Annotated in this window: 60 protein-coding genes and 2 tRNA genes (1 of these 62 cut by a window edge); 44 read left to right on the top strand and 18 right to left on the bottom strand. The window is 63.1% G+C overall.

Annotation, left to right across the window (positions count from 1 at the left end; all coding sequences use genetic code 11):
• Positions 1–474, top strand: the 3' portion of a protein-coding gene (gene queC / locus KUO17_RS15755) for a 7-cyano-7-deazaguanine synthase QueC (RefSeq protein ID WP_217976470.1). 201 nt of this gene lie to the left of the window's left edge; only the last 474 of its 675 coding nucleotides appear in the window; the start codon falls outside the window, past its left edge; it ends in the stop codon at positions 472–474.
• A gap of 61 nt (positions 475–535) precedes the next feature.
• Positions 536–611 (top strand) — tRNA-Lys (locus tag KUO17_RS15750).
• Positions 612–739: 128 nt separating this feature from the next.
• Here the strand turns inward: KUO17_RS15750 and KUO17_RS15745 are convergent.
• Positions 740–1879: a pectate lyase family protein gene (locus KUO17_RS15745; protein WP_217976469.1), complete on the bottom strand. Its 1140-nt coding sequence runs from the start codon at positions 1877–1879 to the stop codon at positions 740–742.
• A 507-nt stretch (positions 1880–2386) separates the two neighbouring features.
• On the opposite strand from KUO17_RS15745, the gene KUO17_RS15740 reads away from it, so the two are divergent.
• From KUO17_RS15740 to nadA, 3 genes are all read left to right on the top strand, one after another.
• Positions 2387–3256 carry an isocitrate lyase/PEP mutase family protein gene (locus tag KUO17_RS15740; RefSeq protein WP_217976468.1) on the top strand — a complete coding sequence of 290 codons (870 nt, stop codon included), beginning with the start codon at positions 2387–2389 and terminating at the stop codon, positions 3254–3256.
• Positions 3257–3296: 40 nt separating this feature from the next.
• The gene (locus tag KUO17_RS15735; protein WP_217976467.1) at positions 3297–4787 is read left to right on the top strand and encodes a YdgA family protein; all 1491 of its coding nucleotides are present in this window, start codon (positions 3297–3299) and stop codon (positions 4785–4787) included.
• Between the two features lie 210 nt (positions 4788–4997).
• Positions 4998–6056 carry a quinolinate synthase NadA gene (nadA, locus tag KUO17_RS15730; protein WP_217976466.1) on the top strand — a complete coding sequence of 353 codons (1059 nt, stop codon included), beginning with the start codon at positions 4998–5000 and terminating at the stop codon, positions 6054–6056.
• Between the two features lie 102 nt (positions 6057–6158).
• Here nadA and KUO17_RS15725 read toward each other — a convergent pair whose 3' ends face one another.
• Complete coding sequence (locus KUO17_RS15725) at positions 6159–7592, bottom strand: M48 family metalloprotease (protein ID WP_217976465.1); 1434 nt, start codon at positions 7590–7592, stop codon at positions 6159–6161.
• A 128-nt stretch (positions 7593–7720) separates the two neighbouring features.
• Here KUO17_RS15725 and KUO17_RS15720 point away from each other — a divergent pair, with 128 nt between their 5' ends.
• Together KUO17_RS15720 and KUO17_RS15715 are read left to right on the top strand one after the other, a co-directional pair.
• A complete protein-coding gene (locus tag KUO17_RS15720) occupies positions 7721–7960 on the top strand; it encodes a sulfurtransferase TusA family protein (protein WP_217976464.1) in 240 nt (79 codons plus the stop codon).
• Positions 7961–7983: 23 nt separating this feature from the next.
• Positions 7984–9054 (top strand): AI-2E family transporter, encoded by a 1071-nt coding sequence (locus KUO17_RS15715; RefSeq protein WP_217976463.1) that lies wholly within the window; start codon positions 7984–7986, stop codon positions 9052–9054.
• A 95-nt stretch (positions 9055–9149) separates the two neighbouring features.
• Here KUO17_RS15715 and KUO17_RS15710 read toward each other — a convergent pair whose 3' ends face one another.
• The gene (locus KUO17_RS15710; RefSeq protein WP_217976462.1) at positions 9150–9623 is read right to left on the bottom strand and encodes a peroxiredoxin; all 474 of its coding nucleotides are present in this window, start codon (positions 9621–9623) and stop codon (positions 9150–9152) included.
• Between the two features lie 11 nt (positions 9624–9634).
• Positions 9635–10195 carry a glycine cleavage system transcriptional repressor gene (locus tag KUO17_RS15705; RefSeq protein ID WP_217976461.1) on the bottom strand — a complete coding sequence of 187 codons (561 nt, stop codon included), beginning with the start codon at positions 10193–10195 and terminating at the stop codon, positions 9635–9637.
• Positions 10196–10455: 260 nt separating this feature from the next.
• Here KUO17_RS15705 and dapA point away from each other — a divergent pair, with 260 nt between their 5' ends.
• From dapA to KUO17_RS15670, 7 genes are all read left to right on the top strand, one after another.
• Positions 10456–11334 carry a 4-hydroxy-tetrahydrodipicolinate synthase gene (gene dapA / locus KUO17_RS15700; RefSeq protein ID WP_217976460.1) on the top strand — a complete coding sequence of 293 codons (879 nt, stop codon included), beginning with the start codon at positions 10456–10458 and terminating at the stop codon, positions 11332–11334.
• A 17-nt stretch (positions 11335–11351) separates the two neighbouring features.
• Positions 11352–12464, top strand: a complete 1113-nt coding sequence (gene bamC / locus KUO17_RS15695) for an outer membrane protein assembly factor BamC (RefSeq protein WP_217976459.1) — start codon at positions 11352–11354, stop codon at positions 12462–12464.
• On the top strand, positions 12465–13223 hold the full coding sequence (locus KUO17_RS15690) for an MBL fold metallo-hydrolase (protein WP_217976458.1): 759 nt from the start codon (positions 12465–12467) through the stop codon (positions 13221–13223). It abuts the gene before it with no gap.
• Positions 13224–13252: 29 nt separating this feature from the next.
• Positions 13253–13963, top strand: coding sequence for a phosphoribosylaminoimidazolesuccinocarboxamide synthase (gene purC / locus KUO17_RS15685; RefSeq protein ID WP_217976457.1), 711 nt, complete (start codon positions 13253–13255; stop codon positions 13961–13963).
• Positions 13964–14056: 93 nt separating this feature from the next.
• Positions 14057–14146: transfer RNA gene (locus tag KUO17_RS15680), tRNA-Ser, on the top strand.
• Positions 14147–14493: 347 nt separating this feature from the next.
• The gene (locus KUO17_RS15675) at positions 14494–15858 is read left to right on the top strand and encodes a YcaO-like family protein (protein WP_217976456.1); all 1365 of its coding nucleotides are present in this window, start codon (positions 14494–14496) and stop codon (positions 15856–15858) included.
• A gap of 23 nt (positions 15859–15881) precedes the next feature.
• Complete coding sequence (locus KUO17_RS15670; protein WP_217976455.1) at positions 15882–17114, top strand: trans-sulfuration enzyme family protein; 1233 nt, start codon at positions 15882–15884, stop codon at positions 17112–17114.
• Here the strand turns inward: KUO17_RS15670 and KUO17_RS15665 are convergent.
• Positions 17068–17775, bottom strand: a complete 708-nt coding sequence (locus KUO17_RS15665) for a phytanoyl-CoA dioxygenase family protein (protein ID WP_217976454.1) — start codon at positions 17773–17775, stop codon at positions 17068–17070. The two genes, KUO17_RS15670 and KUO17_RS15665, sit on opposite strands and share 47 nt — an antisense overlap.
• A 168-nt stretch (positions 17776–17943) precedes the next feature.
• On the opposite strand from KUO17_RS15665, the gene cysC reads away from it, so the two are divergent.
• Genes cysC through KUO17_RS15650 form a run of 3 tightly spaced genes read left to right on the top strand, consistent with a single transcriptional unit; the run spans position 17944 to position 20299 of the window.
• Entirely contained in the window at positions 17944–18570 is a 627-nt protein-coding gene (cysC, locus tag KUO17_RS15660; protein ID WP_255263606.1) for an adenylyl-sulfate kinase, read from the top strand.
• Entirely contained in the window at positions 18567–19358 is a 792-nt protein-coding gene (locus KUO17_RS15655) for an aspartyl/asparaginyl beta-hydroxylase domain-containing protein (RefSeq protein WP_217976452.1), read from the top strand. Before cysC ends, KUO17_RS15655 begins: the two co-directional genes overlap by 4 nt.
• Positions 19346–20299: a sulfotransferase family protein gene (locus tag KUO17_RS15650; protein WP_217976451.1), complete on the top strand. Its 954-nt coding sequence runs from the start codon at positions 19346–19348 to the stop codon at positions 20297–20299. Before KUO17_RS15655 ends, KUO17_RS15650 begins: the two co-directional genes overlap by 13 nt.
• Here the strand turns inward: KUO17_RS15650 and KUO17_RS15645 are convergent.
• Entirely contained in the window at positions 20293–20526 is a 234-nt protein-coding gene (locus KUO17_RS15645) for an HP1242/YdcH family protein (protein WP_217976450.1), read from the bottom strand. The genes KUO17_RS15650 and KUO17_RS15645 overlap by 7 nt on opposite strands.
• Before the next feature lie 113 nt (positions 20527–20639).
• Between KUO17_RS15645 and KUO17_RS15640 the strand changes: the two genes are divergently transcribed.
• From KUO17_RS15640 to KUO17_RS15620, 5 genes are all read left to right on the top strand, one after another.
• On the top strand, positions 20640–21011 hold the full coding sequence (locus KUO17_RS15640) for a 5-carboxymethyl-2-hydroxymuconate Delta-isomerase (protein ID WP_217976449.1): 372 nt from the start codon (positions 20640–20642) through the stop codon (positions 21009–21011).
• Between the two features lie 204 nt (positions 21012–21215).
• Entirely contained in the window at positions 21216–22850 is a 1635-nt protein-coding gene (locus tag KUO17_RS15635) for a phosphoethanolamine transferase (protein WP_217976448.1), read from the top strand.
• A 107-nt stretch (positions 22851–22957) separates the two neighbouring features.
• The gene (rnd, locus tag KUO17_RS15630) at positions 22958–24091 is read left to right on the top strand and encodes a ribonuclease D (RefSeq protein ID WP_217976447.1); all 1134 of its coding nucleotides are present in this window, start codon (positions 22958–22960) and stop codon (positions 24089–24091) included.
• Positions 24088–24381, top strand: a complete 294-nt coding sequence (locus tag KUO17_RS15625; RefSeq protein ID WP_217976446.1) for a YcgL domain-containing protein — start codon at positions 24088–24090, stop codon at positions 24379–24381. Before rnd ends, KUO17_RS15625 begins: the two co-directional genes overlap by 4 nt.
• A gap of 80 nt (positions 24382–24461) precedes the next feature.
• Positions 24462–25394: a D-2-hydroxyacid dehydrogenase gene (locus KUO17_RS15620; RefSeq protein ID WP_217976445.1), complete on the top strand. Its 933-nt coding sequence runs from the start codon at positions 24462–24464 to the stop codon at positions 25392–25394.
• 123 nt (positions 25395–25517) lie between these two features.
• Here the strand turns inward: KUO17_RS15620 and KUO17_RS15615 are convergent, their stop codons facing one another.
• Positions 25518–26111 carry a nitroreductase family protein gene (locus KUO17_RS15615; RefSeq protein ID WP_217976444.1) on the bottom strand — a complete coding sequence of 198 codons (594 nt, stop codon included), beginning with the start codon at positions 26109–26111 and terminating at the stop codon, positions 25518–25520.
• A 151-nt stretch (positions 26112–26262) separates the two neighbouring features.
• On the opposite strand from KUO17_RS15615, the gene KUO17_RS15610 reads away from it, so the two are divergent.
• The gene (locus KUO17_RS15610) at positions 26263–26709 is read left to right on the top strand and encodes a YcgN family cysteine cluster protein (RefSeq protein ID WP_217976443.1); all 447 of its coding nucleotides are present in this window, start codon (positions 26263–26265) and stop codon (positions 26707–26709) included.
• Between the two features lie 44 nt (positions 26710–26753).
• Positions 26754–27974, top strand: a complete 1221-nt coding sequence (locus tag KUO17_RS15605) for a hypothetical protein (protein WP_217976442.1) — start codon at positions 26754–26756, stop codon at positions 27972–27974.
• Here KUO17_RS15605 and KUO17_RS15600 read toward each other — a convergent pair.
• From KUO17_RS15600 to KUO17_RS15590, 3 genes are all read right to left on the bottom strand, one after another.
• Entirely contained in the window at positions 27971–28336 is a 366-nt protein-coding gene (locus KUO17_RS15600; protein ID WP_217976441.1) for a YgaP family membrane protein, read from the bottom strand. The two genes, KUO17_RS15605 and KUO17_RS15600, sit on opposite strands and share 4 nt — an antisense overlap.
• Positions 28337–28403: 67 nt before the next feature.
• Entirely contained in the window at positions 28404–28874 is a 471-nt protein-coding gene (locus KUO17_RS15595; protein ID WP_217976440.1) for an RNA methyltransferase, read from the bottom strand.
• A 65-nt stretch (positions 28875–28939) separates the two neighbouring features.
• Positions 28940–29314 carry a YajD family HNH nuclease gene (locus KUO17_RS15590; protein WP_163951055.1) on the bottom strand — a complete coding sequence of 125 codons (375 nt, stop codon included), beginning with the start codon at positions 29312–29314 and terminating at the stop codon, positions 28940–28942.
• Positions 29315–29439: 125 nt separating this feature from the next.
• Here KUO17_RS15590 and KUO17_RS15585 point away from each other — a divergent pair, with 125 nt between their 5' ends.
• Positions 29440–29718 (top strand): hypothetical protein, encoded by a 279-nt coding sequence (locus KUO17_RS15585; protein ID WP_217976439.1) that lies wholly within the window; start codon positions 29440–29442, stop codon positions 29716–29718.
• Here KUO17_RS15585 and KUO17_RS15580 read toward each other — a convergent pair.
• Both KUO17_RS15580 and KUO17_RS15575 read right to left on the bottom strand, forming a co-directional pair.
• The gene (locus KUO17_RS15580; protein ID WP_217976438.1) at positions 29715–30188 is read right to left on the bottom strand and encodes a cyclic nucleotide-binding domain-containing protein; all 474 of its coding nucleotides are present in this window, start codon (positions 30186–30188) and stop codon (positions 29715–29717) included. The two genes, KUO17_RS15585 and KUO17_RS15580, sit on opposite strands and share 4 nt — an antisense overlap.
• 66 nt (positions 30189–30254) lie before the next feature.
• A complete protein-coding gene (locus tag KUO17_RS15575) occupies positions 30255–32306 on the bottom strand; it encodes a S9 family peptidase (RefSeq protein WP_217976437.1) in 2052 nt (683 codons plus the stop codon).
• A gap of 84 nt (positions 32307–32390) precedes the next feature.
• Between KUO17_RS15575 and KUO17_RS15570 the strand changes: the two genes are divergently transcribed.
• The 6 genes from KUO17_RS15570 to KUO17_RS15545 are packed head-to-tail and all read left to right on the top strand — an operon-like array spanning position 32391 to position 36610.
• Positions 32391–32882 (top strand): MFS transporter, encoded by a 492-nt coding sequence (locus tag KUO17_RS15570; RefSeq protein ID WP_217976436.1) that lies wholly within the window; start codon positions 32391–32393, stop codon positions 32880–32882.
• A gap of 24 nt (positions 32883–32906) precedes the next feature.
• Positions 32907–33683, top strand: a complete 777-nt coding sequence (locus tag KUO17_RS15565) for a class II glutamine amidotransferase (RefSeq protein WP_217976435.1) — start codon at positions 32907–32909, stop codon at positions 33681–33683.
• Between the two features lie 12 nt (positions 33684–33695).
• Positions 33696–34217: a DUF2937 family protein gene (locus KUO17_RS15560; RefSeq protein ID WP_217976434.1), complete on the top strand. Its 522-nt coding sequence runs from the start codon at positions 33696–33698 to the stop codon at positions 34215–34217.
• Between the two features lie 31 nt (positions 34218–34248).
• Entirely contained in the window at positions 34249–35001 is a 753-nt protein-coding gene (locus KUO17_RS15555; RefSeq protein WP_217976433.1) for a 5-oxoprolinase subunit PxpA, read from the top strand.
• Complete coding sequence (gene pxpB, locus KUO17_RS15550) at positions 34998–35693, top strand: 5-oxoprolinase subunit PxpB (RefSeq protein WP_217976432.1); 696 nt, start codon at positions 34998–35000, stop codon at positions 35691–35693. The genes KUO17_RS15555 and pxpB overlap by 4 nt, the downstream gene beginning before the upstream one ends.
• On the top strand, positions 35690–36610 hold the full coding sequence (locus KUO17_RS15545; RefSeq protein WP_217976431.1) for a 5-oxoprolinase subunit C family protein: 921 nt from the start codon (positions 35690–35692) through the stop codon (positions 36608–36610). The genes pxpB and KUO17_RS15545 overlap by 4 nt, the downstream gene beginning before the upstream one ends.
• A gap of 78 nt (positions 36611–36688) precedes the next feature.
• Here the strand turns inward: KUO17_RS15545 and KUO17_RS15540 are convergent, their stop codons facing one another.
• The 3 genes from KUO17_RS15540 to KUO17_RS15530 all read right to left on the bottom strand — a co-directional run bounded on the left by KUO17_RS15540 (position 36689) and on the right by KUO17_RS15530 (position 40026).
• Complete coding sequence (locus KUO17_RS15540) at positions 36689–37867, bottom strand: vWA domain-containing protein (protein ID WP_217976430.1); 1179 nt, start codon at positions 37865–37867, stop codon at positions 36689–36691.
• 19 nt (positions 37868–37886) lie between these two features.
• Entirely contained in the window at positions 37887–38732 is an 846-nt protein-coding gene (locus KUO17_RS15535; RefSeq protein WP_217976429.1) for an AAA family ATPase, read from the bottom strand.
• A 220-nt stretch (positions 38733–38952) separates the two neighbouring features.
• Complete coding sequence (locus tag KUO17_RS15530; protein ID WP_217976428.1) at positions 38953–40026, bottom strand: AsmA family protein; 1074 nt, start codon at positions 40024–40026, stop codon at positions 38953–38955.
• A 129-nt stretch (positions 40027–40155) separates the two neighbouring features.
• Here KUO17_RS15530 and cysK point away from each other — a divergent pair, with 129 nt between their 5' ends.
• The 13 genes from cysK (at position 40156) to gspD (ending at position 52249) form a co-directional block, all read left to right on the top strand.
• Positions 40156–41130, top strand: a complete 975-nt coding sequence (gene cysK / locus KUO17_RS15525) for a cysteine synthase A (protein WP_217976427.1) — start codon at positions 40156–40158, stop codon at positions 41128–41130.
• A 171-nt stretch (positions 41131–41301) separates the two neighbouring features.
• On the top strand, positions 41302–42237 hold the full coding sequence (locus KUO17_RS15520) for an aspartyl/asparaginyl beta-hydroxylase domain-containing protein (protein ID WP_217976426.1): 936 nt from the start codon (positions 41302–41304) through the stop codon (positions 42235–42237).
• Between the two features lie 14 nt (positions 42238–42251).
• Positions 42252–42971: a type II secretion system protein GspK gene (locus KUO17_RS15515; protein WP_341869621.1), complete on the top strand. Its 720-nt coding sequence runs from the start codon at positions 42252–42254 to the stop codon at positions 42969–42971.
• Positions 42972–43091: 120 nt separating this feature from the next.
• The gene (locus KUO17_RS15510; protein WP_217976425.1) at positions 43092–44789 is read left to right on the top strand and encodes a GspE/PulE family protein; all 1698 of its coding nucleotides are present in this window, start codon (positions 43092–43094) and stop codon (positions 44787–44789) included.
• Positions 44786–45991 (top strand): type II secretion system F family protein, encoded by a 1206-nt coding sequence (locus KUO17_RS15505; RefSeq protein WP_217976424.1) that lies wholly within the window; start codon positions 44786–44788, stop codon positions 45989–45991. The genes KUO17_RS15510 and KUO17_RS15505 overlap by 4 nt, the downstream gene beginning before the upstream one ends.
• A 17-nt stretch (positions 45992–46008) precedes the next feature.
• Positions 46009–46422, top strand: coding sequence for a type II secretion system major pseudopilin GspG (gene gspG, locus KUO17_RS15500; protein WP_217976527.1), 414 nt, complete (start codon positions 46009–46011; stop codon positions 46420–46422).
• Positions 46423–46424: 2 nt separating this feature from the next.
• On the top strand, positions 46425–46862 hold the full coding sequence (locus tag KUO17_RS15495) for a GspH/FimT family pseudopilin (RefSeq protein ID WP_217976423.1): 438 nt from the start codon (positions 46425–46427) through the stop codon (positions 46860–46862).
• Positions 46859–47227, top strand: a complete 369-nt coding sequence (locus tag KUO17_RS15490) for a type IV pilus modification PilV family protein (protein ID WP_217976422.1) — start codon at positions 46859–46861, stop codon at positions 47225–47227. Before KUO17_RS15495 ends, KUO17_RS15490 begins: the two co-directional genes overlap by 4 nt.
• Positions 47224–47835: a prepilin-type N-terminal cleavage/methylation domain-containing protein gene (locus KUO17_RS15485; protein ID WP_217976421.1), complete on the top strand. Its 612-nt coding sequence runs from the start codon at positions 47224–47226 to the stop codon at positions 47833–47835. The genes KUO17_RS15490 and KUO17_RS15485 overlap by 4 nt, the downstream gene beginning before the upstream one ends.
• A complete protein-coding gene (locus KUO17_RS15480) occupies positions 47832–48863 on the top strand; it encodes a type II secretion system protein GspL (protein ID WP_217976420.1) in 1032 nt (343 codons plus the stop codon). Before KUO17_RS15485 ends, KUO17_RS15480 begins: the two co-directional genes overlap by 4 nt.
• A gap of 4 nt (positions 48864–48867) precedes the next feature.
• On the top strand, positions 48868–49467 hold the full coding sequence (gene gspM, locus KUO17_RS15475; RefSeq protein WP_217976419.1) for a type II secretion system protein GspM: 600 nt from the start codon (positions 48868–48870) through the stop codon (positions 49465–49467).
• Positions 49460–49975 carry a type II secretion system protein N gene (locus KUO17_RS15470; RefSeq protein ID WP_217976418.1) on the top strand — a complete coding sequence of 172 codons (516 nt, stop codon included), beginning with the start codon at positions 49460–49462 and terminating at the stop codon, positions 49973–49975. The genes gspM and KUO17_RS15470 overlap by 8 nt, the downstream gene beginning before the upstream one ends.
• Before the next feature lie 39 nt (positions 49976–50014).
• Complete coding sequence (gene gspD / locus KUO17_RS15465; RefSeq protein ID WP_217976417.1) at positions 50015–52249, top strand: type II secretion system secretin GspD; 2235 nt, start codon at positions 50015–50017, stop codon at positions 52247–52249.
• Between the two features lie 161 nt (positions 52250–52410).
• On the opposite strand, the gene KUO17_RS15460 is transcribed toward gspD, so the two are convergent.
• From KUO17_RS15460 to KUO17_RS26695, 3 genes are all read right to left on the bottom strand, one after another.
• On the bottom strand, positions 52411–52704 hold the full coding sequence (locus KUO17_RS15460; protein ID WP_217976416.1) for a hypothetical protein: 294 nt from the start codon (positions 52702–52704) through the stop codon (positions 52411–52413).
• Positions 52705–52892: 188 nt separating this feature from the next.
• The gene (locus KUO17_RS15455) at positions 52893–53306 is read right to left on the bottom strand and encodes a hypothetical protein (protein WP_217976415.1); all 414 of its coding nucleotides are present in this window, start codon (positions 53304–53306) and stop codon (positions 52893–52895) included.
• A gap of 10 nt (positions 53307–53316) precedes the next feature.
• Positions 53317–53962, bottom strand: a 646-nt coding sequence (locus tag KUO17_RS26695; protein ID WP_255263605.1) for an RHS repeat-associated core domain-containing protein, incomplete at its 5' end; no start/stop codon positions are given.

Below are 53962 nucleotides of genomic sequence, written 5' to 3'. Positions count from 1 at the left end.
GACGGCATCGGTGGTTCGGCACTCACCGACAGCAGCATCGATGTACCCGAGGCCCCCACCGAGGGCATTCCGGTGACCTACGTGCCGGCGCGCAACACCGTGTTCCTGTCGCTGGCGCTGGGCTGGGCCGAAGTGTTGCAGGCGCGTGACATCTTTATCGGCGTGAACGCAGTGGATTACTCTGGCTACCCGGATTGCCGCCCTGAGTTCGTCGAAGCTTTCGAGCGCATGGCCAACCTGGCGACCAAGGCCGGTGTGGAGGGGGAGGGTTTCCGTATTCAGGCGCCGCTGCAGAACCTGAGCAAGGCGCAGATCGTGCAGGCCGGCATGGCGCGTGGCGTCGATTACAGCCTGACGGTGTCGTGCTACCAGGCAGATGCTCAAGGGCGTGCGTGTGGCAAGTGCGACAGCTGCCGGCTGCGTGCCGATGGCTTCAAGGCTGCCGGTGTGCCGGACCCAACCCGATATTTTTGATTTTTTTTGCTGGGGGGTGTTGATTTCCTCAAGGAAATCAGTATTATACGCCCCACGCAACGGGTCGTTAGCTCAGTTGGTAGAGCAGTTGGCTTTTAACCAATTGGTCGTAGGTTCGAATCCCACACGACCCACCATACGTTGTAAGGCAAAGCCCGCTTCCGAAAGGAAGCGGGCTTTGTCGTTTCTGTCGTTCTGAAAAGCACGGCTACTGTCAGAAGCGCCCTCGGTGACAAGGGCGTTCCATCAGGTGATGGCCAGCAACTCAGATCTTGCCGGCACCTGCCTTGGCTTTCACATCAGCCGCCACCTTGTCGGCGCTCAGTGGTTTGTCGCCGTAAGGCGGGGTCCAGCCAATGTTGGCGTCCCACTGGCAGGTAAAGGTCTTGCCATTGAGCAGCGAGCCCTGGTCGCGGTAGACCTTGCCGCCGTAGTTGGCCGCGATCTTGTCGCAGCTGCTCACGCCGGTGATATCGAACACGTTGTTCTGCGAGAAGATCTTCGAATCCTTGCCCACACCGTGTGCATGGGAGAACGGGTAGACCTTATCGCTGACATTGCCGGTGTGGTAGTTGTTGTACAGGTGCACCTGGCCGAAGCGTACGCGCGGTGCACGTGCCGAGATGTTCTCGAACAGGGTGTTGTGGATGGTGACCTTGAGGTTGCCGCTATCGGTGGTCTTGCTGTCGCTGGAGCCGATCAGGTTGTTCTTCTCGTGCGACTTGAACACCGAATACGAGATGGTCACGAAGCTGGCGCTGTTCTTCACGTCCAGGGCGCCGTCGTGGTGCTGTTTCGGGCGGCCATTGGCGGTGCCGTTCTGGTCATCGGTGCGGCGGCCATCGGTGAAGGTGACATGGTCGACCCACACGTTCTTGGCGCCCTCGATGGTCAGGCCGTCGTATTCGGAGTTCCAGTTGCCGGCGCTGCCGTCATTGGCATCCCAGACCGGCTCCGGGTCCCACGGGTTCTCGATGGTGATGTTGCGGATGATGACGTCGTTTTCCTTGGCGTACAGATACCCCTCGCGGATTTCAGCGTTCTTGCTGATGCCGACGAGGGTGGTCTTGCCGGGGATGTCCAGGCGCGCGCGGGTCTTCATGTCGGCAGTCTTGGTATAAGCCTTGCCTTCACTGACATCGATGACGCCGTTGATCTTGATGATGCGGCCATTGCTGCCTGCTTTTGCCTTGAGTGCGGCCTTGAGCTGAGCGGCGTTGGTGACGGTGTAGATATCGGCCGAGGCAGCCTTGGAGCCGCCCTTGGTGCCGCCGTTCTGGGTAGCCCAGCCGGTGGTGGCAATATCGGTGCTGATATCGGCGTGTGCCGACAGGGTGGTGAGCAGGAGTGTACCGAGGAGGCCGCCAGCCAGAGTGCGCGCGGCAGAGGGTGAACGCTTCGCCATAAAATCTGATCCTTAGATTAAATTGAGCTGTCTCGCGCAGTCACACAGTGTGTCTCTGTATCGGTGAGTCCTTTCGCCGGTTGCTGCGAAATGAAACTCCGCTGCAGTTGCGAGACATGCGCATTATTAGTCCAAGTTCACGGGGAAAAGAACCCTTTCAGCAAAAAAATGTATGATGTCCTACAACGCTGTAAGAGGTAGGGGTTTGCCTTAGGGAAACCCACGCGTGTTTCCCGTGCTGGTTCGGGTCTTCTGTGCAGACAGGCGGTTGTTCGCGGAGTAGGGCAAGGTACTGCTCGAGCCACGGCTGGCAGGCGATTGACAGGTGCAAGCGTAGGGGGTTATTTGCGCACGTTCTCATCGACAGGTGCAATGTATCGCCGATCATCACCATTTTCGTTTTCTGTTCGCTTATTTTTGTTTCGGTTCGGGTGTAGCGACTGTCGGAATGTAAGGCAGGAATGGTATGTTCTCCCCCAGAATGAAGATGAAGAAACTGGAATGATCATGCCTAGAGCCTCCCACCAAGATTTGCGCCGTGCCTTTCGTAAACTCCTTGCCTCCCCGGTCTGTTATCACACGGCTTCCGTGTTCGACCCGATGTCTGCGCGTATTGCCGCCGACCTTGGGTTCGAAGTCGGTATCCTGGGTGGTTCGGTGGCGTCATTACAGGTGCTGGCGGCTCCGGACTTTGCCCTGATCACCTTGAGTGAATTTGCCGAGCAGGCCACCCGTATCGGTCGTGTGGCGCAATTGCCGGTGATCGCCGACGCCGACCATGGCTACGGCAATGCGCTGAACGTGATGCGCACTGTCACCGAACTCGAGCGCGCCGGTGTGGCCGCCCTGACCATCGAAGATACCCTGCTGCCCGCACAGTTCGGGCGTAAGTCCACCGACCTGATCAGCATCGCCGAAGGCGTTGGCAAGATCCGCGCGGCCCTGGAGGCCCGTGTCGATCAGGAACTGTCGATCATTGCGCGGACCAATGCGGCGCTGATTCCGGTCGAAGAGGTGATCGCGCGCGTGGTGGCCTACCAGCAGGCGGGCGCCGACGGCGTGTGCATGGTCGGTATACGCGACTTCGATCACCTCGAGCAGATTGCACGGCATGTCAGCGTGCCGCTGATGCTGGTGACCTATGGCAACCCGCAACTGCATGACGACGCGCGCCTGGCCGAATTGGGCGTACGTATTGCAGTTGACGGCCATGGAGCGTATTTTGCCGCGATCAAGGCCACCTACGACTGCCTGCGTGAGCAGCGACGCATCACCAGTAGCGCGTCGGATCTGAGTGCCACCGAACTCACCCACACCTACACGGTACCCGGCGACTATATCGTCTGGGCGCGCGAGTTCATGGACGTCAACGAGTAACATCGCTTCACCTCAATATGGATAGCAAACGGATCAATTCATGAAGAAGAAACTGGGAGTGGTGTGCGGGCTTGCCGTCGCCGTGGCGGCCGTGTGCACGGCCGGAGCATGGTATACGGGCAAGCAGTTGCCTGGCGTGCTGGAGCAAGGCGTCGCACAATCCAACCTGCAAATGGAGAAGTCGCTCAAGAGTACGGGCGCCGCTGGGCGTCTTGAGCTGGTGTCGCTGGAGCAGCACCTGTTCAGCAGCGTTGCGCGCTACAAGTTCACGGTCAATGCGTCTTCGCTCGGCAGCGACGCGGGCGGCATCAATGTGACCCTGGTCGATCATATCGAGCATGGGCCGTTTCCGTGGTCGCGCGTCAAGGCATTCAAGCTGATGCCGGTCATGGCGGCGTCGAACACCACGATCGAGAAAGACGCGTCGACGGCTGCCTGGTTCGCACTCACCGGTGATGCCTCGCCGTTACAGGGCCAGTTCAGCATGGCCTACGATCAGTCGTATGCCGGTACGATCAAGGTCCTGCCAATCGAGGTGGCCGAGAGCAAGGGGTCGTTCAAGTTTGCCGGTTTCACCCTCGACATGAGTGGAGATTTCGAAGGCAAGCGGCTCAAGCTCGACGGCAAGATGGGCGACATCCTGGTCACCATGATCAAGCCCCAGGAGCCGCCGGTGAAGCTTGAGTTCAAGGGCGCGAACCTGTTGGCCGACCTCACCCTGACCCCGTATGACTTCTACGAGGGCCAGGCTGACGTGACGCTGGGTGCAATGGCGTTCACCTTCGGCCCCGCTCAGACGGCGCTGACGATCGATGGCATGGAGCAGCGCAACACCTACAAGCTGACCGGTGACAAGCTGGACGCCAAGTCGTCCTACAAAGTCGACCAGATTACCTACGACAACAAGGTCGTTGGCAGTGGACAGGTCGTTATGGCGTTCAACCGCCTGGACGTGCCCGCGCTGCAGGCACTCATGGCCGTCTACGAGAAGCACCTGCCTTCGCTGCAAATGGCGGCGATCATCGGAGAGACGCCTCAGGTCAAGGTGACTGAAGAGGAGGCGGTGCTGATCCGGGCCGAGGTGCTCAAGCTGCTGGCCGGCAAGCCGCAGGTGGCGCTGGAGGACTTGTCGCTCAAGACCGCCAATGGTGAGAGCCGTTTCAACCTGACGCTCGATCTGGCCAGCCCGTCCTCGACGGATCTGCCGCCTGATCAGATAGCGCGTGAGGTGGTTCAGAAACTGCAAAGCAGCCTGCTGTTGTCCAAGCCAATGATCGGTGACCTGGCAGCCCTGCAGGCCAGCGTTCAGGGTCAGGGCGAGGCCGAGGTCAAGCAGGCCGCCATGGCCGGCGAAATGGTCGGGCAGATGGCGTTGTACTCCAAGCTGGCGACGCTCAAGGGCAATGACATCATCGCCAACCTGCATTACGCCGATGGTCAGGTGGCTTTCAACGGGCAGAAAATGACCGTTGAAGAATTTGCCAGCCTGATCACTTCCCGTCTGGGTGGCCTGCAACAGGCCAGCAACTGACCATTGGGCTGGCAGGCCTGGCCTGCCAGCCCTCGATGGCAAAAAAACCTTTAGAATTCATTCGATTATCTGTAGCCTTCGGCAACCCATAAAAACCCGAAGCCGCAGAGGGTCTTTGGTTCTGCCGCACAGGCTGAACTGCTATCCGATTTGCCAGGGCTCGGTGATACACTCGACTTACGCGCACTAGCGCCTGCAGGTCTTGCGAACATGACGCAAATTTCCGAACGCCTTCTGGTCCAGGCCCACCTCGATGCCAAGCAGCCCAAGCCGCTGACACCCGAGCAAGAGGCCGACTACCGCGCCGCCATCGCTGCCGAGCTCAAGGCTCAGGACGCGGTACTGGTGGCCCACTTCTATTGCGATCCGGTGATCCAGGCCCTGGCCGAGGAGACGGGTGGCTGCGTGTCCGACTCGCTGGAAATGGCACGTTTCGGCAACCAGCACCCGGCCAGGACCGTGGTAGTGGCGGGCGTGCGTTTCATGGGCGAGACGGCGAAAATCCTCAACCCGGAAAAGCGCGTGCTGATGCCGACCCTCGAGGCGACCTGCTCGCTCGACCTGGGCTGTCCGGTTGAAGAGTTCTCGGCCTTCTGCGACAAGCACCCCGAGCGCACCGTGGTGGTGTATGCCAACACCTCGGCGGCGGTCAAGGCACGTGCCGACTGGGTGGTGACCTCCAGCTGTGCGCTGGAGATCGTCGAAAGCCTGATGGACAACGGTGAGACCATCATCTGGGGCCCCGACCAGCATCTGGGTCGCTACATCCAGAAGAACACGGGTGCCGACATGCTGTTGTGGGATGGCGCGTGCATCGTGCACGAGGAGTTCAAGTCGCGTCAGTTGCTGGACATGAAGGCGCTGTACCCGGACGCGGCGATTCTGGTGCACCCCGAGTCGCCGGAGGCGGTGATCGACCTGGCCGATGCCGTGGGTTCCACCAGCCAGCTGATTGCGGCGGCGCAGCGCATGCCGAACAAGACCTTCATCGTGGCCACCGATCGCGGCATCTTCTACAAGATGCAGCAGCTGTGCCCGGACAAGGTGTTCGTCGAGGCGCCTACTGCCGGTAACGGCGCGGCGTGCCGCAGTTGCGCGCATTGCCCGTGGATGGCCATGAACACCCTTGAGCGCACCTTGCAGTGCCTGCGCGAGGGCAGCAATGAGATCTTCGTCGAGCCGGCGCTGATCCCGCAGGCGCTCAAGCCGCTCAAGCGCATGCTGGACTTCACCCAGGCGGCGCGCCTCAAGCTTTCCGGCAACGCCTGACGGCCTTCCTCGCGGCTCAAGCCCGCTCCCGCAAGCGCTTCGGTGCACCCGGTGGGAGCGGGCTTGACCCGCGAAAAACTGCGCCAGCCACCTGCTGGCGTGCTAGCGCATCATCTCCTTGACCATCCGCTGCTGTTCCAGAATCTCGCGCTGACGTGCATCGATCTTCGACGCCAGCGGGAAGTTGGTCCCGGCACGGGTCTTGGCGAAATCAAGCTGCTGGATGGCCTGGTCGAAATCCCCCACCAGCGTGAAGTACTCCGCGCGTGCCTGGTGCAGCCCGATGGTGTTGCCCGCCAGGCCACGTGTCTCGGCCACCTCGTACCACACGTCCGGATCATCCGGGCGACTCTTGAGCAGCGTCTCAAGCGCCTTCTGCGCCTCGGCCGGGCGGTTCTGCTTGAGCAGCAGGTCGGCGCGCACCTGTTGCAGCGGATAGTTTCTGGGGTACAGCGCGCTCATCTTGTCGACCCGCTGCTGGGCATCGGCCAGGCGGTTGTTGGTGATGTCCAGGTCGATCTGCGCCAGGTTGTAGGTGATGTCGTTGGGCGCCTTGGCCAGCAACGGCTTGAGGCTTTCGCGAGCCTCGTTCAACTGGCCGCCCTTGATCTGCGCCAGGGTCAGGCCATAGCGCGCCGCATCGAGCTTGGGGTTGTCGTCGAGCAGGGCACGGAAGCGCTTGGCTGCAAGCCCAGGCGTGCCTTCGTAGATCAGTTGCAGGCGGGCGCGAATCAGCTGGTAGCGCAGGCTGTCCTCGACGCCGCCCTTGGGCGCCTGTTCGGCGCGGTTGCGGGTGTCGGCGACCCGCGACTCGGTAACCGGGTGGGTCAACAGGAATTCCGGCGGCTTGGCGCTGTACTGGTACTGGCGCATCAGTCGTTCGAACATGGTCGGCATGGTGCGCGGATCGTAGCCCGCCTTTTCCAGGTTGACGATACCGATACGGTCCGCTTCCTGTTCGTTCTGGCGCGAAAAGCGCCGCTGCTCCTGGATGGCCGCCGCCTGGGTGCCGGCGATCGCGGCGATGCCGGCATCGCCAGCGCCTGCAGCGGCGGCAATGATGCCCACCAGCAACGCGCCCATCATCGGCAACTGCATGCGTTGCTGGGCCTCGACGCCACGGGCAAAGTGGCGTTGCGACAAGTGCGCCAGTTCGTGGGCCAGTACCGAGGCGTACTCGCCTTCGGTCTGGGCATTGAGGAACAGGCCGCCGTTGACCCCGACGATACCGCCGGGGGCGGCAAAGGCGTTGAGTTCCTTGCTGTCGATCAGGATGAATTCCAGGCGCCGGTCCTGCAGCTGGCTGGTTTCGGCAAGACGGTAGACGCTGGTTTCGACATAGTCCTTGAGCTGGGGGTCGGACAACTGGCTGACATTGCCGCGCAGCAGGCTCAACCAGGCGCGGCCAAGTTGGTGCTCCTGCTGCGGTGACACAATGGCAGAGCTGGCGTCGCCAAGTGACGGCAGGTCGTCGGCATGGCTCGGTAGAGCCAGCAGGCAGGCCAGCGTCAGCAGGGTAGGGCGCAGAAAATTCATGCACGAAGCTCTGGTCGACAAAGAACCTTACTGTAGCTGGCTCGCACGTTGACGACCAGTGGCGGTATTCTACGAAGCCTGTGCGCGCCACTACCTGCCGTGGGCGCGTGCCTGCCTGGAGAAACCCGATGTCCCATGCTCTACCCTGCGATGCCGAACTGGATGCCAGTGGCCTGAACTGCCCGCTGCCGCTGCTCAAGGCCAAGCTCGAACTCAACCGCCTGGCCAGTGGCGCGGTGCTCAAGGTGGTTGCCACCGATGCTGGCTCGCAGCGCGATTTTCGCACTTTTGCCCGCTTGGCCGGTCATACGCTGCTGCAAGAACAGGCCGAAGCCGGGGTCTACACCTATTGGCTGAAGAAAGCCTGAGCCCTCTTTCCTAAGGATCACCGATGTTCAAAGTGCTTCGTGGCTGGCTGCACCGCTACTTCTCTGACGAGGAAGCGGTGGTGCTGGCGGTGCTGCTGTTCCTGGGCTTCACCGCCATACTGACCCTGGGCGGGATGCTGGCGCCGGTGCTGGCGGGCATGGTCCTGGCGTTTTTGATGCAGGGCCTGGTCAATGCACTGGAGCGCCTGGGGGTGCCCAGCAAGGCAGCAGTGGCGCTGGTGTTCACACTGTTCCTGGGGGCGCTGGCGGTCTTTCTGCTGGTGCTGGTGCCGTTGCTCTGGCACCAGCTGATCACCCTGTTCAACGAGCTGCCGGGCATGCTGGGCAAATGGCAGTCACTGCTGTTGCTGCTGCCGGAGCGTTACCCGCACCTGGTCTCGGATGAGCAGGTGCTGCAGGCCATCGAAGCGATGCGCGGCGAGATCGGCAAGTTCGGCCAGTGGGCGTTGACCTTCTCGCTCTCGAGCCTGCCGCTGCTGGCCAACATCATGATCTATCTGGTGCTGGTGCCGATCCTGGTGTTCTTCTTCCTCAAGGATCGCGAGCAGATCGCGCGCTGGGTCAGTGGCTACCTGCCACGTGAGCGTGCGTTGATGACCCGCGTGGCGGAAGAGATGAACCGCCAGATCGCCAACTACATTCGCGGCAAGGGCATCGAGATCCTGATCTGCGGGGTCGCCACCTACATCGCCTTCATCGCGCTGGGCCTGAATTATGCGGCGTTGCTCGCCTTGCTGGTGGGCTTGTCGGTGGTGGCACCGTACGTAGGGGCGGTGGTGGTGACGGTGCCGGTGACCTTGATCGCGCTGTTCCAGTGGGGCTGGGGCGACCAGTTCATCTACCTGATGGCGGTGTACGCGATCATCCAGGCGCTGGATGGCAACGTGCTGGTACCGCTGCTGTTTTCCGAGGCGGTGAGCCTGCACCCGGTGGCGATCATCTGCGCGGTGCTGCTGTTTGGCGGGTTGTGGGGCTTCTGGGGGATCTTCTTCGCGATCCCGCTGGCGACGCTGTTCAAGGCCGTGCTGGACGCCTGGCCACGGCGCGAACCGGTGGTTGCACCACTGCTCTGAGTGCCCCTTCGCCGGCAAGCCAGCTCCCACAGGTACACCGCTGTTCTCATGGGCAGCGGTGTACCTGTGGGAGCTGGCTTGCCAGCGAAGCTTTTTCAGGCGTTGTGCAATGCCTGCGCTTCAGCCAGTACGGCATCCACATGCCCTGGCACCTTCACGCCGCGCCATGCCTTGCGCAGCACACCTTCGCTGTCGATCAGGAAGGTGCTGCGGTCCACGCCCAGGTATTCCTTGCCGTACAGCTTCTTGAGCTTGATCACGTCGAACAGCTGGCACAGCGCCTCGTCCTTGTCGCTGATCAGCTCGAAGGGGAAGGCCTGCTTGGCCTTGAAGTTCTCATGGGACTTGAGGCCGTCACGCGACACCCCGAATACCTCGGTATTGGCTGCCTGGAACGCCGCGTACTGGTCGCGGAACCCCTGACCCTCGGTGGTGCAGCCGGGCGTGCTGTCCTTGGGGTAGAAGTAGATCACCAGCTGGCGACCCTTCATGGCGCTCAGGCTGACAGCCTTGCCGCTGGTGGCTTGGGCGTCGAAGTCGGCGACCGGTTGGTCGAGTGCTACGGCCATTGCGGGTTTCCTTACATGGGGTTCTGTGGGCGCCACGGTTCGATCAGCGCATCCAGGTTCAGGGCGTCGGAGAAGTCCAGGAACTGGTCACGCAGCCAGCTGATCTGGGTGCCGGCCGGCAGGGTCACGGTGAAGGTGGCGTTGAGCATGGTGCCGCCGGTCTGTGGCGCCTGGTAGGTGTCGCAGGTCAGGTTCTCCAGCTCCACGTTGTGGTCGATGAAGAACTGGCACAGCTCGTTGATGATGTCCGGGCGGTAGGCCGCGCTCACATAGGCGACGTACGGCAGCGACAGCGGGCGTACCTCGAGCTCGGCGCTGCGCACCACGTTGACGGTGAAGGTGTGCTTCTTGGCCAGGCTTGGCAGGGCGGCCTCGAAACGCGCCAGCGCGTCCCAGCTGCCCGTCACCTGCAGCACCAGTGCGCTGCACTCGCCATGGCGGGTCAGGCGCGAGGTGACGACCGAGCAGCGATTGTCGTTGCTGGCCCGGCACAGAATGTTGGTCAGTTCCATCGGGTTGGCACCCAGGGCACTGATGACAAGGAATTGTTCGCGTACGGTGGGGGTGGACATGCAGCATTCCTAAAGCGATGAGCGGTCGGTACGTTACGCGGCAAATAGGCTGGTCGGCGTGGTTCCGTGGCTCAGTATCGAGGGTTCGGGCACTGTCGGGGCGCGTTGTCGGCAGCCCGGCGGGCCGCTGTGTACCGATCAAAGAGAGAAGGGTAGCGAAAATGGCCGCCGAGGGGAATGCTCCTGCCGCCTGCTTCGCTTGTGCAAGCCCGGTGGCGCCAGTACCATTACCGCTCTCTTTTTCCGGCAGGAGCAGTTTCATGATTGCGGGCAGTATGGTGGCATTGGTCACACCCATGGATGCACAAGGGCGTCTTGACTGGGACAGCCTCAGCAAACTCGTGGACTTCCACCTGGAAAACGGCACCCACGCCATCGTCGCGGTCGGTACCACCGGCGAGTCGGCGACCCTGGATGTCGAAGAGCACATCAAGGTCATCGAGTTCGTGGTCAAGCAGGTCAATGGCCGCATTCCGGTGATCGCCGGTACCGGTGCCAACTCGACCCGCGAAGCCGTCGAGCTGACCCGCAACGCCAAGAACGCCGGCGCCGATGCCTGCCTGCTGGTGGTGCCGTACTACAACAAGCCGACCCAGGAAGGCCTGTACCAGCATTTCAAGCACATTGCCGAAGCCGTCGACATCCCGCAGATCCTCTACAACGTTCCTGGGCGCACCTCCTGCGACATGCAGGCCGAGACCGTGATCCGCCTGTCCAGCGTGCCGAACATCATCGGCATCAAGGAAGCCACCGGCGACCTGGCCCGTGCCAAGGCGATCCTGGACGGCGTGAGCAAGGACTTCATCGTGCTGTCGGGCGATGATCCGACCGCCGTCGAACTGATCCTGCTGGGCGGCAAGGGCAACATCTCGGTGACCGCCAATGTCGCCCCGCGCGAAATGGCCGACCTGTGCAATGCCGCCCTTGAAGGCAAGGCCGACGAGGCCCGCGCCATCAACGAACAACTGATGCCGCTGCACAAGCACCTGTTCATCGAAGCCAACCCGATTCCGGTGAAGTGGGCTTTGGTCGAAATGGGCCTGATGCACCAAGGCATCCGCCTGCCCCTGACCTGGCTGAGCGACTCCTGTCACGATACGGTACGCCAGGCGATGCGCCAGTGCGGCCTGAAGTTTTAATTGAGGACGTACACCGCATGAAGCGATTGGCTGGTCTTTCCGCCCTTGCCTTGATCATCTCCAGTACCAGCGGTTGTGGCTGGCTGTGGGGTGAAGAGGGTTACTTCCGTGACCGCGGCAGCGATTATCTGGAGGCCACTCAGAAGCCGCCGATGCAGCTGCCACCGGACGTCAGCAACGTGAAGCGTCTCGACCCGCTGTTGCCGATCCCGCGCAATGTCGCCGACGACAACGTCAAGGGCGAGTTCGAAGTGCCGCGTCCGCAGCCGCTGTCGGCCGGTGCCGATATCAGCGATTTCAGCCTGCAGAAGAGTGGCGCCTCGCGTTGGGTCCTGGCCCAGCGTGCCCCGGCCGAAGTGTGGCCGGTGGCGCGTCAGTTCTTCGAGGACAACGGTTTCCGTATCGCTGAAGAGCGTCCGCAAACCGGTGAATTCAATACCACCTGGCAGCGTTTCGACGAACTGTCTGCGTCCATGGCCCAGCGCCTGGGCGGCGTGGCGGGCAGCAGCGACAGCGAAGTGCGCGCACGTGTGCGCATCGAGCCGGGCGTACAGCGCAACACCAGTGAAGTCTACGTGGTGACCGTGGAACGCGCTGCCGGCAGCACGGCCGACACCGCCTTCCCGGCGCGTGGCGACACCGGTGTTGACGCCGCGCTGGTCGACGAAATGCTCGCCAGCATGACCCGCAGCGCCGAGAAGGGCGGTTCGGTGTCGTTGCTGGCCGCGCGTGATTTCGACGCCCCGAGCCGTGTCAGCCTGAGCGAAGACGGCAGCGGCAACCCGGTGCTGAACCTGGGTGCGGACCTGGATCGCGCCTGGTCCAGCGTTGGCCGTGCGCTCGAACAGGGCGAATGGCGTGTCGAAGACATCAACCGCAGCCTGGGTCTGTACTACATCAACCTGGCCGAAAAAGCCGATGCCAAGGACCAGGAGCCTGGTTTCTTCAGCCGCCTGTTCGGCAGCGCGCCGAGCAAGGAAGAGCGTGAAGCCCGTGCCGAGCGTTATCAGGTTCGCCTGAGCAAGGTCGGTGACAGCGTGCAGGTGACGGTCGAGAAGAACATCAACACCGTGGCCCCGGCCGATGTGGCCCGCCGCGTGTTGAGTGTCATCCAGGACAACCTGGGTTAAGTGCGCTTCGCCGTACTCGGAAGTGGCAGCCAGGGAAATGGCACGCTGATCGCCAGTGGCAACACCTGCGTACTGGTCGATTGCGGTTTTTCCCTGCGCGAGACCGAGCGGCGTCTGGCGTTGCTCGGTGTATCGGCAGCGCAGTTGAGCGCGGTACTGGTGACCCACGAACATGCCGACCACGTGCATGGGGTGGGGTTGCTGGCGCGGCGCTACAATGTGCCGGTGTACCTCAGCCGCGGTACCTTGCGCGGGATGCGCAAACCGGTCGAGGCCGCAGGCTTTCTGACGGCAGGCGACACCGTGCAGCTGGGTGAGCTGAGCATTACTGCGGTGGGTGTCACCCATGACGCGCTGGAGCCGTTGCAGTATGTGTTCAGCGATGGTCGGCGGCGCTTTGGCGTGCTGACCGACCTGGGCTCGTACGACGCGGCCCTGCTCGACAGCTACCAGGACCTGGATGCCTTGCTGATCGAAGCCAACCATTGTCGCGACATGCTGGGGCGCGGGCATTACCCGATGTTCCTCAAGCAGCGCGTGGGGGGCGACTACGGACATTTGAACAACCACCAGGCTGCGCGCCTGGTGTCGGAGTTGGGTTGGCAGAACCTGCAGCACCTGGTGCTGGCCCACCTCAGCAGCAAGAACAACCTGCCACAGCTGGCCCGGCAATGTTTTGTCGATGCCCTCGGGTGTGACCCGGACTGGCTGCAAGTGGCGAATCAGGATTACGGGCTCGACTGGCGTGAAATCGCCTAGCCCATCTCAATTAGCAAGCGGAGCCCATCATGGAAAAACGTGAAGAACTCTACCGCGGCAAAGCCAAATCGGTGTACAAGACCGACGACGCTGACCGCTTGATCCTGCTGTTTCGCAACGACACCTCGGCGTTCGACGGCAAGCGTATCGAACAGCTCGACCGCAAGGGCACGGTGAACAACAAGTTCAACGCCTTCATCATGCAGAAGCTTGAACAAGCCGGTATTCCGACCCAGTTCGACAAGCTGCTGGGTGACAACGAGTGCCTGGTCAAGAAGCTCGACATGATCCCGGTCGAGTGCGTGGTGCGCAACTACGCCGCCGGCAGCCTGGTCAAGCGCCTGGGCGTGGAGGAGGGCATCAAGCTGGAGCCTTCGACGTTCGAGTTGTTCCTCAAGAACGACGAGAAGGGTGACCCGTTCATCAACGAATCCCACGTCGTGGCTTTCGGTTGGGGCACCGCCGAGCAGTTGGTGAAAATGAAGGCGCTGTCGTTGAAGGTCAACGAAGTGCTGACCAAGCTGTTCGACGACGCTGGCCTGCTGCTGGTCGACTTCAAGCTTGAGTTCGGTGTGTTTCATGGCGAGATCGTGCTGGGTGACGAGTTCAGCCCGGATGGTTGCCGCCTGTGGGACAAGGAAACCCGCAAGAAGATGGACAAGGACCGCTTCCGCCAGGGTCTGGGCGACGTGATCGAAGCCTACGAAGAAGTTGCCACGCGTCTTGGCGTGCCGCTGTAACATGGCGCGCTGACGCAAGCGCCTGATACCACGCGAATTTTTTTCGCAAGAAGCTTTGCGTTTCGTAAAAGTGCTGGTATCATGCGCGCCACTGGAGAGATGCCGGAGTGGCCGAACGGGACGGATTCGAAATCCGTTGTACTGGCGACAGTACCTAGGGTTCAAATCCCTATCTCTCCGCCATACAAATGAAAGCCCCTGAAATCATCGATTCCAGGGGCTTTTTGTTTTTCGATCATACGCATCCTTTGTACGTGTAAGTCAGCTTTACCCCCCCCTCCCTGTTTACCCAATCACGTTGCCAGCCGCATGCCCACCCCGACGGGTGGATCTTTCAGGCATGCGCGTAATAAATAGCACCCTCTAAAAACTGAAGTCATTCATGGGAACGAGATTTTTCCTATGTGCAGTCAATGCCGCACACACTAATCTCTCGTTGCACCTGTTAAACAAGTGCACACTTAAATCCAATGTGAAGAAGGATATTTTCATGGGTAAGTACTGCTGCATGTATATCAACGAGTTCAATGTTGACCAACCCGCTGACGACGAACAGGAAAGCGTCAAGCCAGAGGAAGACTTCACCCCAGAAGAAGCGTCTGTACTGGCTGAGTGATGAAAATAAAATGAGGCGGGTGGTTCGCCTCATTTTTTGGTTGATATGGGGATTCCTGTCTATGAGCATAATTGCTCCAGAACGTACGTTGTCATTGCATGATGCAGAACGTGCAATTGATCAGCATTTTTCGAGCGAGGGCATACAGGTCACCCTGGACCGTTACGGTAGCCCGCTGTCCAGTACGGTTGCCACACTTCACTTTCCCTATGACAGCAATGGCATGGAAAATGTCGGTTGCGGCAAAGGGTATGAAGCAGAGGCGCGTGTCGGCGCGAAGTATGAGGCTTATGAACACGCCATGGGGCCGCTTCGGCTACGCAGCTATAGCGCGCTGCGTTGTTTTGATTCGGTTGTCGCTCAACCGGCGTTGCAGCAAGTACTTCCGATACAGATGCTGCGCCACTCAGGCGCCTCACAGATAGCGGTATTGACCTTTGAGGCGCATGAAGCATCCGGCGGGGCTGAATTGCTCTATCCCTCCTTCCTGATCAATCATCGATATGCCAATGAATCCATTGCTGGCGATGATACTGACTACGGCGATGCGCGCCGGTATTCCTGTGGCACGGGTGTGGCAGCGGGTGTCGGATTTACGGAAGCGGCGATACATGCCGCCAGCGAGGTCATGGAGCGCCATGGCATTGGGCGCTTCATTGCACAACATTTCTTTTATGACGCGAAAGCCCCGATCAGGAAGATGATTCCCGAATCAATGCCAGCGCAACTCCTGCACACCTTGCGTGACGCAGAGATTGCCATCGGTGCCTCTATCGAGGTGTTCGATGCCACGAGCCAGATACCTTATCCAGTCTTCATTGCCTACTGCCCGGACAAGACCATCGCTGATGTCCATGTCATTGGCGGAGGCTGTTCACTGTATCCCAGTCATGCCGCCGCCCGTGCCATCAAGGAACTGGTGCAGCAATACAAAGTAGCCGAAGGCGTTGATGAGGTCACACAAGAATGGACAAAATCAAAGAATAACCTGGCGCGCCATCCACGGCTGCTGCGTTGTTTGCGCATGGCGTTGGACGCCCAGCAACGCGCCAAGGTAGTGCTTTGCCCGCTGCCTCATGACCCGGAAAAAATGCCACTGGATCAACACTTGTCACATTTGAAGAGCGCGTGTTTCAAGGCCGGCTATCCGCTGTGGGTAAAAGAGCTGCATTCCAGCGCCAGCCAGGTCAGTCTGGCCTGTGCGGTCATGCCAAAAATGGAAAGGTTCTCTATTGTCTCGCTCGGCGGGAAAGTAGTCCCTTGCTATAAGTACGAATAGAAAGCCGTCTCTTCAGGTCCGTCATGAGTTCAACAGAAAAAACAGACCCGTGTGAAGTTCAATGTCGTGCTGAGCTTCTTGCCTCTTCTTTAGGGCTGGCTACCCAGGCAATCCATTCAGGGCAACATGAGGTCGGGCTGGATCAATTTCCCGTTCCTGCACTCGTTTGCAATTCCGCGACACTCCTGAATTCGATTGAGGAAGGCAGGGAAATGCTGGGTAATCCAGACAGGGAGAATTTTGCATACCAACGCTATGCAAACCCTACTGTTTCAATTCTGGAAGCGAAATTCCGTGCCCTTGAAGGCTGCACCTACAGTCTGGCGGTCAATAGCGGAATGACAGCCTGCCTGCTTGTTTTTCGAGCGCTGTTGAACCCGGGCGATCATGTCATCGTGCCCCATAGCCTATTTTATGAAGTCATTGATCAGCTTGAGTATGAAACGCGCAATCGCGGTATGGAAATGTCGGTTATCGACGACTACGCGGTCGTGGCATTTGAGGCGGCCCTGCGACCAAACACGAAAATGATCTTTATCGAAGCCCCTACCAATCCGGCGTTTCTGGATATCAATATTCCTGATCTGGTACAGCTTTGCGTAAAGCACAGTATTTTGCTTGTTGTCGACAATACCTTCCTTACCCCGGCCTGCCAAAAACCGCTGTCCCTGGGGGCCGCAGTAACGTTGTACTCCATCACCAAGCACATCAATGGTCACGGCGATGTGATGGGCGGAATGGTCAGCACCAATGCCCCGGACCTGTTCAAGGCATTGAAGTATCACCGGGAAAGCGCAGGCCTGATATTGGATCCGTTCTCGGCATGGCTCACCCTGCGGGGATTGAGAACGCTCCCATTGAGATTGAAACAGCATGCGGACAATGCACAGGCTGTCATTGCGATGCTATGTGAGGAGTTTCCCCAATTGGAATGGCGCGCAGTGTGGTTGACTGAAAGTGCGCAGGCCAACGGTGTTCTTCCCTCATTGCATACAGGCCTTGTCGCCCTTGTTTTCCCTTCGCGCGAAGAGGGCGCAGCCTTTGTTCGTCATCTGCAACTGATACGCCTGGGTACAACCTTTGGCAATATCGAGTCGTTGTGCTACCACTACGGCAGTTTTGCCAAGGAAGGAAGTACCGATCTGGAGAAGATAGGCGTGCCGTACGGCCTGGTTCGAATATCCGTTGGCCTGGAAGACAGTGATGATATCAAGGCAGACATCCGGCGCGCATTGCGTCGTGCAGCGCTGAGCTAAAATCCCCAGGCTCGAATCGCTCGCGGGTCTCCATCCGAACACTTCGCAGGCTCGCTGTCTCCAGGTGCGACGGGTACAACGGCTCTGCACGGTAACTGATCAGCAGGGTGCGCCTTCGCCCGCCACTGATGTTCAGGCTGCCTGCGTGCACCAGGTCGGCGTCCAGCACCAGAATGTCGCCCGCAGTGCCTGAAAGTTGCACGGACCGGGATTCGTCATTGAAATCGAAGGCTGGCGCCTGCGGCCCAGGCCGGTGACTGGCGGGGACGACGCGCGTGGCGCCGTTGTCGGGGCCGTAGTCGTCCAGATACGCCAGCGCGATGATCGTGTCGCCGGGACGTTGGGCTGACAAGTCACGATGCAGCAACTGATGACCGCCACCGGCAAGGGGTTCGCGTCCCTCCACCTGGGCGAGGAAGAACCGTTCTGCTATCAACGCACTCACTGCCGTCAGTACCTGGGGCAGGCGGCACACCGCCTGAACCCTCGTATCACAGTCCAGCTGTGAATGCCGCCAGCCCGGCCCACGGGGCACAGGCCATTGTTCCGAGGGCTTCACCCCGGCGTCGAACGTACGCCCAAGTTCATCCAGCCACTGGGCGGGGATCGCTCGACGAAGCAGGGTGTAACCCTGTCGATGCAGTTGCTCGCGGTCAGTCATGATGTCTTCAAGTCCTTTGCTGCTCACGCGTCCTGCAGCACGCTTGGCGCCAGACTAGAACATCGGGCAGGCATCGGCCAAGGGGACGATATCAAAACACCACTAGTGCCCCGAATTGCCCCTCGGGTATGCTTTGTCCTACAAACGGACTTGTCCATAGGTGCGCGCTTGCCCAGCCTCTGTTCCGACGTATCCCCGACCTTGCCGCACACCCCGAATTCGGCTGTGATCAGCCGCCAGCAGCACGAAGCACGCAACGGTCACCGGGCGTTTGTCGTGCTGCTCACGGGCTTGCCCGCTTGCGGCAAGTCGAGCCTGGCCCAGGCGCTGCACGCGCAGTTGTTTGCTCGCGACGTGCACAGCCTGGTGCTTGACGGTGACGTGCTGCGCAACGGCTTGAGCCGCGACCTGGGCTTCAGCAACCGCGACCGCGAGGAGAACATCCGCCGCGCCGCGGAGCTTGCTGCCTTGCTGCTCGGCAATGGCCAGGTAGTGATCCTGGCGATGATCGCGCCGTTGGTCCGACAGCGTGCGCTGCTGGCCGACAGGCTGGGTGAGGACTTTATCGAAGTGTGGTGCAACGCGCCGCTGGCCGTGTGCGAACAGCGCGATCCCAAGGGGCATTACGCCCGCGCTCGCGCAGGCCGGCTGCCCGGGCTTACCGGAGTGTCGGCGCCCTATGAGGCGCCGCAGCACGCGGCCATGGTGATCGAGACCGGCGTGCAGCCGCTGGCGTTCTGCGTACAGCAGTTGCTCGGCTGGCTCCAGGCCCACGGCCGGATACCCGACGCATGAGCCGCCCCCTGTGTGCTCGACTCTCGGTGCAGGTCGACCTGCCCTTGCTGCTGGCCGCATTGGACGACATCGCCGACAGCGACTGGCAACCGCACTTCAATCAGCATTACTACGCGGGCGACTGGAGCGGCGTGCCGCTGATTGCAGCCATCGACGCGCCCATCCCCCTCGGGCATGGCGCCGCTGCTGCGAGGCCCACCGCCCCCTGGCTGCGCGACCTGCGCTGGCAGCAGGGGTTGCAGGCACTGGCGGTGGATATTCGCTCGGCGCGCCTGCTGCGCCTGGGCGCCGGCGCGCAGATTCACGAGCACCGCGACTACGACCTGGACGGCGAGGATGCCGACCTGCGCCTGCATGTACCGTTGCTGAGCCCGCCCCAGGTGGATTTCATGCTCGACGGCCAACGCATTCCCATGGCTGCCGGCGAATGCTGGTTCCTCGACCTGGCACGGCGCCACAGCGTGCACAACCGTGACAGCACGGCGCGTATCCACCTGGTGGTGGATTGCCGCCCTGGGCCGTGGATCTGTGGGCTGATCGAGAGGGGCCTGCCCCTCACACCGGCCCTGGGGTGCGGCCAGGCTGGCGAAGCCTTCGCGCAGTTTCAGCAATGGCTGTTGCATCAGCCTGAGGCCAGCGCCGAGTTGCAGGCGTTGCACGATGTCGAGGCGTTCATCCAGCGCACCCTGACGATGGCTGCCGCACAGGGCCTGGATTTTGACCGTGAACAGCTGCGTGCAGCGATGCGGGCGGGGCGCGCACGCTGGAGCGACCAATGGAGAGTGTGAGTTTCAAGGGTTGGCTGCCGATCCGTATCTGGCAGGCGCAGCAACAGTGGTGCGTGGACTGGTGCTGGTTTGGCGAGCAGCGCCTGCAACAGCCGTTCTTCCGGGATGATGTCGATGACGCCTTGCGCCTGCCGTTCAACCAGGTGCTGCGCCGTGTAACGCCATTGAGCGCGCTGAGCGACTGGCAACGCACAAGCCCCGGGCTTGCCCCCACGGCATTCATTCATCATGCCTCACGCTGTGGCTCAACGCTGATCGGCCAGATGCTGGCGCGCCTGGACACGCACATCGTGATTTGCGAGCCACCTGCGCTCGATACCCTGCTGCGCAGCACAATGCCTGCGCAGCAGCGTGCCGCGGCCATACAGGGGTTGTTGTCGGCCTACGGCCAGGTGCGCAGTGGGCGCGAGACCGCGCTGGTGATCAAGCTTGATGCCTGGAACATCGTGGAGTTTCCCCTGTTGCACGCGTGCTTCCCCCATGTCCCGTGGCTGTACCTGTACCGCGACCCGCTGGAGATCGCCGTGTCGCACCTGCGTCGGGCCGGGATGCACATGATTGCGGGCATGCTGGGGGCGGCTCACCTGGAAGGCACTGGGCCTTTCGTCAGTCGCGAGGATGACGTGGCGCGGCGTCTGGGGCTGCTGCTGGCGGCCGGGCTGCAGCATTGCACCGCGCAGGGCGGGTTGGTGGTCAACTACTGCGAATTGCCGCAGGCCATGGGTGGGCGGCTGGCCGGCGTGTTCAATCTCGAAGGTGCGGCGGTGGAGCAGGCATTCACGGCTGCCGGCCTGCATGCCAAGTCACCCTCGCAGGTATTCGTGGCAGATAGCCCGGCCAAGCAGCGCGAGGCCTCGCTCTTGTTACGCGAGCGTATCGAGCACTGGGCGGCGGCGGCCTATGCCGGGCTGGAAACATTGCGCCTGCAGCGGGATCAGTGAGCGGGCTGGAGGTGCTGGACGATCTTGTCCTTGATGCGTAGCCGCTCCTTGCGCAGGTGAGTGACCTGGTCGTCGCTGGCACCGCCTTTTTCTGCCTCGAGCACTCTGGCGTCGATCGCCTCGTATTCTTTATGCAGTTGACTCAGGCGAGAATCGCTTTTCTTTTTCGCCTCGAACGCCTCTTTGGTCAGATTCAGGTCCGCTAGCAAATCGTGCTTGACCGGCATTTCTTCACCTCTGCTGGGTTGGTGGGGGCATGATCCTTGAGGATAGACGCCTTTGCCGGCCTCGGCGGGTGGGGTAGTCTGTACGGCCTATGACCTGAACGGACGCCTGAGCAATGCCGCATCTGCACCTGGAGTACAGCGACAACCTGAAGCAACTGGATGTCGAGAAGACCCTGTTGCGTCTGAACCATGCCCTGGTGGGCAGCGGCCAATTCGCGCAGGAACTCGACATCAAGGCCCGTGCCCAGGCTTTTGCCGACTTTCGCGTCGGTGTGGCCCCTGTGGACCGGGCATTTGCCTGTGTCAGGCTGGCCTTGCTCAGTGGCCGCAGCGCTGAGGTCAAGCAGCAACTGTCGAGCAGCCTGCTCGAGGTACTGAAAGAGGCCGTGCAAGGTGCGTCGACGCTGGAAGTGCAACTGAGCGTTGAGGTCAGGGACATGGACCGTGACACCTACGTCAAGGTGCTGCTGCCGGCAGAAGCGTGATAAGCGGCTGAAGGGAACAGGGCACTTGTGTCCTGTTTCTGAATAAAAGCTGAACAAGAAGTATTCTGCTCGATGATAAGCACGCAACAATTATTTGTTGTCGCCTTTTTCACAAAAAATTGATGGCACGCTGCCTACAGTCCGCCCTGTTATTACTCGATGTTGCAACGACATCATGACGGACTCATCAAGAAGCGAAGTGCCATGCTCAAGGTCAAACCCCTGCGTGCCGAATGGGTCACGTTGATTGCCAGCCTGTACCTGTTGTTCGGTTTAAATGCGGTGCTGTGGCAGCATGTTTTCTCGATTGTGCCGGGGGATGGGGCAGGCCTGCTGCTGCGGGCCGCGTTTGCCGTGATCCTGCTGTGCGCGTTCAACCTGGTGCTGACCCTGCTGGCGTTTCGGGGCGTGCTCAAGCCGGTGCTGGCCACACTCTTTCTGGTCAGTGCCGGTGTGGCTTACTTCATGAATCATTATGGCGTGCTGATGGACATCGGCATGTTGCGCAATACCGTGGAAACCAATACCACCGAAGTACGTGACCTGCTCTCGTTTACGTTGCTGGCCTATCTTCTGCTATTGGGTGTAGTGCCGGTAATCGTGCTGTACAAAACACCGATCCATTACCGTCGGTTCCCCCGGGAGTTGTTCAGCAAGTTGCTGGTGGGGTTGGCCAGTGCGGGAGTATTGGCGAGCGTTGCGCTGCTCAATTATCAAGGATTGTCTTCATTGTTCCGCAATCATCATGAGTTGCGCCTGATGATCGTGCCCAGCAACTATGTTGGCGCTACCGTCGGCTACCTGCACGAGCAGCTGGGGTCGGCCCGCGAGCCGTTTCGCAGCCTGGGTGAAGATGCCGTGCGACCCGTGGCTGTTCAGCAACAGGGGCGCAAGTCGCTGACGGTGCTGGTGGTGGGCGAAAGTGCCCGGGCCGAGAACTTCGGCCTGCTGGGTTACAGCCGTGATACAACGCCGCAGTTGAGCAAGGAAGCCGGGTTGATCGCCTTCAGCGATGTGCATTCCTGCGGGACCGAAACGGCCGTGTCGGTACCGTGCATGTTTTCCAACTTTACCCGCAAACAGTATGACGCCAGCAAGGCGAAGCACCAGGAAGGCCTGCTGGACGTGCTCAAACGTGCCGGTCTGGACGTGCGCTGGCGCGACAACCAGTCCGGTTGCAAGGGCACCTGTGATCGCGTGACGTTCGTCGATGTCAGCAACCTCAAGGACCCGGCGCTGTGCGCCGACAGCGAGTGCCATGACGAGATCCTGCTGCAGGGGCTGGAAGCGATGATCGACAACCTGCAACAGGACACCGTGCTGGTGCTGCACCAGATGGGCAGCCACGGGCCGGATTACTTCAAGCGCTATCCGCCGGCCTACGAGCGCTTCACCCCGGTGTGTCGCAGCAATGCCCTGGACAAGTGCGACCGCCAGAGCATCATCAATGCCTACGACAACACGCTGGTGTACACCGACCATGTGCTGGCTTCGCTGATCGATATCCTGCGCAGCAAGCAGGGCCAGGTCGACACTGCCATGCTCTACCTGTCCGACCACGGCGAGTCGCTGGGTGAGTACCACCTGTTCCTGCACGGTACCCCGTATATGCTGGCGCCGGAGCAGCAGAAACACGTGCCGATGCTGGCGTGGTTTTCTGACAACTACCGCAAGGACTTTGCTGTGGACACCGATTGCCTGGCACGCGAGCGCCAGCAGCCGTTGAGCCAGGACAACCTGTTTCATTCGGTGCTGGGCCTGTTGCGGGTGCGTACCTCGGTCTATGACCCGCAGCTGGACCTGTTCGCCAGTTGCCGCCCGGTACTGGCGAACCACTGAGTTACCCCCGACCGCGTGCGCGGCTGGCGAGGGAACGGCTGTCGTGCGGTTTCCCGGCGGTGGCCTGCGCCGTATATACTGCGCGCCATTGTTTGTGGGAGAGCCTTGTGGCCATCGATATTCACTGGATTTGCGACGACCGCAGCCTGGCCGAGCACTGCCAGCAGTGGCGGCAGTTGCCCTATGTAGCGCTTGATACCGAGTTCATGCGGGTTGACACGTTTTATCCCATCGCCGGGTTGATCCAGGTCGGTGACGGGCAACGCGCTTTTCTGATCGATCCCCTGCTGATCGGTGACTGGCAACCGCTGGCCGGTCTGCTCGAAGACACCCGCGTCACCAAGGTGCTGCACGCCTGCAGCGAAGACCTCGAAGTGCTGTTGCGCCTCACCGGCAGCCTGCCGGCACCGTTGTTCGATACCCAGCTGGCGGCCGGTTACCTCAACCTGGGCTTCTCGATGGGTTATTCGCGCCTGGTGCAGGAAGTGCTCGGCATCGAGCTGCCCAAGGGCGAAACCCGCTCGGACTGGCTGCAACGCCCGCTGTCGGACACCCAGGTCAGCTACGCCGCCGAAGATGCGGTACACCTGGCCGAGGTGTACGAGCGCCTGCGCCCGCAACTGTCCGAGGACAAGTACGCCTGGGTGCTGGAGGACGGCGCCGAGCTGGTGGCGCAACTGCGCCGCGAAATCGACCCGTACGAGCTGTACCGTGACGCCAAGCTGGCCTGGAAGCTTTCGCGCGCGCAACTGGCCGTGCTGCGCGAGCTGTGCGCCTGGCGCGAGCGCGAGGCGCGTGCCCGCGACCTGCCACGCAACCGTGTGCTGCGTGAGCACTCGCTGTGGCCGATCGCACGCACTCAGCCCGACAACCTGTCGGCGCTGGCCAAGATCGAAGACATGCACCCGCGCACCCTCCGCCAGGATGGCGAGTTCCTGCTGGAACTGATCCGCAAGGCCGCCAGCGTGCCGCCTAGCGAATGGCCACCGGCATTGCCCGAGCCATTGCCGATCGAAGCCTCGTCGTTGCTCAAGCAACTGCGCGCCATTGGCCAGGCCGAAGGTGAACGCCTGAATATTGCGCCCGAGCTGATGCTGCGCAAGAAAACCCTCGAGGCGCTGCTCAAGAGCGGCTACCCCAAAGGGCCTTATCAACTGCCTGATTCGTTGCGTGGCTGGCGCCGCGAGCGGATGGGCCAGGCGCTGCTCGATTGCCTTGCTGGCGCCGGAGACCAGCCATGAAACGTATCTGCTCGATCTACAAGAGCCCGCGCAAGAACGAAATGTACCTGTACGTGCTCAAGTCCGATGGCCTGGAGCGCGTACCCGAGGGCCTGCTGCCCGCGTTCGGCAAGCCGGTACATGCCTTTGACCTGGTGTTGACCCCCGAGCGCCAGTTGGCCCGCGAAGATATCGGCAAAGTGCTGGAGAACCTCGAAACCCAGGGTTATCACCTGCAGATGCCGCCTCTCGAGGACGAGTACATCGAGCACTTGCCCGAAGAGCTGCTGCGTCGCAACGACCCGATCTGACCTTCCCTCCGTTTTTGCATGGCGCGGCCTTCGGTGTTTACCGGGCCGCTGCCGTGGCTGCTGCCAAGGTTGCTTAGAACATGCGCGTACTGATCGCCGAACAGGATCATGCCCTTTACGCTCGCCTGCTGCGCGAGGCGCTGCCGGAGCTGGAGGTGCGCACCAGTGGCGACTCCGCCGAACTCTCGGCGCTGGCTGCCGACTGCCCGGTATGGCTGGGCCAGCCGGACCTGCTGGCCACGCTGTTGCGTCAGGGCCATGCGCCTGCGTGGGTGCAATCGACCTGGGCCGGGATTACCCCGCTGCTGGCCGAGGGGCTGGCGCGTGAATATCGTCTGACCCGTGCGGTGGGCATCTTCGGTCAGGTGATGGCCGAATATGTGCTCACCTACATGCTCGGGCATGAGCGCGAGGTGATGGCGCGGCTGGTGAGCCAGGTCGAGCGCAAATGGGACGGGCGCCCGGGGCGCAGCCTGGAGGGGCGGCGGGTGCTGATTGTCGGCACCGGCGACATTGGCCAGCAGGTGGCCGAGTTCCTGCTGCCGTTCGGCGTCACGGTGTATGGCGTAGCCAGCCAGGCCCGTGAGCAGGTGCCGTTCGTCGAGGTGGCGGGGCTGGACGACCTGGGGCGGTTGGTCGGCGAGGTCGATTATGTGGTCAACCTGTTGCCCGACACGCCGGCCACCCATGACCTGTACAACGCCGCGCTGTTTGCCCGTTTCAACCCCGAGGCGGTGTTCATCAATGCCGGGCGCGGGGTGGCGGTGGTCGATGCGGACCTGGTCGAGGCGTTGAAGCTGGGGCACTTGGCGGGCGCGGTGATCGACGTGTGCCGCCAGGAGCCATTGCCGCAGCGCCATCCGTTCTGGACCGCCTGGGGGTTGCTGCTGACCGGGCACAGCTCGGCGCCGACCTCGCCGACGGCGATGGTGCGCCTGTTCGTGGAGAATCTGCGGGCGTATGAAGCGGGGCAGGGGTTGCGCGGTGAGGTGGATTTCGAGCGGGGCTACTGATTAAAGCAGCGTCGCTCCCTTCGCTGGCAAGCCAGCTCCCACAGGGACATCACTGCCTTTGAGAGCAGTGGTGAACCTGTGGGAGCTGGCTTGCCAGCGAAAGGGGCGACGCCATTTCAAGCCTTACAGGCTGAAATCACCCTCGGCCGCCAGCTCGCTCAGCGGCTTGCGCGGGCTTGGCACTTCACGCGCCTGCAGGTATTCGGCCAGGCTCGCCTTGTCGCCCAGCTTGCCGACCGCCACCATCGCATGCAGCACATAACCTTCCGGAATCTTCAGCGCCTGGCGTGCCAGTTCCTGATCGAAACCGGCCATGCCATGGGTATGCCAGCCGCTGATGCTGGCCTGCAACGCCAGGTGGCCCCAGGCCGAGCCGGTGTCGAAGGTGTGCCACAGCGCCGGGCTTTCTTCGCTGGCACCCGGGGCGGTGAAGGTGGTCTTGGAGATCACCAGTACCAGCGCCGAGGCGTGTTGCGCCCAGCTGCGGTTGAATTCGTTGAGCAGGCCCAGGAAGCGCTCCCAGTTCGGTGTGTCACGGCGTGCATAAAGGAAGCGCCACGGCTGCGAGTTGTAGGCCGAGGGTGCCCAGCGCGCGGCTTCGAAGAAGCTCAGCAGGGTGGCCTGCTCGATCGGCTCGCCGGTAAAGGCGCGGGGCGACCAGCGCTGGATGAACTGCTCGTCAATGGCATGGTCGGCAACGCGAGGATTAGCACTCATGGTGAGGTCCTGACAGGGTTGAGAAAGGCATGGGCTGCCAAACTACTGCGTGGCGTCAACCCTGACAAGCGGTATGGCAATGCCCGCCCACACCCCCTAGACTGGCGCCGCCACGCGCGCGCACTCGAATTGAAACAGGACAAACCGCCTCATGCCTGCCACCCAACCCTTCTGGATCAGCAAGACCCTCGATCAGCTCGATCGCCAGGAGTGGGAGTCGCTGTGCGATGGGTGCGGGCTGTGCTGCCTGCAAAAGCTCGAGGACGAAGATGACAACAGCGTCTATTACACGAGCATTGCCTGCAAACTGCTCGACCTCAAGACCTGCCAGTGCAGCGATTACCCGAACCGCTTCAAGTCGGTACCCGACTGCATTCAGCTCACCCCCGGCAAGGCCGACCAGTTCAAGTGGCTGCCGCCTACCTGCGGCTACCGGCTGGTCAGCGAGGGCAAGGACCTGCCCGGCTGGCATCACCTGGTCAGCGGCAGTCGCGAACAGGTGCACAAGCAGCGCATCTCGTGGGCGGGGCGCATGGTCAGTGAGGACAGCGTGGCCGAAGACGACTGGGAAGACTATCTGATTTTCCGCGCCGGCTGAGCCGGTGGCGGGTGTCGCGCCATGACCGGCGCAGAGGGATGTGAATGGGTGTGCGTCACTGCCTGCTCGGGGCTGCGCTGCTGTTGGCCAGCCACGGCGCCTGGGCCAAGAAGATCAACCTGGATTACCACGTGCGCCTGCTACCCGGCGGCGGTCAGGCCGAAGTCCGCCTGACCCTGGCCGAGGGCGCGGCGGTACGCAGCCTGGATTTCGACCTGGGGCGCGAGGCCCTCTACAGCGACTTCAAGGCCGACGGGCCGTGGCAGTTGCAGGCCGATGCACGCCGCGGCCTGTGGCAGCCGGCGCCGGGCAAGGCCAGCCTGAGCTATCGGGTCAGCCTCAACCATGCCTTGAAGAACGCCGGCTTCGACAGCCGGGTTACCCCCGAATGGGCGTTGTTTCGTGGCGAGGACCTGGTGCCGCCGGCCCGGCTCGACCAGCAGGACGGCACCGAGCTGGTCGCACGCCTGGCATTCGAGCTGCCCGCCGGCTGGAAGAGTGTCGAAACCGCCTGGCCGCGTATCGGCAAGCAACGTTTTCGGGTCGATAACCCCGCGCGGCTGTTCGACCGTCCTACCGGCTGGATGCTCGCCGGCACGCTGGGTAGCCGGCGCACGCGCCTGGGCGACACCGAGGTCACCGTCAGCGGGCCGCAAGGCCAGGGGCTGCGCCGCATGGACACGCTCACCCTGCTGACCTTCGTCTGGCCGCAATTGCAGGCCGTGTTCCCGCGCAACCCGCCCAAGCTGCTGCTGGTAGGCGCGCGCGACCAGCTGTGGCGTGGCACGCGGGCTGGTCACTACTCCATCTACCTCAACAGCAGCCAGCCGCTGGTCAGCGAGAATGGTGGCAGCCCGCTGTTGCGTGAGTTGGTGCGGGTATTCGCACAGGTCAACGACCAGCAGCGCAGCGACTGGATCGGTGAGGGGCTGGCCGAGTATTACGGCATCGAGCTGTTGCGTCGGGCCGGGGGCATGAGCGAGGAGCGCTACGGCGCCGTGCAGGCACGCTTGGCCAGGCAGGGCGAAAAGGTCACCACGCTGCGTGGCGAGCAGATCAGTGATGCGGGGGTGGCGCGGGCGGTGCTGCTGTTGCAGGCGCTGGACCGGGAGATCCGCCTGCAGACGCACAACCAGCGCTCACTGGACGATGTGACCCAGGGCCTGATGCGCCTGAACAGCGTCAGCACCGAGGAGTTTATCCAGCTCAGTGAAAGCGTGCTGGGGCGTGGCTCCGAGGTGCTGGAGAGCAAACTGCTGCGTTAGGCCTTGGGGCTTTTCAACGAATCGTTGCCGGTGACCGTGGCGCTGCGGGTGGCGGCCTGCGCATTGGCCTGCAGTGCCTGCAGCTCGGCGCCGGTGCGTTCGATCTTGGCGCGGATCTGATCCAGGTCGCGGCGTCCGCGCTCGATCAGGCTTTTGGCCGAGCTGTGCCCGGTGATACCGCGCGCCAGCGCCACGCCGCCGATGGCGATCTGGATCAGGCCGACGAAACCGCCACGGCGCAGGCCCTTGCCGACCATCACCACGCCGGTGGCCACGGAGCCGGCGCGCTCCCAGCCCTGCACGTTGTGCTCGGTCTTGCTTTGAAACGGTGTGGCCAGGGTCAGGGTCTTGTTCTCGGACATGGTCGTTCTCCTGTGGGGGGCATGGATAGTCAGCAGACCCCCACAGGGCGCCCGACGTTCCCGCGGATTACTTGAATTTAGGCCCGGAGCGGGTATTCAGGCCTTTGGCCATGCGGTCGTAAAGCACCACGTTGACCGTGGCCGCCAGGTTCATGCAGCCGTTGGTCGGGATGTAGATGGTCTCTTCACACCAGGCGCGCACGTCGGCGTCGAGTGAGCCGTCTTCGGGGCCGAAAATGTAGAGGGCGCGGTCCGGGTGGGTGTACTCGGGCAAGGCGCGTGCGCCCTCGACCAGTTCGACCGCCACTGGCGTGCAGCCCAGCGGGATGATCTTCTGCAGGTCATCGATGCCGATCAGCGGGATGTCGTAGTGCACGCGCTTGGTGTCGGTGACGAAATCACGCGCACGCTCGTAGCGCTTGCCGGTGTAGAACACCGAGTTGACGCCATAGCACCCCGCCGCACGCATCACCGAACCGACGTTCTCCGCTGATTTGGGGTTGAACAGACCAATGCAGCTGTACCGTTTGTTCGCCACGTGCCGGGGCCCTTTGAAAAAAGAACGCGATTATACGGGCTTGCCGGCACGGGTGGGGCGCTGCGTCAGTCTTTCTTGAGCAGGCCTGCCAGCCCGGCAAACGGGTTGTGGGTGGCCTTGGCGATGCTCGGGCTGGCGGTGGAGCCTTCGCTGAAGTACTGCTGGTCGGTGTAGCGCGAGTGCTCGTTGTCGTGGCAGTACAGGCACAGCAGCTCCCAGTTGGAACCGTCCTGCGGGTTGTTGTCGTGGTTGTGGTCGCGGTGGTGCACGGTCAGCTCGCTCAGGCGCTTGCCGGCGAACTCGCGGGCGCAGCGCCCGCATACGTGGGGGTACATGCGCAGGGCTTTGTCGCGGTAGCCCATGTCCTTGTCGCGCTTGGCATCGGCGAGGATGCGGTCCAGCCGCGCGGTGGCGGCGGCGGAAGAGGTTGCCGAACTCATGGTTGTACCTTTCTCGGGCTTGTTACGGTTATGCCGTGAAGTTTAGCGCCATGACGGGCATTTCGGACAGGCAAACTGCTGCGCTTGCGCGTAGCCTGTAGGCAGCACCCTCCAGGAGCCTGCGTATGCGCCAAGCGAGCACTGCCCTGTTGTTGATTGCCTGGCTTGCCCAAGCTCAGGCCGCCGACCTGCAGCCGCGGCCGATCGCGCCGGTACCGGGGGCACCCGGTACCCCGACGCCCACGCCGTACCCGCAGGTGGCGCCCTCGACGCCGCCGCGCGCAGGGCAGGGCACGCCAGGTGCGCCGCTGTTGCCGCCGATACCGCTACCGGCGCCGCCCAAGGACCAGCCTTTGCCGGGCCTCTCGCCGGGCGCCAGCAAAGACAGGCCGCGCGACAGCTAGACCTGCTGCGACAGGCGTTGGCCGTCGAGCATGCGCAGGCGCCGCGAGAGCGCCACGGCCAGGGCGCGGATGATCTTGGCGGCGATTTTCGGCGCGTCGTTGAGCATTTTCTCCAGTGAGTCCTTGCCCAGGTTGAGCAACTGGCAGTCGCTGGCGGCCACGCAACTGGCCGAACGGCGTTCGCCGTCGAGCACGGCCATTTCACCGAAGGCGCGGCCTTTGCGCAGGGTAGCGATTTCGATCTGGCGGTCTTCGGGGTCGGTCTTGCGCACCGACACCTGGCCCGTATGGATGATGCACATGAACGTGCCGGCATCGCCTTCGTGGAAGATCTCTTCGCCCTGGGCCATGGTGCTGATGCTGAAGTAGCCGGCAGCGGTCTGGAAGTCGGCCGGCAGCAGCTGGTCGAACAGGCCGCAGTCCATGAGCATGTCGCGGATTTCGTTGTTCAGGTGGGTCGGTTCGGACATTGCGGTCGGTCTTTTTCTTGGAGGGTTGTGGTGTCTGTCAGCGAATCAGACAACAAAAAACTCGAATTACACCAGACCCAGCACTTTAAATACGAACCCGTACTCCAGCGCCACATCCTTGAGCCCCTGATAGCGCCCGCTCATGCCGCCGTGCCCGGCGCCAAGCTCGGTCTTGAGCAGCAGCAGATTGTCGTCGGTCTTGCTCACGCGCAGCTTGGCCACCCACTTGGCCGCTTCCCAGTACTGCACGCGGCTGTCGTTGTACCCGGCCACCACCAGCAAGGCCGGGTAGGCCTGCGCCTTGACGTTTTCGTAGGGGGCATAGGCCTTGATGCGCTCATACACCTCTGGCTCCTCGGGGTTGCCCCACTCGTCGTATTCGGTGACGGTCAGCGGCAGTTCGGGGTCGAGCATGGTATTGAGCACATCGACGAACGGCACTTCGGCAATGGCCGCCTTGAACAGCTCCGGGCGCTGGTTGAGCACCGCGCCGATCAACAGCCCGCCGGCGCTGCCGCCGCTGATCGCCAGGTGCTCGGCATCGGTCACGCCGCGGGCGATCAGGTGTTCGGCGCAGGCAATGAAGTCGCTGAAGGTGTTGTGCTTGTGTTCCTGCTTGCCGGCGCGGTACCAGGCTTCGCCCAGCTCGCCGCCGCCGCGCACGTGCGCAATGGCAAAGGCCACGCCGCGCTCCAGCAGGCTCAGGCGCGCATGCGAGAACCAGGGGTCCAGGCTCTCGCCGTAGGCGCCATAGCCGTACAGGTACAGCGGCACCGGCTTGCCGAGGTCTTCACGGCGTTGCACCAGGCTGATCGGTACCTGCGTGCCATCGCCGGCGGTGGCCCACAGGCGCTGGCTGACGTAGGCGTCGGCATCGAACGGGCCGAGTACCGGGGTTTGCTTGAGCACGCGCTGCTCGCCGTTGCTCAGCGTCAGCTGGCGCACCTGGGCCGGGCGGTTGAGCGCCTCGTAGCGCAGGCGAATGCGCGCGCTGTCGAACTCCAGGCTGTCCTGCACGTACAGGCTGTAGGCCGCATCCGGCAGCTCGACGCGATAGCCGGGCAGGCCTTGCGGGCGCACCTCGATGATCGGCAGGCCACCTTCGCGCAGGCTCAGGGTGAGCGCACTGGCGTTCAGGGTCATGCCTTCGAGCATGATGCTGTCACGGTGGGCCACCAGTACCTGCCATTGTTCGCGCGTCGGCAGTGTGTCGGCCGGGCCATGGAACAGCGCGAAGTTGATGCCGTGCTGGTTGCTGCGGATGAACCAGTGCCACTGGCCGTCCAGCTGGCCGTGGTCGGGGTAGTACTCATGGCCTTCGACCCGCGGCGCCAGGCAGGTGAACGCCTGCTCTGGGGTGTGCGCGTCGAGCACCCAGGCTTCGCTGGTGGTCTTGCTGTTGAGCAGCAGGATCAGCTGGCGCTCGGAGCTGGCGCGGTAGCAGTGCAGGAAGAAGCGTCCGTCGGGCTCCTCGAACACCTGCACGGCGCCCTCGCTGCCCAGGCGGTGGCGCAGCAGCTTGTGCGGCCGATGGGTGTCGTCCAGTTCGGCAAAAAACAGCGTCTGGCTGTCGTTGGCCCAGGTCATGCTGCCGTCACAGTCCTCGAACGGCAACTGCTCGATCGCACCGCTGGCCAGCTCTTTGACGTACAGCGTGTAGACCTCGTCGCCGCTGGTGTCCAGGCTGTAGGCCAGGCGCTGGTGGTCGGGGCTGATGTTGAACGCGCCAAGGCTCAGGAAGCCACCGGCTGCCAGTACGTTGGGGTCCAGCAGCAGCTCTTCGCGGCGTTCATCGACGCTGGGCGAGTCGTCGGCCGGGCGCGGGCAGCGGTAGTGGCGCGGGTACTCGTCGCCGGCGGTGGTGCGCGTGTAGTACAGGTACGGGCCCCAGGGCGAGGCCAGCGACAGGTCGGTTTCAAGGATGCGGCCCTTGATCTCGTCGAACAGTTGCTCGCGCAGCGCAGCCTGGTCGGCCAGTTGCGCCTCCTGGTAGGCGTTTTCCGCAGTCAGGTAGGCCAGCACCTCGGGCGTGTCCCTGGCCTGCAACCAGGCGTAGGGATCGGTGCCTGCATCCTGGCGGGCAATCGGGGCGCGGGGGGCATCGGCAGTTGCGGACATGCGGGGTTCTCTTTGCTGGGGCGCGCCTGCGCGCGGAAAAGTCGTTATCATAAGCATCTATTTGCCTAGCTTGCCACGGACGCCATGACCGAGAACGATTATCTGCTGGCCTGGGGGCTCTATGCCCTGGCCGCCCTGGGTTGCCTGCTGGTGGGCTTTCGCCTGACCGCCTGGATGTGGCGCTGGTTGCGTGAACCACTGCGCGTGATCATGGCGGTGTTGCTGCTGACCCCGACCATCGTCGACCCGGTGAAAGAGAAATTCGCCCCGGCTGTCGCCATCACCGCCCTGGACCTGATGTTCAAGGTCGGCAACAACGTGCTGCGCGCTGCCGCGGACCTGGCGATGTACGGCATGATCGCGTTCATTCTCTATGCGCTGTTCGTGCTGCTGCGCTGGCCGCTGGAGTCCCGCGCGCGGGCCCGTCGCGAAGCCGCCGAAGCTGCTGCCAGGCGTGAGGCCGAGGAGGTACTGGTCGACGAGCCGTTTGCCGCCGACAGCCACGACCGCTACCGCAACGATCCACCCGAAGCCCCCGCCGGTGGCAACCGTCCGCGCCTCGAACCGCGTTTGTGATACCTGCCCAGGAGCAACCCCTCGATGTGTGAATTACTGGGCATGAGCGCCAACGTGCCGACCGATATCGTGTTCAGCTTCACCGGGCTGATGCAGCGTGGCGGACGTACCGGCCCGCACCGTGACGGCTGGGGCATCGGCTTCTACGAGGGGCGTGGCCTGCGCCTGTTCCAGGACCCGTCCGCCAGCTGCGAGTCGGAAGTGGCCAACCTGGTGCAGCGCTACCCGATCAAGAGCGAAGTGGTCATCGGCCACATCCGTCAGGCCAACGTGGGCAAGGTATGCCTGTCCAACACCCACCCGTTCGTGCGCGAACTGTGGGGGCGCAACTGGTGCTTTGCGCACAACGGCCAGTTGGGCGACTTCCAGGGCCAGCGCACCTTCTACCGGCCGATCGGCGATACCGACAGCGAAGCGGCGTTCTGCGACCTGCTCAACCGGGTGCGCGAGGCGTTCCCGGAGCCGGTCGAGGTCGAGGACCTGATCCCGGTGCTGGTCGAGGCCTGCGCCGAGTACCGCGCCAAGGGGGTGTTCAACTGCCTGCTCAGCGACGGCGACTGGCTGTTCTGCTTCTGCTCGACCAAGCTGGTACACATTACCCGTCGTGCGCCGTTTGGCCCGGCGCGGCTCAAGGACGTCGACATGATCGTCGACTTCCAGGCCGAAACCACGCCCAACGACGTGGTCACCGTCATCGCCACCGAGGCTTTGACCGAAAACGAGACCTGGCACCGCTACGAACCTGGCCAATGGGGCCTGTGGCGGCGCGGGGAATGCATCGCCCAGGGCCAGGCCAGCTAAGGATCAGCCTTCATGTTCAGAAGTTACCTGCGTTTGCTGTTGTTTGCCTGCGGCCTGCTGGTCGGTGTCCAGGTGCCCGGCCTGATCAACGATTACACCCAGCGCGTCGAGGCGCACCTGCTCGAGTCGCGCGAGGGCCTCAAGGGCTTCAACCAGACCGCGCAGCGCTTCTTCAACGGCGACCTGCAGGCACTGGTGCGCCACTACCGCGCCAGCGAAGACCCGGTGTTCAACAGCGATGCCGACAGCATCGACAGCCTGGTCAACCGCAACCGCCTGCTCGAGCAGGAATGGCAGACGCTGCAGCGCCCCTGGCTGGTGCGCATCTGGCATGTACTGGTGGCGGCCGACCCGGCGCTACGCGAAGAAACCTTCAAGGGCTACAGCTACCAGATCCTGCTGGCGCCCGAGGCCATGGCCTGGGGCCTGGCCTGCGCCATGCTGCTGGCGCTGCTGGTGGAGAGCCTGTTGCTGCTGATCGGCTGGGCCATTCTCGGCGGGCGGCGCAAGCCGGTGGAGCCGAGCTGGCGCTAGGCCCGCACGTATACACACAGGAGCAACGCACATGAGCCGCCTGCTACTGAACTGCGACATGGGCGAAAGTTTCGGCAGCTGGACCATGGGTCTGGATGCCGAGGTGATGCCCTTTATCGACTGCGCCAACATCGCCTGCGGCTTCCATGCCGGCGACCCCGGCATCATGCGCGCCACCGTGGCGCTGGCGGTGGCCCGGGGCGTGCTGATCGGCGCGCACCCGGCGTACCCGGACCTGGCCGGTTTTGGCCGGCGCTCCATGGCCTGCAGCAACGACGAGATCCGCGACCTGCTGCATTACCAGATCGGTGCACTGGACGGCATCTGCCGTACCCAGGGTACCCAGGTGGCCTACGTCAAGCCGCACGGCGCGCTGTACAACGACATGATGGCCGACCCGCTCAAACTGCGCACGGTGATCGCGGCCGTGGCGGCCTACGACCGCAGCCTGCCGCTGATGCTCATGGCCACCGCCGACAACCGTGCCGCGCAGGCCCTGGGTGACGAATACGGCCTGACCCTGTGGTTCGAGGCATTTGCCGACCGTGCCTATGACGCCGCCGGGCGCCTGCTGTCGCGGCGCCTGCCGGGGGCGGTGCACCATGACCCGGCGCAGATCGTCGAGCAGGCCCTGCGCCTGGCGCGAGGCGAGGCGCTGGTGGCCTGCGACGGCAGTGCGTTGTGGCTGCGTGCCCACACCTTGTGCGTGCACGGTGACAACCAGGGCTCGGTGGCGGCGGTGCGCCAGATTCGTCAGGCCCTCGACGCACAGGCGGTGACATGAAGTGGCGGCTCGAGGTGGTGGCCGTCGATTGCCTGATGGTGCGCCTGTTCGACCGCATCGAAGAAGGCAACATGCCCTGGATGCTCGCCGCCAGCCAACGCTTGCGGGCAGCCTTTGGGGCGCAGTTGATCGACCTGGTGCCGTCGTACACCACCGTGATGGTGCATTTCGACCTCTCCCCGAGCGAGGCCCGCGAGCGTATCGAACAGGCGCTGAACGGCCTGCAGCCAGATGTCGGCGGGGCAGGGCGGTGTCATGAAATCCCGGTGTGGTATGACGCCAGCGTCGGCCCTGAACTGGCGTTGCTGGCGCAGCGCAGTGGCGATACCGAGGCCGGTGTGATCCGCCGTCACAGCGAGCGCGAGTACCAGGTGTTCGCGCTCGGTTTCGCCCCCGGCTTTGCCTTCATGGGGCTGGTGGAAGAGGCGCTGGCGGCGCCGCGCCTGGCCACGCCCCGCAAGCGGGTGGCAGCGGGCAGCGTCGGCATCGCCGAACGCCAGACAGCCGCCTATCCGGCGGTGTCGCCGGGCGGCTGGAACCTGATCGGGCGTACCCCCAGTGCCTTGTTCGACCGCCAGCGCGACGGCTACAGCCTGTTGCAGCCAGGGGACCGGGTGCGCTTCGTGGCGGTGGACCGGGCACGTTTCGTCAACCTGGGCGGCGATGATTCCCCGCAGGAGGGGCTGGCATGAGCCGCTTGCTGATCGAGGCCAGCACCGCGCTGTGCCAGTTGCAGGACGCCGGTCGCTTCGGTGTGCGCCAGTTGGGCGTGACCCAGGGTGGGGCGCTGGACTGGGTGTCGGCACGCTGGGCCAACGTGTTGCTGGGCAACGCGTGGGATAGCCCGGTGGTGGAGATCACCCTGGGTGGTTTTACCCTGGTCGCCGAGCAGGCGTGTTGCCTGGCACTGGCCGGTGCGGACCTGGGTGCACGGCTCGACGGCCAGCCGCTGGCGCCCTGGGCGAGTTTTGCCATGGGCAAGGGCCAGCGTCTGCAGTTCACCCAGCCGGTGCAGGGCGTGAGGGCCTACCTGGCTGCGCCGGGCGGCTTCGACGCGCCGCAGGTGCTGGGCAGTTGCGCCACGGTGGTACGTGAGGAACTGGGCGGGCTGGACGGGCTGGGCAAGGCCTTGGCCAAGGGTGAACGCTTGAGCTATGCGGGCACGGCGCCGGCGTTGCGTGAGGTGCCCGAGGCGTTGCGACCGGACCTGCAGGCCAGCCGGGTGCTGGACCTGGTGATGGGCGCGCAGATTGCTGAGTTTGCCGGGCAAAGCCTGTTCGACGCCTTCAACCGCGAGTGGACGCTGGACACTCGCGCCGACCGCATGGGCATTCGTTTGCTGGGGCCGGCGTTGCAGTACCAGGGCCAGCCGATGATTTCCGAGGGGATTCCCCTGGGCGCGGTGCAGGTGCCGCCGGATGGGCAGCCGATCGTGTTGCTCAATGACCGGCAGACGATAGGCGGGTACCCGCGGTTGGGGGCGTTGACGCCGCTGGCGGTGGCCCGGCTGGCGCAGCTGCTGCCGGGGAGTACGGTGCGGTTTCGGGCGGTGGTGCAGGCGGTGGCGTGGCAGCAACAGCAGGCGTACCTGGAGCGCTTTGCTGGCTGACTGGGCGCCAGCTCCCACAGGGTTTTTCGGTGCTCACAACACCTTGTGGGAGCTGGCTTGCCAGCGAAGGCCTCACCCCTATTTGGAAAGGAACCGCATGCCTTCCTCCAACCCACGCAAGGTCAGCGGGAACATCCGGTCCTCCACCAGCTCGCGCACGATATTGGTCGAGGCCGTGTAGCCCCAGGTGTCTTTCGGGTACGGGTTGATCCACACCAGCTTCCTGTACTTCTCCATGAAGCGCTGCATCCACACATACCCGGCCTCTTCGTTCCAGTGCTCGACACTGCCACCGGGCTGGGTGATCTCGTAGGGCGCCATCGCCGCATCGCCCACGAATATCACTTTGTAGTCGGCGCCGTACTTGTGCAGCAGGTCCATCGTGGAGGTGCGCTCCGACGTGCGGCGCAGGTTGTTCTTCCACACCGACTCGTACACGAAGTTGTGAAAGTAGTAGTACTCCAGGTGCTTGAACTCGGTCTTGCACGCCGAGAACAACTCTTCGCAGATCTTCACGTGGGCATCCATCGAGCCGCCGATGTCGAACAGCAGCAACAGCTTCACGCTGTTGCGCCGCTCCGGGCGCATCTGGATGTTGAGCAGGCCGGCATCGCGTGCGGTATGGTCGATGGTGCCGTCGATATCCAGTTCTTCGGCCGCGCCCTGGCGGGCGAACTTGCGCAGCCGGCGCAGTGCCAGCTTGATGTTGCGCGTGCCCAGCTCTACACCGTCATCCAGGTTCTTGTACTCGCGCTGGTCCCACACCTTGACCGCCTTGCCCTGGCGCTTGCCGGCATCGCCCACGCGGATGCCCTCGGGGTTGAAGCCGCCCGAACCGAACGGGCTGGTGCCGCCGGTGCCGATCCACTTGTTGCCGCCGGCATGGCGTTCCTTCTGCTCTTCAAGGCGCTTCTTGAATTCCTCGATCAGCTTGTCCAGGCCGCCCAGCGACTGGATCTGCGCACGCTCTTCATCCGTCAGCGAGCGCTCGAACTCCTTGCGCAGCCAGTCTTCGGGGATCAGCGCCTCGAGGTGGCGATCGAGGTTTTCCAGGCCCTTGAAGTAGGCCGAGAACGCGCGGTCGAACTTGTCGAAGTGGCGCTCGTCCTTGACCAGGATCGCGCGCGCCAGGTAGTAGAATTCGTCCATGTCGGCGAAGCTCACCCGCTGCTTCAAGGCATTGAGCAGGTCGAGCAGTTCGCGCACCGATACCGGCACCTTGGCCGCGCGCATTTCGTTGAACAGGTTCAGCAGCATGGCAGTCGACCCCGTTGGCTCAGCGGTTGCCGCGCCGGCTCATGAAGGCCAGGCGTTCGAGCAACTGTACATCCTGCTCGTTCTTGACCAGTGCCCCGGCCAGCGGCGGGATGGCCTTGGTCGGGTCGCGTTCACGCAGTACTGCCTCGCCGATGTTGTCGGCCATCAGCAGCTTGAGCCAGTCGACCAGCTCGGACGTCGAGGGCTTTTTCTTCAGGCCCGGGACCTTGCGCACATCGAAGAACACGTCCAGCGCTTCGCTGACCAGGTCCTGCTTGATGTTGGGGTAGTGCACATCGACGATCTGCTGCAGCGTGGCGCGGTCCGGGAAGGCGATGTAGTGGAAGAAGCAGCGACGCAGGAAAGCGTCGGGCAGTTCCTTCTCGTTGTTGGAGGTAATGATGATGATCGGGCGCTGCCTGGCCTTGATCGTCTCGTCGGTCTCGTAGACGTAGAACTCCATCTTGTCGAGTTCCTGCAACAGGTCGTTGGGGAACTCGATGTCGGCCTTGTCGATTTCGTCGATCAGCAGGATCACCCGCTCCTCGGCTTCGAAGGCCTCCCACAGCTTGCCCTTCTTCAGGTAGTTGCGCACATCGTGCACCTTGTCCACGCCCAGCTGCGAGTCGCGCAGACGGCTGACCGCGTCGTACTCGTAGAGGCCCTGGTGGGCCTTGGTGGTGGACTTGATGTGCCAGGTGATCAGCTTGGCGCCGAAGGACTCGGCCAGTTGTTCGGCGAGCATGGTCTTGCCGGTGCCTGGCTCGCCCTTGACCAGCAAGGGACGTTCGAGGGTGATCGCCGCGTTGACCGCCAGTTTCAGGTCGTCTGTGGCGACGTAAGCGCTGGTGCCTTCGAACTTCATGTGCCGATCCTCAAAAATGGTCATTGCGTGACTATAACGCGGGGGTTGCGTGGCTGTGAACGCGGACGGGGTATTCAGTCTGTGGATGATCGGTCATGTATCGGCTTGGTGTTTGCGGCCCCTTCGCTGGCAAGCCAGCTCCCACAAGTACAGCGGTGAATTCAGGGGCAGCGCACTCCCTGTGGGAGCTGGCTTGCCAGCGAAGGGGCCAGTACAGAAACTAGTCCGCCTTGGGCGGCCCTTGCTCATAACGGGCATTGAACGCCTGCACGAAGCCATTGCGCAAAATCTGCAGGAATGCCTCGAACGCGCTGATATCGCTGTTGTGCACGCTGCCACTGAGCTCTACGCGGGTAGCGAACTGGTTCTTGCGCTGGTTCTTCAGCACCGTTTCGCTGGCGCCCACCAGCGCCTCCCAGATCGAACGGAAAAAGCCCTTGTCCTTGTTCTGCACATCCTGCTGCCAGTTGAACACGTCGACGTCGCGCAGCAACGGCTTGATGTAACCCTTCAGGCGCCCCTTGTCGGCCTCGGCCTCGATCACCACATCGCCATGCCCAGAATTGAAGTCGAATTTGCCGTAGGCGCTGGCAAAGTCGTTCAACTGGCGCAACTCGATGCCGGTGGCGCGCAGGCGGAACTGGAAGTCTTCGAAGTTGCTCAACGGGTCGAAGGTCGCGGTACTTTCTACCCGCGCATCCCCCAGCAGGCGCGCCTTGCCCTCGAAGCGCGCATCACGCCGGCCTTCCACATCCACCACATTGGTCAGGTTGTAGACACTGGCGTTGAATTGCGTGGCCTTGAGGCTGACCGAGGGCCTGGAATTGAAGTTGCGAAAGGTCAGGGTGCCGTCCTCGATGCGCAGCTCGTCGAGGGTAATGGGCAGCAGCTTGCTCAACTGTGCACGCCAGTCGGTGCCCTGGCCGGTCTGCGAGGCCTGCTTGCTGCCGCCGTCGACGAAGTTCAGTTGCGGGCGCCGGAACGTCACCTCGGCGACCACTGCATGGTCATACCATAATGAATGCCAGCTCACCGCCAGGTCGATCAGCGGCGCCTCAAGAAACGGCACCGGTACCTTGCCGGTGGTCTTGACGATGGTCAGGCCGTTGATCCTGTAGGCGCCACGCCACCAGGCAAGGTCAACGTCGGTGATCTTGCCGCGATAGTCGCCCATGTCGGCGAGTCTGTCGTTCAGGACGTTGCGCACCAGCAAGGGCAGGGTGAGGTGCAGCGCCAGCAGCAACAGGGCAATGCCCAGCAGACCCCACAGGGGCCAGCGGTAGCGGCGTTTCATCGTCGGCATTCCATCAGGGGCTTGAGGGGTTGACCGTCGCGCAGCCTCATCGGTTCGCTCGGGGGTGGACGCACCCGAGGGGCAGGCTTACCCTTGAGGTTTTCGCACGGTGCCAAAAGGACCCCCGCCATGAGCCGTATCTTCGCTGACAATGCGCATTCCATCGGCAATACGCCGCTGGTGCAGATCAACCGCATCGCGCCCCGCGGCGTGACCATCCTGGCCAAGATCGAAGGGCGCAACCCCGGTTATTCGGTCAAGTGCCGGATCGGTGCGAACATGATCTGGGACGCCGAAGGCAGCGGCAAGCTCAAGCCGGGCATGACCATCGTCGAGCCCACCTCGGGCAACACCGGCATCGGCCTGGCCTTCGTGGCCGCCGCGCGCGGCTACAAGCTGCTGCTGACCATGCCGGCATCGATGAGCATCGAGCGGCGCAAGGTGCTCAAGGCGCTGGGCGCCGAGCTGGTGCTGACCGACCCGGCCAAGGGCATGAAAGGCGCAATCGAAAAAGCCGCCGAAATCGTCGCCAGCGACAGCGCCACCTACTTCATGCCGGCTCAGTTCGACAACCCGGCCAACCCGGCGATCCACGAGAAAACCACCGGCCCGGAAATCTGGAACGACACCGATGGCGCGGTGGACGTGCTGGTCGCTGGCGTGGGTACTGGCGGCACCATCACCGGTGTGTCGCGCTACATCAAGCAGACCCAGGGCAAGGCGATCCTTTCGGTTGCGGTAGAACCACGGGTATCGCCGGTGATCACCCAGGCCCTGGCCGGTGAGGAAATCAAGCCCAGCCCGCACAAGATCCAGGGCATCGGCGCAGGCTTCGTGCCCAAAAACCTCGACCTGTCGATGGTCGATCAGGTCGAGCTGGTCAGTGACGAAGAGTCCAAGGCCATGGCCCTGCGCCTGATGCAGGAAGAGGGCATCCTGTGCGGTATTTCCTGCGGCGCGGCCATGGCGGCCGCGGTGCGCCTGGCCGAAAAACCGGAGATGCAGGGCAAGACCATCGTGGTCATTCTGCCCGACTCGGGCGAGCGCTACCTGTCGAGCATGCTGTTCAGCGACCTGTTCACCGCCCAGGAAAACCAGCAGTAATGCCTGCCAGGCGCCGGTTTGGCTGATCCGCCTCAATACCCGGCGCTGGCTATCGTTGCACAATCGCCAACTCTGAATGTCCGGCCCTGGTTGTTTTTACCGGGGCCGGATCGGTTTATCATGGCCGATTGTCCGGCAGCGATGGCCTGATCGAAATTCAAGGAGTGTTGCATGACCTTTTCCTTTGTCGCCAAGGCAGGTGTTCTGCTGCTGTTCTTCGGCAGCACGCTGTACGTACACCTGCGCGGCAAGGCGCGTTTGCCCGTGTTGCGCCAGTTCGTCAACCATTCGGCACTGTTCGCCCCCTACAACGCGCTGATGTACCTGTTCTCCGGCGTGCCCTCCAAGCCTTACCTGGACCGCAGCCGTTTTCCCGAGCTCGATGTGCTCAAGGACAACTGGCAGGTGATCCGCGAAGAGGCCATGCATCTGTTCGACGAGGGCTACATCCGCGCCGCGGCCAAGGACAACGATGCCGGCTTCGGTTCGTTCTTCAAGAAGGGCTGGAAGCGTTTTTACCTGAAGTGGTATGACAAGGCCCTGCCGTCGGCCGAAGCGCTGTGCCCGCGCACCGTTGAGCTGGTCAACAGCATCCCCAACGTCAAGGGGGCGATGTTTGCCCTGTTGCCCGGTGGCAGCCACCTGAACCCCCACCGTGACCCCTTTGCCGGTTCCCTGCGCTATCACCTGGGCCTGTCCACGCCGAACTCGGACGACTGCCGCATCTACGTCGACGGCCAGGTGTATGCCTGGCGCGATGGCGAAGACGTGATGTTCGATGAAACCTACGTGCACTGGGTCAAGAACGAGACCGAGACCACCCGCGTGATCCTGTTCTGCGACATCGAGCGGCCGCTGAACAGCCCGCTGATGACCCGTATCAACCGCAAGGTCAGCGCCTTCCTCGGCCGCGCCACCGCACCGCAGAATACCGACGACGAGCGGGTCGGCGGGATCAACCAGGCCTACGCCTGGAGCAAGCGCTTCAGCACCGTGGTCAGCAGCCGGGTCAAGCAGTTCAAGCGCGCCAACCCCAAGGCGTACCGCGTACTGCGCCCGGTGCTGGCAGTGGTGGTGGCCTACCTGCTGTACCGCTGGCTGTTCTGACCCTGTACCCGGTGGTGAGCACCCGCCAGCAGGGCGCCGCGCTGATCCTGGTGCTGTGGGCATTGGCCGTGCTCAGCCTGCTGGCCGCCACTGTGGTGGCCAGCGTGCGCCTGGAAAACCGCCAGAGCCACAACGAGCTGGAGCGCAGCAAGGCCCAGTTGGCCGCGCAGGGCGGGCTGGCACTGGCGGTGCAGATGCTGCTCGGTGAGCCAGGGCGCTTGCCCACCGACGGGCAGCGGCAGGTGTTCGACCTCGACGGTACCCGCCTGACCCTGAGCGTGCGCAGCGAGCATGGCAAGCTCGACCTCAATTTCTGCCAACCCGAACTCTTCGCCAGGCTGCTGACCCACCTGGGCGCCGACCCGCAACGGGCGGCGCTGCACGCGCGCCAACTGCAACAGCAGCGCGCCCAGGGCAAACCACTGCGCCACCTCGAAGAGCTGTTGCAGGTCACCACCCTCAGCACCGATCAATACCAGCGCATCCTGCCCTTCATCACCCTGTGGGGCGGTGACGGCGTGCCGGTTGCCGCGTTTGCGGCGCCGACCTTGCGCAAGGCCCTTGACCTCAAGGCAGCATCGCCCGCTGCCAGCAACCCGGGCTCGATGCTCAGCATCGATACCCAGGCCGAGCTTGGGAGCGGGACCACGGCCGGCTTGCTGGCCACAGTGGTGCTCAATCCGGGCGACGGTGATGGCACTTTGTACCGGGTGCTGCGCTGGCAGGAACGCTAGTCGATTAACGGCCTGGTTCGGGAGTGTGTTTTTATCCCGCGCAAATTGTTATCATTTCCTACTTTTTGCGCGCCCGCTTAATCGGTTGTGCGCCTGCTGTAGCCCGAGTGCCGTGAAGATATGGACATCATCGCAAACCTCATAGGGCGCCTTGTGGCTCAAGGCAGCCTGAGCCGTGACGGGCTCGAACAGCTTGCTCGCCTGCGTGGCGACCAGCCCGACAGCGCCGTGCCCGAATTGCTTGGGCGCCTGGGCCTGGTCTCCGAGCCCGACCTGGCCACGGCCTGGTCCGCGGCATTGGGCTGGCCACGCTTCGCCGGCCAGGCCGAGCCGGTCGACGCCGAACACCTGCCAGGCTTGCCTTCGCGCTTTTTGCTGCACCACGCCGTGGTGCCGGTGGGGCGCAGTGCCGATGGCCTGCTCGAGGTGGTGGGCTCGCGGCCCTTGAGCGACTACCCCTTCCAGGCCATCGAATACGCCACCGGTTTGCGCGTGCGCAGGCTGGTGGGGCTGCACAGCGAAGTCGAGCACATCATCGAACGCAGCTACGGTCAGGGCCGCACGGCGATGGGCTCGCTGACCGAGCACTTCGAAGACAGCGCCGAGCCTGACGATATCGATCACCTCAAGGACCTGGCCTCCGAAGCGCCGGTGATCAAGCTGGTCAACCTGATCCTGCAGCGTGCGGTCGAGATGCGTGCTTCAGACGTGCACATCGAACCCTTCGAAAACCGCCTGAACGTGCGCTACCGCGTCGACGGGCTGCTGCGCGAGTCGGAGTCGCCGCCGGTGAGCTCGGCGGCCGCCGTGATCTCGCGCATCAAGATCATGGCCAAGCTGGACATCGCCGAACGTCGCCTGCCCCAGGACGGGCGTATCGTGTTCCGCGTGCAGGGCAAGCAGTTGGACCTGCGGGTATCGACGCTGCCCACCAGTTTTGGCGAATCGGTGGTGATGCGCCTGCTGGACAGGCAAACGATTGCGTTCGACTTCGTCGACCTGGGGTTCGACGGCCAGCGCCTGGAGCGTTTTCTCGACGTGCTGCAGCGCCCGCACGGCATCCTGCTGGTGACCGGGCCCACCGGCTCCGGCAAGACCACCACCCTGTATGCCGCGCTGTCACGGCTCAATACCGCCGAGCGCAAGATCATTACCGTCGAAGACCCGGTGGAATACCAGCTAGACGGCATCAACCAGTTGCAGGTAAAGCCGGCCATCGGCCTGGATTTCGCCGGAGCGCTGCGCTCGATCGTGCGCCAGGACCCGGACGTGATCATGATCGGCGAGATCCGCGACCTGGAAACCTGCCGCATCGCCATCCAGTCGGCGCTCACCGGGCACCTGGTGCTGTCGACCCTGCACACCAACAGTGCCTGTGCCAGTATCGCGCGGCTGCTCGACATGGGCGCCGAGGGCTACATGCTGGCCTCGACGGTGAATGGCGTGCTGGCGCAGCGGCTGGTACGTCGCCTGAATCCGGCGCACCTGGAAGCGTTCGATGCGCCGGCGGCACTGGTGGCCGAGCACCGCCTGGACCGCTACACCGACGCACGCCCCGTGCAGTTGTACCGGCCCAGGGCGGATGCGCCCAATGGCGGTTACCAGGGGCGGGTGGCGATCACCGAGTTGCTGGTGATGAACGAAGAGATCCGCGCACTGCTGATGGGCAAGGCCGACAGCGCCACGCTGGAGCAGGCGGCGCGCAAGGGCGGCCTGCGCACCTTGTACGAAGACGGCCTGCGCCTGGCGCTGGCCGGCGTCACCAGCCTGGAAGAAGTGCTGCGCGTGACCCGCGATGACGCAGGGGCGGGGGCATGACGCAGTTTCGCTACCAGGCTCTGGAGAAGGATGGCAGCCGTGCCAGCGGGCAGCTCGAGGCGGGCAGCGTCGAGCAGGCGGTCAGCCAGTTGCAGGCCGGCGGGCTGATGATCATCGACATCCGCCCGGCCCGCAGCGGTGTGCTGGCGGCTGCATTGTTCAGCCGCGCCACGATCCCGGGTGCCGAAATCGCACGTTTTACCGAGCAGTTGGCAACCCTGCTCGATGCCGGCCAGCCGCTGGAAAGCGCGCTGGCGCTGCAGGCTCGCCAGGCCGGCAAGCAGCCCATGGGCGAATTGCTCGGGCGCCTGCTGGAGCAGGTCAAGGGTGGCAGCTCGCTGTCGGCGGCCATGGCCGAAGAGCGCCAGGTGTTCTCCAATTTCTACCTCAGCCTGGTGCGCGCCGGCGAAGCGGCCGGCATGCTCGCGCAAACCCTGGCACAGCTGGCGCACTACCTGGAGCGCTCGCAGAGCATGCGCAGCGAGATGATCAGCGCACTGATCTACCCGGCGTTCCTGGTGGTCGGCGTGCTCGGCTCGCTGATCCTGCTGCTGGCCTATGTGGTGCCGCAGTTCGTGCCGATCTTCAAGGACCTGAACGTCGAGTTGCCGCTGATCACCGAGGTGATCCTGCACGTGGGCGAGTTCCTGGCGCAGTGGACCCTGCACCTGTTGCTGCTGCTGGCAGTGGGCGGCTGGTGGCTGGCTGTCTACCTGCGCGACCCGGCGCGGCGCCTGGCGCTGGATACCCGCCTGTTGCGGCTCAAGGCCTTCGGCCCGGTCATGCAGGGCATGGAGACCGCACGCTTCGCCCTCACCCTGGGCACCTTGCTGGACAAGAAGGTCAGCCTGCTGGCAGGCATGAACATCACCCGCCAGGTGGCCAGCAACCGCGCCATGGGCGCAGCCCTGGAGCAGGCCACGCTGGGTGCCAAGGAAGGCCGCGCACTGTCGGCCGCGCTGGAGCAGACCCGGGTGTTCCCCGAGCTTGCGGTACAGATGATTCGCGTCGGCGAGCAGTCCGGGCAACTGGGCGCCATGCTGCTCAAGCTCGCCGAAATCTATGACAAACAGACGCAGAGCACGCTCAAGCGTTTCATGGCGGCGCTGGTGCCGATGCTGACCCTGATCATGACCGGCCTGGTCGCGATCATCATGTTGGCGATCATGCTGCCGTTGATGAGTTTGACCAGCAATATCTAAAGGAAGAGAAGGTGAACATGCGCCATAGCCGTCGTCGTAACCAAGGTTTTACCCTGTTGGAAATGCTTGCCGTGGTGGTGCTGTTGGGCATCGTGGCAACCATCGTGGTACGTCAGGTGGGCGGCAACGTCGACAAGGGCAAGTACGGTGCGGGCAAGGCGCAACTGGCCAGCCTGAGCATGAAGGTCGAAAACTACGCCATGGACGTCGGCGCTGCACCGGCACGCCTCGAAGACCTGGTGACCGCGCCTGCCGCCGCACGCGGCTGGCAAGGCCCGTATGCCAAGAACAGCGACCTGCTCGACCCGTTCGGGCATGCCTTCGGTTACCAGAGCCCCGGCGAGCACGGCAGTTTCGACCTGGTGTTCCTGGGGCGTGACGGCCGCGTCGGCGGCAGCGGTACCGATACCGACCTGGGCAACTGGGAATAGCCTTGCGCCAGGCCGGTTTCACCCTGCTGGAGATGCTCGCGGTGCTGGTGGTGATCAGCATTGCCTTCACCCTGCTGGCCTCCGGGGTCAGCCGGGGGCTGGCCGGCGCGCGTGAGCGCCAGGCCACCGCCGAACTGATCCAGAGCCTGCGCCAGGCGCGCAGCCTGGCGGTATTCGAGGGCCGGCCGGTGGCCTTGCAGGTGGACCTGCGTACCCGCTGCTACCACCTCGAACAACGCCCACCACGCTGCCTTGAACAGGGTACCGAACTGCGCGTGGAAACGGCGGCGGGGGTGGCCGGTGAAGGTGTGGCCTTTGCGTTCTATCCCGATGGCAGCAGCAGCGGTGGCAACCTGCAACTGAGCAGCGCGGCGCGCCAGACGCGCATCGACGTGGGCTGGCTCACCGGCAGCGTCAGCCTTGCGCAGGGTGCGCGATGAAACGCGGGCAGGGTGGCTTTACCCTGATCGAGATGGTCGCGGCCACGGCGTTGTTGGCCGTGGGGCTGGGCATCGTGCTGAACAGCATGGGTCAGTCGATGCAGTCGTTCGCTCGCAACGAGATGAAGACGCGTATGGGCCTGCTGGCCCGTTCGCTGATGCAGGACAGCAGCGCCGGGCCGTTGCAGGTCGGCATCACCCGCGGTGAGCAGGACGGCATCGACTGGCGCCTGGAGTGCACTGAACAGGGCGCCGCCTCGCCCGTGCGTCTTTTGCACCTGCGTCTGACACTGAGCCATGCCGGCCGCGAAGAAACCTTCACCACGCTGCAGGTGCGTGGCCTTGAACAGAGGCTGCAGCCATGAGGCGCATGCAGGGGTTTACCTTGCTCGAAGTGATCGTCGCGATCAGCCTGCTGGGCCTGTTGCTGGTGCTGGTGGCGAGCAGTTTTTCCACCGGTAACCGCTCGCTGCAGAGCAGCGCGCAGTACGCCGAGCGTCTCGACGAAGTGCGGGCTTCGCAACGCTTCGTGCGTCAGGCGCTGCAGGACGTGCGCCCGCTTGCGCTGACCGACGCGGGCGGCTGGGAGCGCCTGTTCGAAGGCGATGCCCAGCGCCTGCGTTTTTTTGCCCCGGTGCCATTGGGGATCGGCGGCGGCCTGAAGCTGCATGAGCTGGCGTCGGTGCAGGGCAGCGACGGTGCATGGCAACTGAAAGTGAAGTTTTTCGAGCTCGATGGCGAGCGGCCCTGGGGCAGCGAACAGGTCTTGATGACCCGGTTGCAGCAGCTGCACTTCAGCTACCGCGGCCTGGATGAAGAGCGCCGCATGACCGGCTGGCTGGACCAGTGGCCATGGCCGGAGCGCTTGCCGCAGCGGGTGCGTATCCAGGCCGAGGCGGATGGGCCGGTGCGCTGGCCATTGATCAGTGTTGCGATTCGTACGGGCCAACAGGTGGGAGCGCTTGCGCAATGAAAGGTAAAAGCATGCCGCCGGCACTCGACGTGCTGCTGGGGCAACTGCGCGAACGCTACGGCGCATCGCCCCTGCCGGGTTTTATGCACTGGTGGGGCAAGGAACTGCTGGCCTGTGTGCCAGCAACCCTGCGCGAGCGGGTAACCACGCAGCGCACGTCTGCGGCGCTGTCGTGGCCGTTGGCTGAGCCTCACGGCATCCCGCCCGGGCGCGGCGTGACCTTGTTGCTGGCGCCGGGCGAGGCCCTGTTGTGCACCTTGCAACTGCCTCGCCAGGCCGCAGCCAACCTCCGTTCGGTGGTGGGCTATGAGCTGGACAAACACACCCCGTTCAGTGCCGATCAGCTGTATTTCGATGTGCGTGCCCAGGCCGCAACTACGCCCGGCTGGCTGCAGGTGCAGTTGCTGGTGATCCCGCGTGCGCGCCTGGACCTTGTGCTGCAGCAGGCCCAGGCCGAGGGCATTCAGGTGGTGCGGGTCGATGCCCTGGATGCGGCAGGCCAGCCGTATGCGATGAACCTGATGCCCGCGCCACCGCGCGACCGCCAGGCCCAGCGTGTGCAGCGCCTGAGGTACGGCTTTGGCGCCGCCATCGGGTTGCTGCTGGTGTTGAGCCTGGGCACCTGGCTGGGCAATCGCGAGCAGGCGTTGCACGCCATGGAAGCTGAGGTGGCGCAATTGCGCGGTCGTGCGCTGCAGGTCGATGCCATGCGCAAGCAGGTACTGGCGCGCGCCGAGACCGAGCGGGCCTTGCAAGGCCAGGGCAGCGAGCGCCAGACCAGCGTGGCGCTGCTCAACCTGCTGACCACCTGCCTGCCCGCCGACACCTGGCTGGAACAGCTCGAACTGCGCGCCGACGCCAGTGTCAGGCTCAGCGGCGCTAGCCGTCAGGCCAGCAGCTTGCCGGGCCAGTTGGCGCAGTGCGCCGGCCTTACCCAGGCGAGTTTCCAGGGTGGCTTGCAGCCTGAGCGCGACACCGGGCTGGAGCGTTTTACCCTCGTCGCCCAGCGCCGCCAACCGGGAGCCTGACGCCATGCAACTGACCCGAGGCGCGCAGCGTGCCTGTGCAATCATCCTGGCCTTGCTCGGCGTACTGCTGGCCTACCTGGTGCTGGTGCACTGGTGGCTGGTGGCGCCGTTGCAGCAGATGGCCGAAGAAGAGCAACTGCTGCAGGCGTCCTATCAGCGTTTCGCCGCCCTGGAGGCGCAGCGCGAGGTGATGCAGGCGCGCCTGGGCGCGGTGCGCGAGCAACCGTTGCACAGCGACAGCCTGCTCGGCGGCAGCGAGCCGCAAGCAGGCTCGGCGCAACTGATGCAACTGGTGGCCGAGCGCGTGTCGCTGCAGCCGGCCACGGGGCTGGCCTGCAGCGTGCTGAACCGCGAGCCCCAGCCTGCCCAGGCGCAGGGTCAACTGATGCTGATCCGCGTGAACGTCGACCTGGAGTGCGGTATCGAGTCGCTGGCCGCGACCCTGCACCGTTTTGAAAACGAGCCGCCCTACCTGCGTGTGGACGCCTTGAACATTCGTCGCAGCGAGCAGCCCGCCGCCGCACCGGAACAGGCCGGCCGGCTGGCCGTGCAGGTGCAGGTCAGCGGCTACCTGAGCGTTGCCCAGGACGCTGCCCATGAATGAACTGCGCCAGCTCTACCGACCCCTGTTGCCTCTGGCTGCCGCCACGGCCGTGCTGTTGAGCGTTTGGATGCTGCTGCTCAATGGCGTCGGTGCCGCCGTGCAGTGGCCTGACATGCCGGCCCGCGCCCAGGCCCCGTTGGCGCAAGCGCCTGCCGAAGCCGTCACGCCTGTTGCACCGCCCCAGTTGCAGGAATACCAGCAGGTCTGGTTGACGCCGCTGTTCCAGGCCAACCGTCAGCCCGATGCCGCCAATGCGGCGGCGGGCACGTTCGACGCGGCGCCGCTGCTCGACAGCCTGGTGCTGACCGGCATCGTGGCCGCGCAACAGGTCCGTGTGGCCTTGCTCAAGGACAATACCGGTGAGGCGCTGTCGCTCAAGGAGGGGCAGATGCTGCCCAATGGTTGGCTGCTCGAGCGCATCGGCGAGCGGCATATCGAACTGGTCAATGGGCCCACCCGGCAGACCCTGGAGCTTTCCACGCCCAGGCTGCCGATGACATTCCCCTGAACCCTACTGATTGTTGATCGTTATCAAGGATTGAAATTCGTGCTCAATCGTTTTGCGCTTTCGTGCCTCGCGACCCTGCTGCTGCAAGGCTGCGTCAACCCTGTTCAATCCACCTCGCAAGACGATGGCCTGATTCGCGAAGGGCTGGCCGGCACCGGTGCCGACGCGCCCTTGCCGGTGCCTGGCGGGCCTCTGGCAGCTCCACAGCCTGGTGCCCTGGTGTCGCCCCAGCCGCCGCGCCAACAGATAGTGCGCGGCAGCCAGCAGTTCGTCGGCACGGCCGCGGCGCGCCCGGCCAAAAAAGTCGAAGACCCGCAGAACAAGGTGACCTTCAACTTTTCCAACCAGCCGATTGCTGCGGTGATCAACACCATCCTCGGCGACCTGCTGCAGGAAGACTTCAGCATTGCCCAGGGCGTGAGCGGCGAGGTGTCGTTCTCCACCGCCAAGCCGGTGGACAAGGGCCAGGCGCTGTCGATTCTGGAGACGTTGCTGTCGTGGACCGGCAACGCGCTGGTACGCCAGGGCGAGCGCTACCTGGTGGTGCCGGCCGGCCAGGCCGTGGCCGGGCAGTTGACCCCGCAGCGGCGCATCCCGGCGCCGGGCGGCGGCCTGAGTGCGCGGCTGTTCACCCTCGACTACATCTCGGCGGTGGAGATGCGCAAACTGCTCACGCCGTTCGCCCGCGAGAATGCCTTCCTGCTGGTGGACCCGGCCCGCAACGCGCTGGTCATGGCCGGTACCCCCGATGAGCTGAGCAATTACCAGGACACCATCGACACCTTCGACCTCAACTGGCTCAAGGGCATGTCGATCGGTGTTTACGGCCTGGAGCGCGCCAACGTCGCCGAGCTGATGCCCGAGCTCAACCAACTGTTCGGGCCGCGCAGCAACACGCCGCTGGCGGGCATGGTGCGCTTCCTGCCGATCGAGCGGACCAACGCCATCGTGGCGATTTCCTCGCAGCCCGAATACCTCAACGAGGTCGGGCGCTGGATCGACACCATCGACCAGGGCGGTGGCTACGAGCCGCAGATGTACGTGTACGACGTGCGCAACATGAAGGCCAGCGACCTGGCGCGCTACCTGCGCCAGATCTACGCCAACGAGCCCGTCGGCCAGTCCGGGCGCGGGCAGGTGGCGCCGGGGTTGCGTACCCTGACGCTGTCGTCGGGCGGCAAAGGGGCGGGCAGCGCGGGCAGCACACAGGGCGGCATGGGCAGCCTGGGCAGCGGCCTGTCGACCGGCGGGGCGCAGGAAACGGCCATGGAGCCACGCGTCAGCGAAACCGAGGACGAGGCGCTGTTCGACGATGCGGGTGCCCCTCCGGGTGGGCCGGCCACGCCGGGTAGTACAGCGTCCGAAAACCAGGTGCGCATCACTGCGCAGCAGAGCAGCAACCAGTTGCTGGTGCGTTGCCGACCGACCCAGTGGCAGGAGATCCAGGCGGCGATCCGGCGCCTGGACAACCCGCCGCTGCAGGTGCAGATCGAGACGCGCATCCTGGAAGTCAGCCTGACCGATGGCATGAACCTGGGCGTGCAATGGTACCTGGGGCGCCTGGCTGGCAACTCGACCACGCCGGGCATCCAGAATGTGTCGGGCAGCCAGGGTGCGCTGGGGGCGGGCGGTGCCGCGTTGAAGGCCACCGACACGCTGTTCTACTCCTTCGTCAGCAACAACTTGCAGGTGGCCCTGCATGCGCTGGAAAGCAGCGGCAACACGCGGGTGCTGTCGGCGCCGTCGCTGGTGGTGATGAACAACCAGAACGCGCAGATCCAGGTGGGTGACAACATTCCGATCAACCAGACCACCATCAACCTGGACAACACCACCGTCAACACCAGCAGCGTGCAGTACGTGCAGACCGGCGTGATCCTGGACGTGGTGCCGCGCATCAACCCGGGTGGCCTGGTGTACATGGACATCCAGCAGCAGGTCAGCGACGCCAGCAAGATCGTCGACAGCAACGGCAACCCGAGCATCTCCACCCGTGCGGTGTCGACTCAGGTAGCGGTGCAGAGCGGGCAGACGGTGCTGCTGGGCGGCTTGATCAAACAGAACGAGGCCAGCAGCAACAACAGCGTGCCGTACCTGGGCCGGGTGCCGGGGCTGGGCTGGTTGTTCAGTGATCGTCAGCGCAACAAGGACCGTACCGAACTGATCGTGCTGATCACGCCCAAGGTGGTGTCCGACGGCAGCAGTGCGCGGCAGATCACCGATGAGTATCGCCAGCAGTTGCAGTTGATGCAGCCGATGGGGGAGGGGAGTTGAGGGGGGCAGTTCAGGGATTAACGCACGCGCTGCCGGGGGAGTAGTGATCGTCGCCGAGGACGCCAATCGATGATTTGAATTGCCCACTGCGGCGTATCGAATCGCAGCGGGCTCAATGAGTTGATCTGGAAAATCACTGATCCTTTGGCGTGGGCGGATGATCACAGTGCGTTTTCGATCACGTCCCCATCCTCTATGTCCAGGAATATGTTTTCGTCCATGGCCAGTGCTACGCGCAAGTCAATGACTTGATCAATGGTGCGCAGCACCTCGCATATTTCCTGATTGGAGAAGGGTTGTCGAAGTTTTGCTGAAACTGTTTTCCATATTCTTTCGAGGTCATCGTTTTCTGTCGATGAAAGGACATCAAGGAATGTAATGATGAATCTTTCGTCGGGCGCATATTTTTCTAGCAGGCTTACAACATCAGCGCCTGTAATCGGTCGTACGAGCATAGATCACCAGGGTGGTTTGGCAGGGCCGTGTTAAGAGCTCCGCCAAGTTGTTTGTCGATCGGTAAATGGCCAGTCTCGACGTAACGCTTCAACCGACCCCAAGTATTGGCAACCGACGCTGCGCTGTATACTGCCCGTCTATTGTTATTGGGAGGGACCGGGCAGGCGTTGTTCGTAATGCCAAAATATCAGGTGCTACTCAGATGACTTATCTGAAAGTCTTTGCATAAAATTGCAAGTTCGGCGCCTTGGCTTGGCTCTAAATAGATAAGCTTAATATTTCCGTTCAGTAGAGATGCTGTGAGTTCGTCCAATTTGCTGTTGGTGAGAAATGAGGCGGCGTCGGAAAGGCTTGTCAGCCATTTCATGGTCTCTCTAATGGCTTGTTCTGATACCGAGTTTCCATCAAAAATAATAGCGCGAGATATTATGTTGTGAGGCGTGAAGTCTGTCACTCTATAGTGCGAACATTGCTCGAATAATAATTCAAGTGTGATGTTTTCAGTTGTTTTTACTACTACTTTCAAGCGTGCAGGGGTAGTCGCGGCGTCTATGCAAATTATTTCTGCATCATGCAGTTTTTTTAGATTTTCATACGGCATTTGATGGCTCTCAGTAATCAGTTGATGGGTCGTATGGGCGAGCACTCGTGCCTCGAACGGGTCCGCCATTACTGTCACGTCCCCATTCGTGAACGTGGGGGATTCCTTGTCCGTGGTCATGGTCCCAGTCCACATCTTTGGTGGGAAGGCCGTCCGAGCCATACCACCGCTCTTGGCCGCTTCCCGGGTTTACAAATTTCGAGCCAGGCTCACCTGTATTGGGCGTCTTGGAGGGCCTTTGTGCTTTATCATTATTTTTTTCAGGTGATTTAGTCGAATCTTTCGGAGGGCTATGTCCACTTGAGCTTTCGCTAGCTTTTTGCCATTGAGACGACCTATCAATATCTGAGCCAGGGAAGGAAAGAGGGCCGATGCTGACGTCCCCTTGACCGTGTTGGCTAAAACCGTTCAAAGCAGTTTGAATCGTCAATGTTGCGCTAAGGGCTGTCAGAGCATAAACCATTGCAACAAGCAGGTGTGCATAACGTCCGTCTGGATCAACATACTTATAGGGATTATTGTTAGCGTAGGTGTAACGATTAAAACTGTGGAGGTTCTCTATCTGAAAGTCGACTGGATCAACTCCCATGAACCGTCCTAACACCGGATTGTAATAGCGCGCCCCCATGTACGAAAGACCGAGTGCGATCCATAAA

Source organism: Pseudomonas aegrilactucae (assembly GCF_019168305.1).
GTDB lineage: Bacteria > Pseudomonadota > Gammaproteobacteria > Pseudomonadales > Pseudomonadaceae > Aquipseudomonas > Aquipseudomonas aegrilactucae.
This window is presented reverse-complemented; position numbering and strand designations above follow the sequence as displayed.

What these genes read in the sequence shown, in the direction of transcription:
- KUO17_RS15610 (WP_217976443.1), top strand. Translation starts at nt 26,263, where the DNA reads ATGCCTGCCACCCAACCCTTCTGGATCAGCAAGACCCTCGATCAGCTC.
- KUO17_RS15670 (WP_217976455.1), top strand. Translation starts at nt 15,882, where the DNA reads ATGAGTTCAACAGAAAAAACAGACCCGTGTGAAGTTCAATGTCGTGCT.
- dapA (WP_217976460.1), top strand. Translation starts at nt 10,456, where the DNA reads ATGATTGCGGGCAGTATGGTGGCATTGGTCACACCCATGGATGCACAA.
- KUO17_RS15565 (WP_217976435.1), top strand. Translation starts at nt 32,907, where the DNA reads ATGTGTGAATTACTGGGCATGAGCGCCAACGTGCCGACCGATATCGTG.
- KUO17_RS15735 (WP_217976467.1), top strand. Translation starts at nt 3,297, where the DNA reads ATGAAGAAGAAACTGGGAGTGGTGTGCGGGCTTGCCGTCGCCGTGGCG.
- KUO17_RS15460 (WP_217976416.1), bottom strand. Translation starts at nt 52,704, where the DNA reads ATGCTCGTACGACCGATTACAGGCGCTGATGTTGTAAGCCTGCTAGAA.
- KUO17_RS15605 (WP_217976442.1), top strand. Translation starts at nt 26,754, where the DNA reads ATGGGTGTGCGTCACTGCCTGCTCGGGGCTGCGCTGCTGTTGGCCAGC.
- KUO17_RS15715 (WP_217976463.1), top strand. Translation starts at nt 7,984, where the DNA reads ATGTTCAAAGTGCTTCGTGGCTGGCTGCACCGCTACTTCTCTGACGAG.
- gspG (WP_217976527.1), top strand. Translation starts at nt 46,009, where the DNA reads ATGCGCCATAGCCGTCGTCGTAACCAAGGTTTTACCCTGTTGGAAATG.
- KUO17_RS15570 (WP_217976436.1), top strand. Translation starts at nt 32,391, where the DNA reads ATGACCGAGAACGATTATCTGCTGGCCTGGGGGCTCTATGCCCTGGCC.
- KUO17_RS15590 (WP_163951055.1), bottom strand. Translation starts at nt 29,314, where the DNA reads ATGAGTTCGGCAACCTCTTCCGCCGCCGCCACCGCGCGGCTGGACCGC.
- KUO17_RS15705 (WP_217976461.1), bottom strand. Translation starts at nt 10,195, where the DNA reads ATGTCCACCCCCACCGTACGCGAACAATTCCTTGTCATCAGTGCCCTG.
- KUO17_RS15540 (WP_217976430.1), bottom strand. Translation starts at nt 37,867, where the DNA reads ATGCTGCTGAACCTGTTCAACGAAATGCGCGCGGCCAAGGTGCCGGTA.
- KUO17_RS15720 (WP_217976464.1), top strand. Translation starts at nt 7,721, where the DNA reads ATGTCCCATGCTCTACCCTGCGATGCCGAACTGGATGCCAGTGGCCTG.
- KUO17_RS15455 (WP_217976415.1), bottom strand. Translation starts at nt 53,306, where the DNA reads ATGCCGTATGAAAATCTAAAAAAACTGCATGATGCAGAAATAATTTGC.
- KUO17_RS15545 (WP_217976431.1), top strand. Translation starts at nt 35,690, where the DNA reads ATGAGCCGCTTGCTGATCGAGGCCAGCACCGCGCTGTGCCAGTTGCAG.
- KUO17_RS15580 (WP_217976438.1), bottom strand. Translation starts at nt 30,188, where the DNA reads ATGTCCGAACCGACCCACCTGAACAACGAAATCCGCGACATGCTCATG.
- KUO17_RS15505 (WP_217976424.1), top strand. Translation starts at nt 44,786, where the DNA reads ATGACGCAGTTTCGCTACCAGGCTCTGGAGAAGGATGGCAGCCGTGCC.
- cysK (WP_217976427.1), top strand. Translation starts at nt 40,156, where the DNA reads ATGAGCCGTATCTTCGCTGACAATGCGCATTCCATCGGCAATACGCCG.
- purC (WP_217976457.1), top strand. Translation starts at nt 13,253, where the DNA reads ATGGAAAAACGTGAAGAACTCTACCGCGGCAAAGCCAAATCGGTGTAC.
- KUO17_RS15485 (WP_217976421.1), top strand. Translation starts at nt 47,224, where the DNA reads ATGAGGCGCATGCAGGGGTTTACCTTGCTCGAAGTGATCGTCGCGATC.
- KUO17_RS15710 (WP_217976462.1), bottom strand. Translation starts at nt 9,623, where the DNA reads ATGGCCGTAGCACTCGACCAACCGGTCGCCGACTTCGACGCCCAAGCC.
- bamC (WP_217976459.1), top strand. Translation starts at nt 11,352, where the DNA reads ATGAAGCGATTGGCTGGTCTTTCCGCCCTTGCCTTGATCATCTCCAGT.
- KUO17_RS15635 (WP_217976448.1), top strand. Translation starts at nt 21,216, where the DNA reads ATGCTCAAGGTCAAACCCCTGCGTGCCGAATGGGTCACGTTGATTGCC.
- KUO17_RS15645 (WP_217976450.1), bottom strand. Translation starts at nt 20,526, where the DNA reads ATGCCGGTCAAGCACGATTTGCTAGCGGACCTGAATCTGACCAAAGAG.
- KUO17_RS15560 (WP_217976434.1), top strand. Translation starts at nt 33,696, where the DNA reads ATGTTCAGAAGTTACCTGCGTTTGCTGTTGTTTGCCTGCGGCCTGCTG.
- KUO17_RS15655 (WP_217976452.1), top strand. Translation starts at nt 18,567, where the DNA reads ATGAGCCGCCCCCTGTGTGCTCGACTCTCGGTGCAGGTCGACCTGCCC.
- KUO17_RS15535 (WP_217976429.1), bottom strand. Translation starts at nt 38,732, where the DNA reads ATGAAGTTCGAAGGCACCAGCGCTTACGTCGCCACAGACGACCTGAAA.
- KUO17_RS15615 (WP_217976444.1), bottom strand. Translation starts at nt 26,111, where the DNA reads ATGAGTGCTAATCCTCGCGTTGCCGACCATGCCATTGACGAGCAGTTC.
- KUO17_RS15530 (WP_217976428.1), bottom strand. Translation starts at nt 40,026, where the DNA reads ATGAAACGCCGCTACCGCTGGCCCCTGTGGGGTCTGCTGGGCATTGCC.
- KUO17_RS15625 (WP_217976446.1), top strand. Translation starts at nt 24,088, where the DNA reads ATGAAACGTATCTGCTCGATCTACAAGAGCCCGCGCAAGAACGAAATG.
- KUO17_RS15555 (WP_217976433.1), top strand. Translation starts at nt 34,249, where the DNA reads ATGAGCCGCCTGCTACTGAACTGCGACATGGGCGAAAGTTTCGGCAGC.
- nadA (WP_217976466.1), top strand. Translation starts at nt 4,998, where the DNA reads ATGACGCAAATTTCCGAACGCCTTCTGGTCCAGGCCCACCTCGATGCC.
- KUO17_RS15740 (WP_217976468.1), top strand. Translation starts at nt 2,387, where the DNA reads ATGCCTAGAGCCTCCCACCAAGATTTGCGCCGTGCCTTTCGTAAACTC.
- KUO17_RS15600 (WP_217976441.1), bottom strand. Translation starts at nt 28,336, where the DNA reads ATGTCCGAGAACAAGACCCTGACCCTGGCCACACCGTTTCAAAGCAAG.
- KUO17_RS15725 (WP_217976465.1), bottom strand. Translation starts at nt 7,592, where the DNA reads ATGAATTTTCTGCGCCCTACCCTGCTGACGCTGGCCTGCCTGCTGGCT.
- KUO17_RS15575 (WP_217976437.1), bottom strand. Translation starts at nt 32,306, where the DNA reads ATGTCCGCAACTGCCGATGCCCCCCGCGCCCCGATTGCCCGCCAGGAT.
- KUO17_RS15620 (WP_217976445.1), top strand. Translation starts at nt 24,462, where the DNA reads ATGCGCGTACTGATCGCCGAACAGGATCATGCCCTTTACGCTCGCCTG.
- KUO17_RS15650 (WP_217976451.1), top strand. Translation starts at nt 19,346, where the DNA reads ATGGAGAGTGTGAGTTTCAAGGGTTGGCTGCCGATCCGTATCTGGCAG.
- KUO17_RS15510 (WP_217976425.1), top strand. Translation starts at nt 43,092, where the DNA reads ATGGACATCATCGCAAACCTCATAGGGCGCCTTGTGGCTCAAGGCAGC.
- gspM (WP_217976419.1), top strand. Translation starts at nt 48,868, where the DNA reads ATGCAACTGACCCGAGGCGCGCAGCGTGCCTGTGCAATCATCCTGGCC.
- KUO17_RS15585 (WP_217976439.1), top strand. Translation starts at nt 29,440, where the DNA reads ATGCGCCAAGCGAGCACTGCCCTGTTGTTGATTGCCTGGCTTGCCCAA.
- KUO17_RS15480 (WP_217976420.1), top strand. Translation starts at nt 47,832, where the DNA reads ATGAAAGGTAAAAGCATGCCGCCGGCACTCGACGTGCTGCTGGGGCAA.
- KUO17_RS15665 (WP_217976454.1), bottom strand. Translation starts at nt 17,775, where the DNA reads ATGACTGACCGCGAGCAACTGCATCGACAGGGTTACACCCTGCTTCGT.
- KUO17_RS15745 (WP_217976469.1), bottom strand. Translation starts at nt 1,879, where the DNA reads ATGGCGAAGCGTTCACCCTCTGCCGCGCGCACTCTGGCTGGCGGCCTC.
- pxpB (WP_217976432.1), top strand. Translation starts at nt 34,998, where the DNA reads ATGAAGTGGCGGCTCGAGGTGGTGGCCGTCGATTGCCTGATGGTGCGC.
- KUO17_RS15520 (WP_217976426.1), top strand. Translation starts at nt 41,302, where the DNA reads ATGACCTTTTCCTTTGTCGCCAAGGCAGGTGTTCTGCTGCTGTTCTTC.
- KUO17_RS15470 (WP_217976418.1), top strand. Translation starts at nt 49,460, where the DNA reads ATGAATGAACTGCGCCAGCTCTACCGACCCCTGTTGCCTCTGGCTGCC.
- KUO17_RS15640 (WP_217976449.1), top strand. Translation starts at nt 20,640, where the DNA reads ATGCCGCATCTGCACCTGGAGTACAGCGACAACCTGAAGCAACTGGAT.
- KUO17_RS15490 (WP_217976422.1), top strand. Translation starts at nt 46,859, where the DNA reads ATGAAACGCGGGCAGGGTGGCTTTACCCTGATCGAGATGGTCGCGGCC.